General features: G+C 48.3%; 46 protein-coding genes. 26 read left to right on the top strand and 20 right to left on the bottom strand.

The window, feature by feature from the left end; translation table 11 throughout:
• The first annotated feature begins 261 nt into the window (after positions 1-261).
• Complete coding sequence (locus QNJ26_10115) at positions 262-747, top strand: ferritin family protein (protein MDJ0985889.1); 486 nt, start codon at positions 262-264, stop codon at positions 745-747.
• 170 nt (positions 748-917) lie between these two features.
• Here the strand turns inward: QNJ26_10115 and QNJ26_10110 are convergent, their stop codons facing one another.
• Complete coding sequence (locus tag QNJ26_10110; GenBank protein MDJ0985888.1) at positions 918-2,504, bottom strand: peptide chain release factor 3; 1,587 nt, start codon at positions 2,502-2,504, stop codon at positions 918-920.
• Positions 2,505-2,670: 166 nt separating this feature from the next.
• Between QNJ26_10110 and QNJ26_10105 the strand changes: the two genes are divergently transcribed.
• The 5 genes from QNJ26_10105 (at position 2,671) to QNJ26_10085 (ending at position 6,192) form a co-directional block, all read left to right on the top strand.
• Positions 2,671-3,162, top strand: a complete 492-nt coding sequence (locus tag QNJ26_10105) for a peptidylprolyl isomerase (protein MDJ0985887.1) — start codon at positions 2,671-2,673, stop codon at positions 3,160-3,162.
• 153 nt (positions 3,163-3,315) lie between these two features.
• Positions 3,316-3,609 (top strand): GIY-YIG nuclease family protein, encoded by a 294-nt coding sequence (locus QNJ26_10100; GenBank protein MDJ0985886.1) that lies wholly within the window; start codon positions 3,316-3,318, stop codon positions 3,607-3,609.
• Between the two features lie 147 nt (positions 3,610-3,756).
• On the top strand, positions 3,757-4,269 hold the full coding sequence (locus QNJ26_10095) for a GNAT family N-acetyltransferase (protein MDJ0985885.1): 513 nt from the start codon (positions 3,757-3,759) through the stop codon (positions 4,267-4,269).
• Between the two features lie 168 nt (positions 4,270-4,437).
• Positions 4,438-5,253, top strand: coding sequence for an alpha/beta fold hydrolase (locus tag QNJ26_10090; GenBank protein ID MDJ0985884.1), 816 nt, complete (start codon positions 4,438-4,440; stop codon positions 5,251-5,253).
• Complete coding sequence (locus tag QNJ26_10085) at positions 5,254-6,192, top strand: DMT family transporter (GenBank protein MDJ0985883.1); 939 nt, start codon at positions 5,254-5,256, stop codon at positions 6,190-6,192.
• A 300-nt stretch (positions 6,193-6,492) separates the two neighbouring features.
• On the opposite strand, the gene QNJ26_10080 is transcribed toward QNJ26_10085, so the two are convergent.
• Together QNJ26_10080 and QNJ26_10075 are read right to left on the bottom strand one after the other, a co-directional pair.
• Entirely contained in the window at positions 6,493-7,419 is a 927-nt protein-coding gene (locus tag QNJ26_10080) for a hypothetical protein (GenBank protein MDJ0985882.1), read from the bottom strand.
• Positions 7,420-7,517: 98 nt separating this feature from the next.
• Positions 7,518-8,387, bottom strand: a complete 870-nt coding sequence (locus tag QNJ26_10075) for a polyphosphate kinase 2 family protein (GenBank protein MDJ0985881.1) — start codon at positions 8,385-8,387, stop codon at positions 7,518-7,520.
• A 289-nt stretch (positions 8,388-8,676) separates the two neighbouring features.
• Between QNJ26_10075 and QNJ26_10070 the strand changes: the two genes are divergently transcribed.
• Positions 8,677-8,970, top strand: a complete 294-nt coding sequence (locus QNJ26_10070; protein ID MDJ0985880.1) for a sigma factor-like helix-turn-helix DNA-binding protein — start codon at positions 8,677-8,679, stop codon at positions 8,968-8,970.
• Positions 8,971-9,055: 85 nt separating this feature from the next.
• Here the strand turns inward: QNJ26_10070 and yaaA are convergent, their stop codons facing one another.
• Together yaaA and QNJ26_10060 are read right to left on the bottom strand one after the other, a co-directional pair.
• Complete coding sequence (gene yaaA, locus QNJ26_10065) at positions 9,056-9,829, bottom strand: peroxide stress protein YaaA (protein ID MDJ0985879.1); 774 nt, start codon at positions 9,827-9,829, stop codon at positions 9,056-9,058.
• Between the two features lie 59 nt (positions 9,830-9,888).
• The gene (locus QNJ26_10060) at positions 9,889-10,392 is read right to left on the bottom strand and encodes a ferritin family protein (GenBank protein ID MDJ0985878.1); all 504 of its coding nucleotides are present in this window, start codon (positions 10,390-10,392) and stop codon (positions 9,889-9,891) included.
• 246 nt (positions 10,393-10,638) lie between these two features.
• Here QNJ26_10060 and QNJ26_10055 point away from each other — a divergent pair, with 246 nt between their 5' ends.
• Both QNJ26_10055 and QNJ26_10050 read left to right on the top strand, forming a co-directional pair.
• Positions 10,639-11,868 carry an MFS transporter gene (locus tag QNJ26_10055; protein MDJ0985877.1) on the top strand — a complete coding sequence of 410 codons (1,230 nt, stop codon included), beginning with the start codon at positions 10,639-10,641 and terminating at the stop codon, positions 11,866-11,868.
• A gap of 393 nt (positions 11,869-12,261) precedes the next feature.
• Entirely contained in the window at positions 12,262-12,633 is a 372-nt protein-coding gene (locus tag QNJ26_10050; protein MDJ0985876.1) for a PilZ domain-containing protein, read from the top strand.
• Here the strand turns inward: QNJ26_10050 and QNJ26_10045 are convergent.
• Positions 12,618-13,403, bottom strand: coding sequence for an EcsC family protein (locus QNJ26_10045; protein ID MDJ0985875.1), 786 nt, complete (start codon positions 13,401-13,403; stop codon positions 12,618-12,620). The two genes, QNJ26_10050 and QNJ26_10045, sit on opposite strands and share 16 nt — an antisense overlap.
• A gap of 22 nt (positions 13,404-13,425) precedes the next feature.
• On the bottom strand, positions 13,426-13,872 hold the full coding sequence (locus tag QNJ26_10040) for a lecithin retinol acyltransferase family protein (GenBank protein MDJ0985874.1): 447 nt from the start codon (positions 13,870-13,872) through the stop codon (positions 13,426-13,428).
• A gap of 415 nt (positions 13,873-14,287) precedes the next feature.
• On the opposite strand from QNJ26_10040, the gene QNJ26_10035 reads away from it, so the two are divergent.
• Positions 14,288-14,548: a hypothetical protein gene (locus QNJ26_10035; GenBank protein MDJ0985873.1), complete on the top strand. Its 261-nt coding sequence runs from the start codon at positions 14,288-14,290 to the stop codon at positions 14,546-14,548.
• Positions 14,549-14,711: 163 nt separating this feature from the next.
• On the opposite strand, the gene QNJ26_10030 is transcribed toward QNJ26_10035, so the two are convergent.
• From QNJ26_10030 to QNJ26_10020, 3 genes are all read right to left on the bottom strand, one after another.
• On the bottom strand, positions 14,712-15,005 hold the full coding sequence (locus tag QNJ26_10030; protein ID MDJ0985872.1) for a GYD domain-containing protein: 294 nt from the start codon (positions 15,003-15,005) through the stop codon (positions 14,712-14,714).
• 773 nt (positions 15,006-15,778) lie between these two features.
• Positions 15,779-17,098, bottom strand: a complete 1,320-nt coding sequence (locus QNJ26_10025; protein MDJ0985871.1) for a M48 family metallopeptidase — start codon at positions 17,096-17,098, stop codon at positions 15,779-15,781.
• 259 nt (positions 17,099-17,357) lie between these two features.
• Positions 17,358-18,149 carry an FHA domain-containing protein gene (locus tag QNJ26_10020; protein MDJ0985870.1) on the bottom strand — a complete coding sequence of 264 codons (792 nt, stop codon included), beginning with the start codon at positions 18,147-18,149 and terminating at the stop codon, positions 17,358-17,360.
• 276 nt (positions 18,150-18,425) lie between these two features.
• On the opposite strand from QNJ26_10020, the gene QNJ26_10015 reads away from it, so the two are divergent.
• Positions 18,426-19,301 carry a DUF3568 family protein gene (locus QNJ26_10015; GenBank protein MDJ0985869.1) on the top strand — a complete coding sequence of 292 codons (876 nt, stop codon included), beginning with the start codon at positions 18,426-18,428 and terminating at the stop codon, positions 19,299-19,301.
• A 242-nt stretch (positions 19,302-19,543) separates the two neighbouring features.
• On the top strand, positions 19,544-19,735 hold the full coding sequence (locus tag QNJ26_10010) for a hypothetical protein (GenBank protein ID MDJ0985868.1): 192 nt from the start codon (positions 19,544-19,546) through the stop codon (positions 19,733-19,735).
• A gap of 137 nt (positions 19,736-19,872) precedes the next feature.
• Here QNJ26_10010 and QNJ26_10005 read toward each other — a convergent pair whose 3' ends face one another.
• Both QNJ26_10005 and sodC read right to left on the bottom strand, forming a co-directional pair.
• Positions 19,873-20,856, bottom strand: a complete 984-nt coding sequence (locus tag QNJ26_10005) for an aldo/keto reductase (GenBank protein MDJ0985867.1) — start codon at positions 20,854-20,856, stop codon at positions 19,873-19,875.
• Positions 20,857-20,925: 69 nt separating this feature from the next.
• A complete protein-coding gene (sodC, locus tag QNJ26_10000; protein ID MDJ0985866.1) occupies positions 20,926-21,447 on the bottom strand; it encodes a superoxide dismutase [Cu-Zn] SodC in 522 nt (173 codons plus the stop codon).
• Positions 21,448-21,677: 230 nt separating this feature from the next.
• On the opposite strand from sodC, the gene QNJ26_09995 reads away from it, so the two are divergent.
• Positions 21,678-22,220: a hypothetical protein gene (locus QNJ26_09995; GenBank protein ID MDJ0985865.1), complete on the top strand. Its 543-nt coding sequence runs from the start codon at positions 21,678-21,680 to the stop codon at positions 22,218-22,220.
• A 35-nt stretch (positions 22,221-22,255) separates the two neighbouring features.
• Here QNJ26_09995 and QNJ26_09990 read toward each other — a convergent pair whose 3' ends face one another.
• A complete protein-coding gene (locus tag QNJ26_09990) occupies positions 22,256-22,993 on the bottom strand; it encodes a hypothetical protein (GenBank protein ID MDJ0985864.1) in 738 nt (245 codons plus the stop codon).
• 461 nt (positions 22,994-23,454) lie between these two features.
• On the opposite strand from QNJ26_09990, the gene QNJ26_09985 reads away from it, so the two are divergent.
• Positions 23,455-23,655: a cold-shock protein gene (locus tag QNJ26_09985; protein MDJ0985863.1), complete on the top strand. Its 201-nt coding sequence runs from the start codon at positions 23,455-23,457 to the stop codon at positions 23,653-23,655.
• 103 nt (positions 23,656-23,758) lie between these two features.
• On the opposite strand, the gene QNJ26_09980 is transcribed toward QNJ26_09985, so the two are convergent.
• A complete protein-coding gene (locus QNJ26_09980) occupies positions 23,759-24,190 on the bottom strand; it encodes a peptidylprolyl isomerase (protein ID MDJ0985862.1) in 432 nt (143 codons plus the stop codon).
• 672 nt (positions 24,191-24,862) lie between these two features.
• Between QNJ26_09980 and QNJ26_09975 the strand changes: the two genes are divergently transcribed.
• The 5 genes from QNJ26_09975 (at position 24,863) to QNJ26_09955 (ending at position 28,583) form a co-directional block, all read left to right on the top strand.
• Positions 24,863-25,306 (top strand): helix-turn-helix transcriptional regulator, encoded by a 444-nt coding sequence (locus QNJ26_09975; GenBank protein MDJ0985861.1) that lies wholly within the window; start codon positions 24,863-24,865, stop codon positions 25,304-25,306.
• Positions 25,307-25,320: 14 nt separating this feature from the next.
• Positions 25,321-25,632, top strand: a complete 312-nt coding sequence (locus QNJ26_09970) for a hypothetical protein (protein ID MDJ0985860.1) — start codon at positions 25,321-25,323, stop codon at positions 25,630-25,632.
• A 227-nt stretch (positions 25,633-25,859) separates the two neighbouring features.
• A complete protein-coding gene (locus QNJ26_09965; GenBank protein MDJ0985859.1) occupies positions 25,860-26,084 on the top strand; it encodes a hypothetical protein in 225 nt (74 codons plus the stop codon).
• Positions 26,085-26,288: 204 nt separating this feature from the next.
• Complete coding sequence (locus QNJ26_09960) at positions 26,289-27,095, top strand: methyltransferase domain-containing protein (protein ID MDJ0985858.1); 807 nt, start codon at positions 26,289-26,291, stop codon at positions 27,093-27,095.
• A 729-nt stretch (positions 27,096-27,824) separates the two neighbouring features.
• Positions 27,825-28,583, top strand: a complete 759-nt coding sequence (locus QNJ26_09955) for a hypothetical protein (protein MDJ0985857.1) — start codon at positions 27,825-27,827, stop codon at positions 28,581-28,583.
• A gap of 148 nt (positions 28,584-28,731) precedes the next feature.
• On the opposite strand, the gene QNJ26_09950 is transcribed toward QNJ26_09955, so the two are convergent.
• From QNJ26_09950 to QNJ26_09940, 3 genes are all read right to left on the bottom strand, one after another.
• Positions 28,732-29,340 (bottom strand): pilus assembly protein PilP, encoded by a 609-nt coding sequence (locus QNJ26_09950; protein MDJ0985856.1) that lies wholly within the window; start codon positions 29,338-29,340, stop codon positions 28,732-28,734.
• Between the two features lie 106 nt (positions 29,341-29,446).
• Positions 29,447-30,364: a pilus assembly protein PilP gene (locus tag QNJ26_09945; GenBank protein MDJ0985855.1), complete on the bottom strand. Its 918-nt coding sequence runs from the start codon at positions 30,362-30,364 to the stop codon at positions 29,447-29,449.
• An 87-nt stretch (positions 30,365-30,451) separates the two neighbouring features.
• Positions 30,452-31,132 (bottom strand): sigma-70 family RNA polymerase sigma factor, encoded by a 681-nt coding sequence (locus tag QNJ26_09940; protein ID MDJ0985854.1) that lies wholly within the window; start codon positions 31,130-31,132, stop codon positions 30,452-30,454.
• A gap of 595 nt (positions 31,133-31,727) precedes the next feature.
• On the opposite strand from QNJ26_09940, the gene QNJ26_09935 reads away from it, so the two are divergent.
• The 3 genes from QNJ26_09935 to QNJ26_09925 all read left to right on the top strand — a co-directional run bounded on the left by QNJ26_09935 (position 31,728) and on the right by QNJ26_09925 (position 33,669).
• On the top strand, positions 31,728-31,985 hold the full coding sequence (locus QNJ26_09935; protein MDJ0985853.1) for a hypothetical protein: 258 nt from the start codon (positions 31,728-31,730) through the stop codon (positions 31,983-31,985).
• A 132-nt stretch (positions 31,986-32,117) separates the two neighbouring features.
• Positions 32,118-32,735, top strand: coding sequence for a hypothetical protein (locus QNJ26_09930; protein ID MDJ0985852.1), 618 nt, complete (start codon positions 32,118-32,120; stop codon positions 32,733-32,735).
• 76 nt (positions 32,736-32,811) lie between these two features.
• The gene (locus QNJ26_09925; protein ID MDJ0985851.1) at positions 32,812-33,669 is read left to right on the top strand and encodes a tetratricopeptide repeat protein; all 858 of its coding nucleotides are present in this window, start codon (positions 32,812-32,814) and stop codon (positions 33,667-33,669) included.
• A 115-nt stretch (positions 33,670-33,784) separates the two neighbouring features.
• Here QNJ26_09925 and QNJ26_09920 read toward each other — a convergent pair whose 3' ends face one another.
• The gene (locus QNJ26_09920) at positions 33,785-34,684 is read right to left on the bottom strand and encodes an aminotransferase class IV (GenBank protein ID MDJ0985850.1); all 900 of its coding nucleotides are present in this window, start codon (positions 34,682-34,684) and stop codon (positions 33,785-33,787) included.
• A gap of 295 nt (positions 34,685-34,979) precedes the next feature.
• Between QNJ26_09920 and QNJ26_09915 the strand changes: the two genes are divergently transcribed.
• Positions 34,980-35,870, top strand: a complete 891-nt coding sequence (locus QNJ26_09915) for a DMT family transporter (protein ID MDJ0985849.1) — start codon at positions 34,980-34,982, stop codon at positions 35,868-35,870.
• A gap of 24 nt (positions 35,871-35,894) precedes the next feature.
• On the opposite strand, the gene QNJ26_09910 is transcribed toward QNJ26_09915, so the two are convergent.
• Positions 35,895-36,368, bottom strand: coding sequence for a CBS domain-containing protein (locus QNJ26_09910; GenBank protein ID MDJ0985848.1), 474 nt, complete (start codon positions 36,366-36,368; stop codon positions 35,895-35,897).
• A gap of 254 nt (positions 36,369-36,622) precedes the next feature.
• On the opposite strand from QNJ26_09910, the gene QNJ26_09905 reads away from it, so the two are divergent.
• Positions 36,623-40,009 carry an AAA family ATPase gene (locus QNJ26_09905; protein ID MDJ0985847.1) on the top strand — a complete coding sequence of 1,129 codons (3,387 nt, stop codon included), beginning with the start codon at positions 36,623-36,625 and terminating at the stop codon, positions 40,007-40,009.
• Between the two features lie 84 nt (positions 40,010-40,093).
• Here QNJ26_09905 and QNJ26_09900 read toward each other — a convergent pair whose 3' ends face one another.
• Complete coding sequence (locus QNJ26_09900; GenBank protein MDJ0985846.1) at positions 40,094-42,157, bottom strand: ATP-binding protein; 2,064 nt, start codon at positions 42,155-42,157, stop codon at positions 40,094-40,096.
• 262 nt (positions 42,158-42,419) lie between these two features.
• Between QNJ26_09900 and QNJ26_09895 the strand changes: the two genes are divergently transcribed.
• Positions 42,420-42,941, top strand: coding sequence for a type 1 glutamine amidotransferase domain-containing protein (locus tag QNJ26_09895; GenBank protein ID MDJ0985845.1), 522 nt, complete (start codon positions 42,420-42,422; stop codon positions 42,939-42,941).
• A 152-nt stretch (positions 42,942-43,093) separates the two neighbouring features.
• On the top strand, positions 43,094-43,717 hold the full coding sequence (locus QNJ26_09890; protein MDJ0985844.1) for a class I SAM-dependent methyltransferase: 624 nt from the start codon (positions 43,094-43,096) through the stop codon (positions 43,715-43,717).
• Positions 43,718-43,894 lie beyond the last annotated feature (177 nt).

Raw genomic sequence — 43,894 nt, 5'->3', positions numbered from 1 at the left:
AATAACGCCCGGGCATTGTCAAAGGTAACCATTTATGACAAAGAGCTGCTGCGCCTGACCCAAAATGTTTCAGCGGGAGGCGGATGCTGCCCGACCAATAACAGTTAACGCTAAATCAACCAGGTGAAAACAAAAACCCCGCCTCCCTCCGGGAGAGCGGGGTTTCAACTGCCCTGGCCTAAAGGTTTTCATTGCTTTCTATTGCTTCTGTTGATACAAACTTGTCAGTCAAGTCAATCATGAGAAGAGAAGAGGTTCTTAATGTTCACTGCGCGCGAAATATTGGATTTGGCCATACAGCTGGAAGAAAACGGTGAAGCCGTCTACCGCGAAGCTGCTGATCAGGCTTCAAACAGTGATATCCGCGAGTTGCTCCTGTGGATGGCAGAAGAGGAAGTCAAACATATCCGCTGGTTTACAGAATTAAAACAGGAAATCGAATCGCGATCCATTAATCCTTTTATGGAAGAAATGAGCCGCAAGGTGTTTGGCGGTTTGCTGGGGGACAAGAGTTTTTCCCACCGGGAGGTCATTTTCTCTGAAATTGACCGTATTGAAGATTTAATACGGATCTTCATCGAATTTGAAAAGGATACGGTCCTTTTTTACGAGACCCTGATTCCTTTCATTGAAGATAACAACACGCTGCATTATGTGACAAAAATAATTGCCGAAGAAAATAACCATATCCAGAAGCTTCATGAGCTATTAACTGACAGAACCAAAGTGCCGGTTGCCGACGACTAACAGTTGCTTAATTGCGCAAGCTACAATTCCGATCCACAATCTATAAGCCTTTCATCCTTTTGAACCTAATATCTCTTATCTGTGTGACTTAGTGCCATGGTGGCCAATATGTTTTTTAAACTTGGCGCCCTTGTGTCTTTGTGTGAGCCCCTTTTTCTCTTTCAATCAGATCAATTCATATCGCGTGTTTTAAAAAAATCGATCTGTGGCCATTGTTCCATACAATGGCCCAGGCGCCACTCACTTGCTGCCAGCAGGGATAGATGCCCTTCGGCATCAACGGCTAAATGGAGGCTGTTGTTTTTCTCAAATTCAGCCATTTTTTTGCGATCTTCACAGGCGATCCAGCGGGCCGCTGCTATTTCTACAGGCTCGTAAACGGCTTCAACACCGTATTCGGACTTAAGCCGGGCCATTGTCACATCAAACTGCAGAACACCAACCGCACCCAGAATGATGTCGCTGCCGGTAACCGGCCGAAAGACCTGAATGGCGCCTTCTTCTGACAGCTGTTTCAATCCTTTGCGAAGATGTTTGGCCTTCAATGGATTTTGCAGCCGGATACGTCTGAAATGTTCAGGCGCAAAATTCGGAATACCGCCGAATTTCAGCACTTCTTTCTCACTGAAAGTGTCTCCAATTTTTATGGTCCCATGATTGTGGATGCCGATGATATCCCCGGGAAACGCCTCTACCACATTTTCCCGTTCCTGAGCCATAAAGATGGTGGCGTTCGCCAGTGTAACTTCTTTTCCCAGGCGGTGGTGGACCACTTTCATACCGCGGTGGAATTTTCCCGAGCAGATACGGACAAACGCAATGCGATCTCGGTGGGCCGGGTTCATGTTGGCCTGTATCTTAAACGCAAAACCTGAAAAGGGTTTTTCATATGGCGAAACCTCGCGCGACAGCGCCACACGGGATCCCGGGTGAGGTGCCATCTCCACAAAGGCATCCAACATCTCTTTGACACCGAAATTATTTATCGCGCTTCCAAAAAAGACCGGCGTTTGGTTTCCTTTCAGATAGTGGTCAATCTCAAACGGATCAACAGCACCTTCGATCAGTTCAATATCGGAGCGCAGTTCATCAGCCTGGCGTCCCAAATATTTATCCAAGGTGCTATCGGCCAGATCTTCAATAATAATCCCTTCCTGCCCCAGGGTGTCATCGCCGGGCCTGAACAGATGCAATTGTTTGCGATACAGGTTATAAACACCTTTAAAACGTTTGCCCATTCCGATCGGCCAAGAAAGCGGGGTACATTCGATCTGCAGTTTGTTCTCAATATCATCCAGGATGTCAACCGGCGTCAGTCCCTCGCGGTCCAGTTTGTTGATAAAGGTCATAATCGGGGTATTGCGCATGCGGCAGACTTCCATCAGCTTTTCGGTCTGAGGCTCAACCCCCTTGGCATTGTCGATCACCATCAGGCTGCTGTCGACGGCTGTTAAGACTCGGTAGGTGTCCTCGGAAAAATCCTGGTGGCCCGGCGTATCGAGAAGGTTAATTTCAAAATCCCTGTAATTAAATTTCATTACGGAAGTGGTCACCGAGATGCCGCGTTCTTTTTCAATGGTCATCCAGTCACTGGTTGCATGTCGGGCCGCTTTGCGGGCCTTTACCGCACCGGCCTGCTGGATCGCGCCACCGAAAAGAAGCAGTTTTTCGGTCAGCGTGGTTTTACCGGCATCCGGATGGCTGATGATGCCGAAGGTCCGGCGGCGATCGATTTCTTTTTGATGATAGTGTTTCATAAGCTATATTTTTACACGTATATGTGGTATTTAAAATTTAAGCCGCGCACTGTATCAATGTAAATCCGAATTGTAAAGACAATGTTTTGCGGCAGACTTGACTCACCTGTTTTCGTAATTACTCTAAAAGGTTATTAATGCAAACATAGTACCAAAGGAGATTCGAATGGATACAGTCGATACCGGTCATTTCGTCAGCGTACACTACAAGGGAACGTTGGATAACGGAGAGGTGTTTGATACCAGCGAAGGTCGGCATCCCATGGAGGTTGAAATGGGTGCCGGCCAGATTATTACCGGCTTTGAAAAAGCCCTGATGGGCATGGCCTTGAAAGAAAAAAAGGTTTTCTCCCTCGAACCCGATGAGGCTTACGGGAACAGGGATGATAGCCTCACCCACTCGTTTAAGCGAGCAGAAATCCCGGCTGAAATGGAGGTCGAAGTCGGTCAAACTGTTGCCCTTTCCTCACCTGAAGGCCAGCAAGTTCCGGCTCAAGTTGTTGAGGCCGATGATGAAAAAGTGGTGGTTGACCTTAACCATCCTTTGGCGGGCAAAAAACTGACGTTTGAAATTGAGGTTGTGGGCATCAACAGTTCTCCGACCCAGCAACCGGCAGGGTGCGGTTCCGGCTGCCATTGCTCTTCGGACAGTGACTGATGAAGCAGCGTTGAAACAAATACTGGCCACATAGGCACCAATGCGCGAGGATCAAAAAGAACGAAAACCAAATTTTTTCTCTTCGTCAACTTCGTGTTTCTGTGGTGAAAAAACGTTTCTTAAAAATGAAAAAACATCCTTGCATTAATTTTCATGCAAAAAACAGATGAATGGTATGTTTACATAATCCGATGCCGGTATGGGAGTCTGTATACCGGCATCGCCACAGATGTTGAGCGTAGATTTGTCGATCATCAGAAAAACACTGGCGCAAAGTATTTACGTGGGCGTGGTCCTCTAACCCTGGTTTTCCAACAACCGGTTGGCCGAAGGGATCTGGCGCTAAAAGTTGAACGCAACATCAAGCGTTTGCCGAAACAAAAAAAAGAAGCCCTTGTCAAAACCGGCGTCGGCCTTCAAGCTATACTTTCTGGCAGCAAGCCTTGAATACCACCTACAGCCTTGGCGGCCAATCTAACCCCCCCACTGCAATTCATATCCGGACTTCCATCCACTGTCCTCTGATTTAAACCGTGTCTTTGAACATTTAGAATCGGTATTATATTAAATAGATCAATACTCAGGAGAAACTGAATGCTGATTCGTCCCGCACGCAAAGCCGATGCGCATGCCATGGCGCATGTATATGTACAGACCTGGAAGGATACCTATCTGGGTTTGGTCCCTTTCGGCTATTTATATGCCATGTCGTCCCGCGAGATGGAAAACGGGTTTGTAAATGAAGCCCAGAGCAAACGCGTCTTCAACTTTGTTGCTGAAGAAGCCGGTGAGGTCATCGGCTTTATCAGCGGTGGTTATGCGCGCCAGGATGATGACATTTACAAAGGTGAAATTTACGCATTGTATGTGCTGAAAAAGTTTCAGCGACAGGGTATCGGCACTCACCTGGTATTGGCGCTGGCAACCGCTTTCAACCGCTGTGACATCAATTCGATGTTCGTATGGGTGCTCGAGCACAATCCTTGCCGTCGATTCTATGAAAGATTAAACGGCATGTATCTGCGCAAAAAACGCCTGCCTTTTGCCGGTGAATTACTGGACACTGTCGCTTACGGGTGGATCGATACCAGCCTGATCGCCACTTGAAGCCCCTCAATTCGTTTTAAAACGTATCCGCATCAACAATTCCCGTATTTCCGATCAAGATCCGCTCTGCGAACTGAATTCTTGACATTTTTAGGTTCATTTTGTCATACTCGGCGGCTAATTACTAAACTATCAGTAGGCGTAAAATGATACGCAAAGGAGGCTGATATGCCAGTGTTGGAACTGAGCCCGCAATCCGGTCTGTACTACGAGCACCATGCGCCCACAGATGCCGCCGCCACTTTCGTTTTCTTTAATGCCCTGACCGGTGACACTGCCGCCTGGGAGGGTGTCATATGCCCGGTGCTGCGCGATGCCGGTCATGGCACTCTGGTATACAACATGCAGGGCCAGACCAACAGCCCGTTTGCGCCCGTTACCGAGCTCAGCGAGAAGCAAATCGTTGCCGATGCCGTCAAATTACTGGCGGCGGTTTCACCGGTCAGGCCGATTCTGGTAGGCCTTTCCATCGGCGGCTTGTTTGCCAGTCGGGTTTGGCTGGCAGGCAGCCAAGCGATCGGCTTGGTTCTGATCAACACCCTGCGCCGTGAGGGCCCGCGTTTAAAATGGATTGGCGATGCGCTGGTGCGCGCGGTAGAAGTCGGCGGCTTGCCTTTGTTCCGCGATTTGTTTTTACCGTTGCTGATGAACGAAGGCTGGCTGCAAAAAAACCGACCCGATTTTCTGCAGACCGATGCGAATTACAAAGCTCTGGAACCCACCAGCGGTCATTATAAATTATTATCGGAGGCCGGCCGCAACGCTGATTGGAACATCCCATACGAACAGCTTACCTTGCCGACCCTGGTCATTACCGGTTTGCAGGATCATGTGTTTCTTGAAAAAGACGTTGTTGAGACACTGTTTGCCAGGATACCGGACGGGCGCCGCATCGACATGCCCGCTGCCGGCCACCTGATCCCCAGCGAGCAGCCCGAGGCGCTGGGAGAGGCGTTATTAACATTTGCAAAGGAGATCTTATAAATGGGCGTCTGGCATAAATACGCAGGGTTGGCATATCTGGCGGTATTTTTAGGAGTGTGCGGGCATGCTTCCAGTGAATTTTTTTCGGTGCTTTGCTGCATAGAAGGGCCGGAGCTTTCAGTCTGGCGCTTTTTGCTGGGTGGCTTCGGATTGATCGTGCTGGCGCTTATTTTTCCAAATTCGCGTAATCTGCTGGAGCCCTTTCGCGAAGACGGCTTGCGGCTGGTAGGGTTGTCAGCAATGGGCGTGTCTTTAGGGTACCTTCTTTTCCACTGGTCGTTGGATTTTGCCACCGTACCCCAAGTGGCCACCATGGTGACCACCATTCCCATTTTCGTGGGTCTGGCGAATTTGTGGCTGAACAAACAGCCTTTCAGCGGCCCCAAAATCATCAGCGGTGCCTGTGCCATGCTTGGGGTGGCGTTGCTGATCACCGACGGTTATCTGGCCAAACTGGCCGGTGTCGGTGAAAATTTTATCGGCGTGATGATGGCCATGGGCTGTGCGGCGGTTTTGGCTGCCTATACCGTAATGGTCAGACCCATTATCGGCCGATATGGCGCCCTGCGAATTACGGCCATTACGATGTTCATGGGCGCCGTCGGATTGTGGTTTGTTGTCGGAATATTCTGGAAAATTTGGGTCAACCCGGCCACGCTTTTCAATCGGGAGCCCAGCCAGTTAGCAGCGCTGCTGACGCTGGGGTTTTGGAACACCACCATCGCGCAGTTTCTGTGGATTGGCGGGCTGGCAGCCGTGCCGGACATCACCCGCGGCAGTTACCTGTTTTTTCTCAAGCCGGTGATTGCCGCCTGTCTGGCGGTGGTATTCTTGGGTCAGGGTTTAACCACCTGGCAGGTTCTGGCAATTTTGGTTATCTGTGCGTCGGTGGCTGTGGAAGCCTTCTGGGGCTGGATCCGCCAACCTCAGACCACCTGACCGTTGTCCTTGGTGCGATATTCGACAGCGTCCATTATAAATGAAAAGTCGCTTAAATTTTCTATGGCAATTAATAAAATTCCAAATTACAAGCACCAAATGACGACTCGGCCTGAGCTCGTCGCAGGCCAAACAAATCACAAGTATCAATTTTAAAATGTTCAAAACATTTGCACTTTTGAATTTTGGTCATTGGGATTTGTTTGTTATTTGTGAATTGATGCTTGGAAATTTTTTTATTTATAAACCTAACTGGACTTAAACCGACCGCTCGTTTATACGAAGTTTTGTGAAGCTGGACTAATATTTTCCGCTTTTCTTGGCCTTCCGCCACCGCGACCGCCCCATCGTCTCAATGTAGTTAACCGCCTGCAAAATCGCATTCAAACTAAAAACCGGTATCTGTTGATCGGCTATGCGATAGTCCGGCAGGAATTTTTCTGCGCTGCGTGCCAGGCCCTTGCGCTGGCAGATTAAATAGGCCACTGATTCAGCTTCAATCTCCTCCTGGGTTGCGCTCAGATGATCGCGCTCAGACCACCAGGCGTTTTTGTCGATTCCCAGGTGTCCGCAAAAAATATGACCCAGTTCAAGGGTTAGCCGGGCATATTTTGTCTCCGGTCTATCGGCCGGATCGAGTATGACCAGATAGCGAGCGTCTTTTGTCAGGTTCAAATGACGGAAATTCTTTCTGGTAGACGGTGTCATGCGTAAGGCCGCATCGCGGCGATGACCATTTTCGGCAACCTCGCGTACGATGATGCCATGCAGTGCGCAGTTATTAATCGTGTTTTCGATAATGCGATTTGATAACTTTTGGGCAGCCGCAACCGATTTCATCCGTTCAGCTAAAACCGGGTCACCTTCGGTGTCGTTTAGATCGTAGACAAATCGCACCGGGCCCATGGGTGCCAGGATCACCAGCGGGCGCGCGTTATATTTTAGATGCCGGCCGAACTTGCGTGCCCAGGTGCGTGCCGTAGCCACATGGGAAAGCGCCGGGTTCTGATTGTACAATAAAAAACCATTGAAAGCCGAATACTGCGGCAGGCGGGCGATAAAATTGAGCAGGCGGCTAAATTCACGGCTGCTGCGGTAACGGCTGTCGGCCGCAAACATTTCATCGACTGCATTGGCCTCGGTGGCCGGGTCAGCCAGCGGATCATAGGCTGGGCCAGCAAATTTTTCAGCGGTGCCTTTGGAAAACAGGTTTAGCTGCTGTGGCATAATTTCCTGCCTTTGTAAGATTTTGAAAAAGGTCTAAATATTTGCATCGGCGTTTTTCATTGCAAATGAGTTTTAGAGCTGGCGTCTGCGGGTCAGTCTTATTCTGATAGCATCGCCCGCATCTGTGCAAACTTTGCCTTTTCCTTGGCGTCTACAGCTGGATACGATAATTTTAACGTTTTCAGATTTTGAATGATGATGTCAGCAACACTCAGGCGCATAAACGGCTTGTCATCGGCCGGGATAGCATACCAGGGCGCATAGGACCGCGAAGTGGCATTGATGGCTGTTTCATAAGCAGACATGTAATCTTGCCAAAGCTGTCGTTCGTTCACGTCACCGGCGGAAAATTTCCAGTTTTTACTGGGCTCGTCGATGCGCGCCAGAAATCGCCGGCGTTGCTCCTCTAAGGATACATTCAGCCAAAATTTCAAAATGACAGTTCCATTGTGTGCCAGGTGCTTTTCGTGATCGTGGATGGACGCATAGCGCTGCTGCCAGATTTTTTTCAGGTCAACGTCAGCAGGAAGCTTTTGGGCTTTGAGATATTCCGGGTGCACCTTGACCACCAGTACCTCTTCGTAATAACTGCGATTAAAAATACCGATCCGGCCGCGTTCCGGCAGGCGCTTGGCGGTTCGCCACAAAAAATCATGGTCCAGCTCTTCGCGCGACGGTTGTTTGAATGAAAACACCTGGCATCCGGCCGGGTTGATGCCGCTCATCACGGCCCGGATGGTGCCGTCCTTGCCGGCCGCATCCATGGCTTGAAAAATCAGCAGGATGGCGTAACGATCCTGGGCATACAGCATGCGCTGCAAATCAGAAATCTCATCAATACAATTTTCAAGCCACTGCTTGCACTTTTTTTTGCCCGGTGAATCCGCGGGTGGCGCAGTTGCTGCGTCTTGAACGCGAAATTTGCCATCGTCACTGATCAAGTAGGGACTCGCCGCCGCTTTAAACATCTGCACCTCCCTGATGATGATTGGACAACCCCTAATAGGCATTAAAAAACCCCGCTTCTCATTTTGAGATACGGGGTTTTGGTTTCATACCATAAAGACCTCCGGGTTGCGCATGCGTACGCTGTTTGATTATTCCGCTTGTAGCACAGGGGCTTTCGCCAAGTCAACCACCGTAGCACAAGTGATCCTCGATCTTCGAAGCTCATTGAATGAACTCAAGTTTGACGCGCTTTTAGCCGATATTTATATCAGAGAGCAACACCCATATGAGATTCAGAAGGGGATAGACATGCGAAGTTCTTCGTTCTGCGGCGGCATCAAGCCGAGTATGAATCCGGATACGGTTGATAGCTTATACACCCAGCAAGTCAAAAAAAAGCTGACGGCCATTCTGGATTCGATGGATGAGATGCAGCGTCGGGTGCTGGAAATGCGGTTGGGGCTGATCGATGGCCGCGAGATGACTGTTGAAGAGGTGGCTGCTGAGCTAGGCGAAGAATTGCTGAAAGTCCAACAGTGGGAAGATCAGGCATTGCGCATCATGCATCATCCCGAACTCGCCTGGAATAAGGACGAGGACTAACGCAGGCGACTACCTGTCCTCTGACCTCTGCTTGCCCCGGCGGCTTGTCCCGGCGTAGCTCGACAGAGCGAAGACGGGTCCACCGTTATTTGGCTTTACGGACAAAGACCCATTCTGTGTCGGCAGACAGTTTTGGCTGAAAACGGTAACCATCCAGGTTGAAAGACTTCAGATCTTTCGGCTTTACCAGGCGGTTCCGAATAATAAAATCGCACATCCAGCCTCTGGCTTTTTTGGCATAGATCGCCACCACCCGATAGGTCGAACCCCGCTGTTCCTTAAACACCGGCGTGATCACTTCAGCATTCAATCGATCGGCTTTGATGGTTTTGAAATATTCCAGAGAAGCCAGATTAATCAATACGCCGGACTTTTCTTTTGCAAGTGCGGTCTGCAGAGACTGATGAATTTTGTCACCCCAGAATTCATACAGGTTTTTACCGCTGCGGGTGGGCAGTTGGGTGGCCATTTCGAGGCGGTAGGGTTGGATCAAATCCAGCGGGCGCAGGATGCCATACAGACCGGACAGTATGCGCAGATGCCGCTGCGCAAAATCCCACGCCTCAACCGTGTAGGAGTCAACGTTCATGGCCTCATAAACATCGCCTTTAAACGCCATCAGAGACGGTTTGGCTTGGGTAGAATTGGGGCGCACCTTCCAGTTTCGATAACGATCCGCGTTTAAGACGGCTAATTTGTCACTGATCTTCATTAGCGCTGCCAGTTCTGAAACGGAAAGTTTGCGCAGCACCTTTACCAGCGCAGCACTTTCGTCAGCATATTCCGGAAGCGAGTACTTAATTTTACTGGGGGGCGACTGCATCTGCAGCGTTTTCGATGAGTTCAATACCGCAATCATTTGATACGGATTCTCCTCTCAGACCTGTTTTAAAATTGAGTGCGACTGGAATTAGCCGATCATTCCATATCGAATTCTTTGACATCAAACCAGTAACCGGTCTTGCTGATATAATCCAGCTCGAATTCAAGCGTTCGAATGTGATTTATTTCCATTTCAAGAAAGCGCGCAAACATCTGCTGGGCCTCGGCGGGCATTTCATCGACCATCTTCTGGTAAAATTCGGAGGTCTTGATTTCCATTTTCAGCGCTTTGCTGAGCATCTGTGATTTGAGACCGCGAGACGCCTTACCCACCAGAGATTTGACTTCCGAGGCCAGCCGCTCGATTTCTGTTGCTGATGGCAGGGTTGATTTCAGTTTTTCAGCGCTGAGCTTACCGGTTTTCTGCCATTGCTTCAGTCGATCTTCCAGGTAGTCGAGGTGACCTTGCTCATCTTTGCCCATTGACTGAAAAAATTGGCGGCCTTTGTCATCATCTTCAGCCTCCGCGGCTTCAAAATAAATATCCCTGAGTTCGGTCTCATATTCGATCGCGGTTTGAATGGCCTCTTCAATTTGCATAATACCCCCAATCTAAAAGTATGCCTGGATAAAATATGGATGTTATGTTTTAGATTATGTTGTAATTTATGTATCGGATTGGCAAGGTCAAGCGCTTTGCAGCCGTCCAGCGGAGAAGCGGGTGAAACTTCATCATTGACGCCTCTGTTAAATCTCTCTATACTCCCCAATCGCCAAAATCAGAAGTCTCGACACTGCGCTCTCAAAGCGCGCTCTACGTACAAAACCCATTAACAGGCAGCAATTGTGAAATCAAAGTTTTTTTACGGCTATAATATCGTGGCCGCCAGTTTCATCATCCAGGCGGTGTGCATCGGCCCGCTGTTTACCTATGGTGTTTTTTTCAAGCAGTTTCAGGCTGAGCTGGGCTGGTCAAGAACTGTTATCTCTGGCGCATCGTCTCTGGCCTTTTTTATCATGGGAGCGATGGGGATTGTTGCCGGCCGGCTCAATGACCGCATCGGCCCCAGAATCATTATGGTCGTCTCCGGAATCTCGCTGGGCCTGGGCTACCTGTTTATGGCGCAAATGCAGTCCCCGTGGCAGCTTTATTTTCTGTACGGCATCATGGTGGGCATTGGTTTCAGCACCCATGACGTGATAACCCTCTCGACAGTGGCACGCTGGTTTGTGAAGCGCCGGGGAATGATGTCAGGTATCATCAAGGTCGGCACCGGGGCCGGGCAGCTCATTGTCCCCCTGATTGCCGCAGCCCTGATTGCCGCCTACGGCTGGCGGCATTCTTACACGATTATCGGGGCAATTGCGCTGGTGATTTTGGTTGCGGCGGCGCTGGTGCTTTACCGTGATCCCCGGGACAAGGGGCAGCTGCCCGACGGCAACAGCGCTGACGACGCCGGATTTGCGGCCACCGACGCAGAGCGCAGCATCCCCCTCGACAAAGCGGTCCGCAAAGGCGCTTTTTGGATCCTGTGCGTTGCCGAGTTTACCATCTTTTTTTGCCTGCTGACCATGGTCGTGCACATCGTGCCGCACGCTACCGATCTGGGATTGCCCCCGGGGACCGCGGCCGCTGTCCTGTCCACCATTGGCGGTGTCAGCATGGTGGGCCGGTTTACGATGGGCACGGCCAACGATAAAATCGGCGGCAAGCGCTCACTGATCATTTGCTTTGTCATTCTGCTCTGCGGCCTGCTGTGGTTGCAGATTTCCGGCAAGGCCTGGATGCTGTTTTTGTTTGCCACAGTCTATGGTTTCAGCCACGGGGGGTTCTTTACGGTCATGTCGCCCACGGTAGCGGAGCTATTCGGCACCGGCTCGCACGGGTTGCTCTTTGGGCTCATTCTGTTCAGCGGTACGATTGGCGGTGCGGTCGGGCCGGTTTTGGCCGGTCGCATGTTTGACGTCACCGGCAGCTACCAGGGGGTCTTCTGGGTGCTTACCGGGCTGGCGCTCACCGGTTTGATTCTGATTCTAATGCTCGGGCCCCTGCAAAAAGCCGCTAGCCAGGATTAAGGGTTTAAGGGCAACCTCATCTATGCTGCTAGATTATATTCTCATCGGGGCCAACCGCATTACAGAACCCTTGTACACGCTTTCCGTTTGTCATCAATAACGATATCCCTGTTAATTTCATTTCCCAGATTCTGTTACGCTCATTTCTCAATTTTCCATCACCTAACCGACATAATTGATGGAAATGCGTTATCATTTGTCCAATTTTTTATATCCGCCTGATATTAATTGAAAAACATTTTAAGTGCGTAAAATAATGAATATTTGAGCCAATTGGCATGGAAAATGCCTTAATTCTGCTGGTCGGCATTGATTGGGTTTCCGGTAAAAAGCCTGCCATTTCCGGGCACGTTGTCCGGAGCGCAATTGCAGGAAATTTATAGAGAGGCAAATATGGAACGGCGGCAATTTCCGCGTGTCAACACGTGTAACTTAATTTCTTATGTCGGTATAGCGTCAAACGGTAAGGTCATGGAACAAGCCATGGCCAAGGCGGTTAATTTGAGCCAGGGCGGCGTTTTTCTTGAAACCACTCACAGGATTTCATCGAAATCCATCTCTATGATGTCGGTGGACGACGGCAACAATCTGATCGAACTCCAAGGAGAGGTCATCTATTCCAGCGAACGGGGCAACGGCCGGTTTGGCGCCGGTGTCCGTTTTAAGGGAACACACAACCTGAATTTTCAATTTGCCATGAAGCTTGTAAAATCTTTCAACGCAAGCAAATATAAGGTTGTCCGCCCGTATCACACCTCCAGCTGATCGTATTCCTGTCGAATCAATTCTTTTCCATACTGTCGTTCGAGTCTTCTGACGATAAAGTGGCCGCGGGCGGTGTTTTGAAAATGATCGATAAAGATTGTATTGATCAACGCGCCCCCGGCGGCGCCGATCACCGGGATGGCCTGGGCGGCGACTTTTTCCGATACCAGCACCCCGAAGCGGGATGCCAGAACCGCGATCAAGCGGACCAACGCCGGGGCCCCCTCTTTGGCCAGACCCTTTTCCGCGATGTACTGAGCTGCTTCAGTGATGGTGCGCGCCAATGCCGCCCTGACAATATAATAACCGGTTTCGGTGCCATCCTCGTTTTTTGCAGATCCGCCCAGGGCAAAAACTTCCAAACAGGCAAGTTTTGTCTCCAGCTCGCTGATGGGCTCGCCCTCACTGCGTGCGATATCGGCAATGGAGCGCAGCATGATGGTGGTGGTCACCGGAAGCTCCACCGCTAAAGCCGGAAGACCGAATGATCCGCCACTGGCCCCGGTGGCCATGACCAGCAGCTTATGGGTCTTATCCGAAGAAGCCATTCTTTTTTTGACATCCATGGTGTGCACGGCAAAACCCAGCGTTTTTTTAAGCGACTTTTCAGTGGCTGTTTGAACCAGATCCTTCCATTTGGCCGGCAGGTAACCAAAGCCTTTTTCTATCGGAGTGCCCAAAAGGTTTGAAATTCTGGCCGCCAGGCTCGGATTTTCCAGAAGTGTTTTTGCGTATTTTAGATCGTCACGATCCTCTGCTGATATGCCCATATCTATGCCTTTTAACCTTTGCTCAAGATACGGATGGATCTCCTTTTTGGGGTCGGGCCTTTTTGCGGATGAAAAAACCAGTGACTGCCAGCGTCAGGGTGGCCATGCCGCCGATAATTTTACTGACCTGCGGGCTTTTCTTTTTCCCAGTGGCGCAATAGGTGGCAAAGTGCTCGCAATTATTGAAAACCAGTGAATATCCCTTTTGCGCAAGTTGCGCGCGTGCGATCTGCAGTGTTTCAGCATGCGGCAGGCGTTGTTTATAAGTGCGCCTTTGCAGCCGTCCATTTTTGAGAAATGTTTCCATGTCGCTGAGGATAACGGTGGGGTCCTTTTTTTCCTGAACAGCGCCCCTAAAATGCAAAACCTTCCCATCGCCGGCATATATCCCATGGTGGGAATAGAAAAACCCTTTGCGTTTCACATAGATGTGATCTCCGGCAATCAGGTCTTTTAAAGTCGAATGCACAACAGGGCTCCCTTTATGCTTGTCAGTTTGTAACAAACGGCCTTCATCGGTTGTGATCATCGATGTGTCTAATAGTATTAGACATAACCCATAAACATCAACCATCAAAATCGATAGATCCGGTGCTATGGGCTTCAAGTATACTATATGTGGTATAATTTGTTTGACAATTATCAAGATATAGTGATATACTAAATAAAATCGACATGCTGCGACATTTATTTCATACAATCAATTAAACATTTGTACTGCGAGGTTAAATTAGCTCATGAGTTACGTTTCCTGCCCCAAAACCAAGGCCAACAACAAAAAGCACATCGCCGTTTGCAAGCAATGTTCGCATCGCAAGCTTTGTTCGTCATACCTAAATTATCGCCAACCGACATTACCCTTGAAAAGATAAAGGGGGGTCATGATGACCGATGAGATGTTAGCCGAGGCGGAAGAAAAACTTTTCAATGATCTTCGTGATGAGCCCTGCGTCGTCTGCGGAGATCCCTATATGTATGTGTTGGGCAGCTATACACCCGAAGCGCCGGCCTCTGACGCAAAACGAGAAAATAGGGCACCTGTTTTGTATTATACCCTGTGCCAGAAATGCTTTAATAATGGCCGCATTCCCACCGCCCGCATAGAAGCCGTTTATCGCAGTAAATTCGGTAAAATCGCCGCCTGAAAAGTACATCTATAGTCTATCAATCGAGCAAAGAAAACAGCCCTACCTCTCAAAAGGAGAGGTAGGGCTATTTAATTTGAGTCAGGACCTATTCTGAATATGGTCCAGCCTTTATCTTCAAAAACGGGCAATCCTCCTTGTTTGCACACGGATCATGTATCTGTTAGGGCAATTCGGCGATAACCTGCCTAAATTCTTCCTCTGTAAAAGCCGGAAGCGTTTCAGTGCTGATGGCACCTGCTGATGCGGTGGTCAAAAGGACTTTGGCTGCGGTCTTAACATCCGGTGCATCCACTATTACCACGATATCATAGGACCCCATGGTCAGGAAAAATCCATCAACGGTTACCCCCATCGATTCGCATAATTGCTTGAATGCATCGAGTCGATTTGGACTTTCCTTGATTTTGTCGATGCCTTTGGTCGTGTATTTAACCAGCGAGATAAATTTAGCCATGGTGTTGCCTCCCTTCAAACAACGGGTTGTTTTGGAATCAAATGGCAATAATTCTGAGCTCCCGGCAAAGTAAAATTATCTGCCGGGAGTGGTGCATGCACATTTTTAAAGGTTGCTCCATTTTACCTGACTTTCAGGCTAAAAGTTTGTCAGGACCAACGTCTATGTCAGAAAGAAAAGCGCAACAGAGCATCGATGAATAAAAACGATGCGGCGGAAAAATTTTGCCAACGGAAAGAATCGGATGCGTGTCTGCTGTAAGGGCGGAATTCACATTCAGGTGAGTTTTCTACAAGTATGGTGATACGTTAGAAACCCCTTTGAGTCAAGAAAATATCATTTAGGTCAGGCGGTTTGCATATAGCGGCTTGGTATTAGATCCGGCTCCGAATCGCATTACTCTGTTTTTCGCGGCGACTGGTTCTTATTTTGGGTGCTTTTCTGAAAACTATTTTTACGACGAAGGACATGAAGTTTATGAAGCGGACTAACTTCGTATGGATATATTTTTCTTTGTGTTCTTCGTACGCTTCGTGGTCTTATCCGTTCACCATTCTCACCAAGCACGAGCTTGCCGTTCTTTTCATTTCTATTTTTTTATCTTCTGGCCTCTGACATCTGTCTTCTGTCATCTGCTTGCCGCGGCGTCTTGTCCCGGCGTAGCTTGAAGAGCGAAGTCGGAAGCTCGCCCGCCTTCGCCTTAACAGCTTCCTCCTACGTCAAAACTCCGGCGTGACAGATCGGCGCGGTAAACCAGAGCGGAGACGGGGCACCTAAACCACGTATTTTTTCTGAAGCTGTGCTTTTATCTCGCGCACCAGGCTATTCATCTTCCAATCGATATTCAGCCCCACTGAGCTCATCCCGCCGACCACAATGGAGTAAGCTGCTTTTTCCTGAATGCCAAAGTCCTTGGCAATATCAAAGATGATGCCAGCTTCCGGTTTGGCCAATTTGCCGTCGGCAATGGCAATATCGGCCAATCGGGAGAGCACAAAGGTCTTGTGCCGGTCATCGCCTTTTTCGGAAATTTCTTTGACATTCGCATTGATCAAGCTATCGAGATTATTGGTGTCTTGCATAATATCATTGATGACCTCACCGGGTTCATCTGTAAAATATTTATGCAGTATTTGAATGACGACTTTGATTTCTTCGTCCATCACAACCGTTTCGGTCATAATGAGTTTCAGACCGGCAGCGGTGACCAGTTTCATGGCGGCCAGATCCAGCGGGCGGCGTGGGTATCTTTTTATCCAGTTCACCCATTGATCCGTTTTATCTTCCAGCGCGTTCAGTTCCTTGTCGGAAAAGTCTGATTTTTCGCTTAGAACCTTTTTGAAAATGGGCGATTCGGCAAACATCTGCATGACCTTCAGTCGCAGCGGCATCAACGGGTGGGAACGATAATTGACCTCCAGCGCTTCGGGCGTATCTTTGAGCGAATCGATTTGCTCCAGCAGCGAATCAACGTCCAAATTCAAATTTTTACCGGTCAGGCCATAGGCGGTTTTGAGCATGGCGCGTGCGGCATTTTCAAAATCACCGCAGGCTATCAGCCCGATGCGATCCGTGCTGATTTCGCATTTTTTGCGCCATCTTAAAAAAATATTTTCCCCCATACTGGGCAGCAGCGTCACTCCCTGGCTGTTGGGGTTGGGATTGATCAGATAATTCATGCGGTTGTGCTCGAACAAAAAATGACCCAGCTCGTGTCCGAGAATAAACTGGATCTCCAGATCTTCCAATTCCTCCAGGGCCTCGGAGGTAATGCCAATGATAAAAAAATTTTTGTCCTCTGCCGGTTGAACATAAGCAAATGCGTTGATGTTGTTCGAGTTCAGGCAAAAGACTTCATAATCGCCATCCAAACCAAGCTTTTGCTTTGTTTCCGTGACGATGTCGAAAATGCGGGGTGAAATCGGCTGGCTTAGCAAAAAAGCGCCGTCTTTTAGTAACTGATTGCGAAAATTGGACTCTTCAAGCTTTTGCCGTTCTTCCGAGGTGGATATGATGCCTTCAAGATTGTAATCTTTGAACAACAATTCAACATCTTCCTTATCGCCTCTGTACCTGATACGGTGTAGGTCCATGCGGATATCTCCTTGTGATGCGTTGATAAATCTATAAAAAGGTTAAGCGCCTCCTCAACTCTTCGATAATGGGTTAACTTCTTTTTTAGCGGAATGCAATAAGTTTAATGAAGCGCAAATTCTGAAAGGTTCTTCAGACAACTGCTATCGATGATAATAGCCAAAGTAACCAAAGATGGTCTTACTAACTAAGAGAAAATGGGGCATCGTGTGGAGGGTAACGCAGCAAACCTTTAAACCTCTGAACCCAGAACCGGTTTTATGGTTCCTCGATGGAAAACTGCAGCCGGGCCGAGCCGATTTGAATGATATCGGAGATCTCCAAAAAGGTTGACCCTGTGACAGGCGCATCGTTGATTTTAGGCCGGGGGCGACCACCAATGTAATTAAAGCAGAAACCCTCGGGGGTTTTGTTGATGGTGGCAGCAGTTGGATCCATCAGCAGGCCTTTGATGACGACATCGGATGTGGGATCGGTTCCAATGGTGGTAATTTTGCGTGTCAGTCTGATTTGCCCGACGCCGCCGTCTAAATAATCCAGGGTGGCAGTCGACTCGGGACTTGGCTCCTCTGTGGCTGGATCAGGAGCGGACGAGTCCACCTCTCTGAGCGTTCCGCGACTCGGGCTCTGGTCCCAGAATCTGGGCACATTTATGCTTCTGGTAGGATTGCTTTGAATTTTCATTCTGCGATGCTGGGTGGTATTCATCGCCTGGGTGTCGTCAAAATCATCCGACGCAACTGGCGGCGCTTTTTCTTTTGTCTCAAATTTCAATTCCAGTGAATGCTCACCAATGGTGATGACATCCGCATCCCTTAGCCAATGCGAGTGAACCAACTGCTCGTTGACAAAAGAGCCATTTTTGCTCTGCAGATCAGTTAATACGAGTCGGTCACCCAGATAGTCTATCTTGGCATGATGACCTGATACAGCCGGATCATCGATAACAATGTCATTTTTATCCCGCCGGCCGATACTCAAGGCCTTTCCTTTTTTTAGCGTAAATGTTCCCAGAGATTTGTTTTGAAGTTTCAGCGTTAAAGTTGGCATCAATTCATATCCTCATTTTGGTGGTTCAAAGCGAACTTCTTAAATTGCAGCCATGCGTCATTGAACTCTTTAATCATATAAAAAATGCAGGTTCTCGTCAAGATTCGAGCGTCGGATATTGTATTTAACTAATTGAAATAACATGCTTTAATATTGTTACCGGGATAAAATGGTTGTGTTTTTGCCGGCTGTGAAATTATAATGAATATAGCGGCATGCAATCCGCTGATGGCCATAAAAGATAAAACGAATCGAAATCGATAGGCAGATCTCGCAATGAAACTTTCTTTTTATAAATTTTTGACTGATACCAGGAAGGCATCAGCTCTTTTGGCCCTATTTTTGTGTCTTTGTGTATTGGCGGCATGCGCCGGTATGCCCGGTGGCTCGGTAAAAACATATCCGACAGACTATCATACAACGGTCCAGGCCAGTAATGACACGCTGGAAGATTTGCAAATACCGGTCACGGAAACCATTGCAGATGGCTTAAAGACCACCTTCAAAGCCCGCCGTGCGGATGGTACCCCGGTGGTCGTCCAGGTGGTAAGGATCAGCCGAAAGTCCACAGAGGTCTCGGTCAGGGCCGGTCAGGTGGGTTTTGGAGACCGGCGGGTGGCCAATCAGATCAATGAATTTATTCATGAGCAGTTGGATCCGAGTATCTCAACCAGCGCCAGGCAGGGATTTACAGAAGAAAACCTGGATGAGAGCATCGACCAACAAGTTGCGGTGCCAGCACCCTCTGCTCAAGCTGGTGATCAAGGTTGGAACCGCAGCCCGGCAAAGGTCGCTGAGATGCTCAACGATTCGATTTTCATCATTTATTTTAATCAAGATTCCAATGAGCTGACAGATAAGGCCAAAGAAAAGCTGGATCGGGTCGCTGAGATTATGCGCAATAATCCTGCTGCAAGTGCGACCCTCAACGGTTATACGGACTCATACGGAGCCAAATCCTATAATGAAATGATTGCCGAGTTGCGTGCCAATATGGTCAAGTCCTATCTGGTGGGCAAGGGTATTTTGCCTGGAAAACTCCAGACATTTGGTCACGGTGCCCAGAAATTTATCGGCTCCAACAGAACCCGCGAGGGCAGGCAGCTGAACCGCCGCGTGGAAATTGAGCTAACCGATGTAAAAATCCAATAGCGCCAGCCTCCCAAAACCGAATCGGTTACCCAGACCCCAACGCTAATATTCAACTAGATTTTGCAACTTTGGTTCCCTGCTTGCCAAATTCGGGCTCTCGTCCAACCCCACAATGGCGACCGCAGCACCTTTTATTCCCTTGATTATTTCATCAGGATGCATACCTTTGCCTAAGCCAAAACTGCGAAAAACGTATTTATATATAAAAAACAGAACTTTAGAGATTCTTGGAGGAATATATCATGAGCAAAATACCCAATAGAGACATTACCGGTAACTGCGACGAAGGTGAGTGCCGTGATCGCGTTAATGAAGGCAATGAAGAGCGTCAAAAGAAAATTGCCAAAAAGCGATACAGTTCGCCAAACCCAAACAGCCCTGAGCATACCAAAAAAAGAGATGAACAACCGGCTGTCTGGGGTGGACGTGTCTAAACCATACTGAGGGCGAACCATCGCTCTCATCAACTTTCTTATATATAAGAAACCCCGCATCGGAATGTCAGATGCGGGGTTTTTTGTATGCAATCGGAAACACCGAACCCAGAACCTTTGAATCCTAAACCCGCATATCAAACAAGTGTTTGTCCTACGGCCGTTCCGGGAGCAGCCAGGGAGGATATGCGCTCGACGGTTTCGGCATCCAGTGTGATGCCGGCTGCAGCGGCATTTTCGGTAATACGATTCTGTTGGCGTGTTCCCGGAATAGGAACAATATCATCCCCCTGGTGAAGGAGCCAGGCGAGCGCCAGTTGAGCAGGTGTGATGTCAAGTTCTGCGGCCACCTGCATCAGAGGCGCAAACCGGTCTTTGTTGGTTTTAAAATTATCTCCCTGGTAACGCGGGTTGTTATTCCGAAAATCATCTGAAGCCAATTCATCGATTGTGCCGGTTAGAAATCCGCTTCCCAATGGAGCCCAGGGCACTAAAGCAATTCCCAACTCGCGGAGCGTGGGCAACAATTCGTTTTCAACTTCGCGGCGCCATAGCGAATATTCATACTGAACGGCTGCAATCGGGTGCACCTTATGCGCCTGACGAACCTGATCGGCCGTGACATTGCTCAGGCCGATGAACCTGACTTTACCCTGGCTTACCGCCTCGGACATGGCACCCACCGTCTCTTCGATGGGTGTGGCCGGATCCGGATAATGCAGATACCAAAGATCAATCCGCTCGCTGTTCAGCCGCCTGAGGCTGTGATCCAGTGCCCGCCGCACATAGTCGGGGTTACCGTTGATGTTCAATGAGAACCCCCAACCGGTCGGCACTTCTGTTCCCTGTTGGTCGGCCTCAAAAACAATACCGTATTTGGTGGCGATAAAAGCATCCTCGCGTCGTCCGGCGATCGCCTGCGCGATCAGCTCCTCGTTGTGACCATTTCCATATGCATCTGCTGAATCAATGAAAGTCGAGCCGGTATCCAGCGCATGGTGAAGTGCGGCCAGTGCTTCATTTTCTTTTGCACTGCCGTAATAGCCCTCAAGCCCCATGGCCCCATAACCAATGGCACTAACCTCGGGGCCGTTACGGCCTAATTTTCGTTTTGACACCATATTGGCTCCTTTCTTCCCGCTAAATTGGGAGTTGGGGTTGCATATCCGGCCACAGGCTGATGTTAAACGCTATTGAACCACCCCACATGCCATCCGGGCACCGCCGCCACCCAGTTTTTGGGGTTTATCAGAATAGTTGTCGCCTCCGGCATGAATCATCAGCGCACGGCCTTTGAGATCGGACAGTTTTACCCGGGGTGCGAGTACGGGATGGCTGGCTTGACCATTACCATCAACATATAAGGCTGGCAAGTCGCCCAGATGTCCGTTGCCAAAGGGGCCTGCGTGTTTCCCGGTACCGGCTGGGTCATAGTGCCCTCCAGCAGCCAGTCCAGGAATCCTTTTACCACCTTTATCCCCGGGACCGCAATCAGGATTTTGATGAATATGGAATCCATGCAAGCCGGGGGTGAGGCTGTTTAGATTGGGCGTTAAGACTGTTCCATAAGGACTTGATGTTGCTTTAACCGTTCCGATGGCTTTGCCGACACCAGTAATATCGATCAAGTGTATGTGAAAAACCAGTTCCTGTGCCTGTGCGGATAAACAGGTAATGAGTATGCTCAAAATAACAGTCATTAATTTTGTCATGACGCATTCCTCCGTATAATATTTATGGTCCGGCAATAAGCATGATGGTGTCTGCCCGACCGGAAAAGAGGTCCGATAAATGATATAGATAAATTTTTTACGAGCTGAATCAATTGAATCCCCAAAATGCGCACATTTAGGGTTTAGCTAAAACTTTGTTATGGTGGCGGGGTTTGTCAATGCGATTATAAAGGTCTACTCGCAGGAATTATTGCGGCTGCATAACGGGTATGCTATGTTTTCATTCATCAATGATTTTGACACCCATTCATAAAGTTGCCACCCATCATATCATCACCGCTTCTAAAGCTGTCTGTGGCCACTTTTTAGATTTAAATGGCATTCAGCGGTGGCGAGTCCTGCTGTCGGTCCTGACAATAACATTGCTTTGCGCACCAAGCATTTGGGCCGATCCCTACGAAGTGCTGGTTGTTGATATTGCCGGTGCCAATAATGTTGTCAGAGTCGAAGAATATAAAAAAGATGCCACCAAGTTTAATGCGCTCAACCAGCGGGGATATACTGCCGCCAGACCGTATTTTAATGTGCTGCAAATGGCTGACGGAGAGGTCTATTTTGTATTTGGCTTTCGGAATGAAGTGCAGGGCATTCATCGGCGCAACTATTCCGGCACAATAGAGAACTTGCGACGCATCAGGCAGCAAGGGGCGCCCAAATATCCGCACATGCACTGGCGGCCTGTCGAAGAGATCAGGCGCTTGTGGCCGGGTCGTAAAAATAAAGAAAGTTATAATTTCATGGACGTCCCCTAATTAATTTGTATTCAAGTTGAGATGGGTGATGCGGGTTAACAACCGGAGGAAACAAACGCTGCTGCTTTAATGACCAGCGCTTCAGATGGTTTTTCAGACGATAAAAATAGTGTCAAAGCAGAAGTGTTGTAATGATTGGAAACATCTAGCAGAAGATCAAGTGCCCCGTCTGTGTTTAAATCGCCCGCCCATATCACTGCCGGGCTGGCATCTCCTGCGAAAATGGGTTTTGCATCCGGAGGGCGGTAAATCTGAAAATGATGAATTTTTTGAGACCCGGATTCTGCCGTCAGGATCAAGGGGCATTCTCCGAAGCGATCGACTGTCAGGGGGCCGTTCTGATCACAGGCAACCGTCAACTTGTAGCGGCGGCCGTTTGATAATTTGAATGAAGCCACTATGCCGATTTTAAGGTAACGCGATTCTGCAACCATCGTTTCTACAGGACCGGCCGCAATACCCGGCAATCCGCGCACCAGAAAAAGCGGTTTTTCATCCAGATCAACAAAAACTTTTTTTGCAGTGGCCTGGCCGTCTTCATCGATGACTTCATCTTTAACGAATTCAATCCCGAGGCGTGTTTCCTGAAAAGCATAGCCCTTATCAGTAGGAACCAGCGCCAACCACCTTTCTCCGGATTTAGCCGTTACCTCATCTCCATGGAATGTACCTGTAAGCAGCAACTGGGCATGATTGACCTGCGACTGGGCAATAGGTAGAAAACAGAAATGAAAGACAACCACGGCAATCGCCACAAACTTTTTGATATGCATATGTTTCCTGATCATTGTTATTTTGTTTGTCCTGTGGTGCTCCGCGCTTCGAAAGATTGGCATGGCGGTTTTAGCAGTGTAAATCTATAGTTTATTTTAGCATATATGTCTAAAAGTACAATTAAATCAATACGATAAAAACTTTGGTAGATCTCTAAAAACTTTGGTAGATCTCTAAAAAGTTTGCCGGAGATCTCCTGTAATATCCGCATTATGGCCTATCGATAACTGCCCTATCCCCGAACACTGTCGGCTCACGCAGCTTTTGCAAAGGAGGGAACCTCTGAATTTTTTTACAGAAACCCCTTGCTTTTGGTCTCTGAGAGGGTTAAGATATAGTATGTCAATAAAGTCCTGCCCGAAATTGGTAGGATAGTTTCGTTCTGAAGGAAGGTTTGCTTTGCCATACCAGCATCCTCCAGGTAGAGACGTTGATAATTTGAAGAAAGGAGGATGTTATCATGGCCAACGGAACAGTTAAGTGGTTTAATGATCGCAAAGGATTTGGATTCATCGAGCAGGAAGACGGACCGGATGTATTCGTCCATCATTCCGCTATCAATGCGAGCGGTTTCAAATCCTTGAATGAAGGCGACCAGGTCACATTTGATATCGAGCAGGGTCAAAAAGGTCCTGCCGCAGCCAATGTCACCGTCGTCTAATTTGTCATTGCTAAAAAAAAGGCATTCCCAACCATTGCGCGGGAATGCCTTTTGTTTTAGGGGATACCCTTTCGTAGAAAATCGACTAAACAGCAAAAAGAGTTTATGCTTTAATCTCTAACAATTCGATGTCAAAAGTTACGGTTTGACCGGACAACGGGTGGTTCCCATCCAGCGTCACCGACTCTTCACCCACTTCGGAGACCACAACAGGCATTTCATTGCCACTGGCATTGCTCATCCTCAGCTGTAATCCGACGGATGGTGTTATATTTTCTGGAAAATCTTTTATGGGTATTTTCAGAAGCAAATCCTCACGTCTTTCACCAAAAGCATTATCAGGCTCCAGCGTCACCGATATAGATTCACCGGGCTTCATTCCCACTACACCATCTTCAAAACCCGCAAGCAATTCTTTATTGCCCAATGTGAATTCTAATGGATCGCGTTCCTTGGAAGAGTCAAAGACCTCTCCATTTTTTAGTTTTCCGGTATAATGCACGCTTACCAAATCTCCAACCTGGGCTGCTTTCATTATTATCTCCCTGGTTAAATTAACTTCCGAAAAAACAGACAGAATCCAATAATAAAAAGGCGGAGTCACTTCAGACTCTACCCTATAAGCCGGATGCGTCCTTGGTCCTTTCAGAGAATGTTATTTGTGGATGGCACCACCAATGCCCTGAGCGGATTTTCAGGATGATTCAAATTTTTTCTTCAATCATGGACTATTTAACTATCTCAAATTTATACAGATTTGTCAATGCGTAAAACGGATAGATTTCACGGGCGTAACTAGCATATAAAAAAGTACGGCGCCGGTCAAACCAGATGACAAAGTCAACAGGAAACAAAACAGCGAGATGAAAATCAGGGGTTTGGAAAAATCTATTTGCTAAATAACGGTTCAAACGAGGATTTAATTTCCCCAATGCACAAGTTTTTCCCAACTCAGAAATTAATAGCGATACTAATGGATGGATGATGACAATCAATGACTGACTCTTTAACAACCGATGACTGTTAGATGCATTCAGTAGCGGTATAGAAAGTTATAATTTCATGGACGTCCCTATTGTTCTTCTCAATACAATTGTAAATCAATCATTGACAATTTTACGGACAAATTGTAGTTTATCCAGCGTATCAATTGACAGGGGGAATTTTTGCAACTTTTTTTCATTATGATCAGCCAAGCGGAGACACTATGCAACTAACCCAAAGTGAAATGATCCAGATTTTAAGAAAACGGACCGGCATGAATCAGGCCGAGCTGGGTTTCCGGGCCTTTAACACATCCATGGATTCGGGGCGGACGAAAATTAAAAACATCGAGCTAGGAAAACAGCGCGTTACCGAAGATGATCTCAAGCGCATCGCGCAATGTCTGGAAGTCCCCGTGCAGCAGCTCCAGCCCTTGCCCGGCAGTGACAAAATAGCCACAGGGCCTTACAAAGAGGGCATCCTGTTGTCTCAAAAGGTTGTTGACATGTTTCCGGAATTGCAGGAATATCTGGAAATGCTTGAAAAAGCATCGGTGATCGACGATTTCGACTTGATCGAATATCTGTCCAAAAAAATTGCCGGCATCTGGCAGGATGGTCCCAAAACAGCATCGCCATCATCAAAAACAACCATTACAACCACCTAAAATGAGGTCTGATCATGACAGAACCAGTTGAAACGGTTGCCCGCAAACGTGATTGTTATCTTCAAATTATGCAAAAAGCCCAACGACTGAATGATCAGAAACTTATTAGGCTTATTCTAAAGAAAATGGCCCGCTTGGGTCTGAACCACACGGTTCAAACCGCCAGCGGCTGCACCATCATTCCATTTCCCAGCGCTCATTACGCCGCCAAGCCGCCGGAATGCGAGCCCGCTTCCTGGTGGACGCTTGTCAAACTCACTTTGGCCATACCGGGTAGCGTTATCGCTTTGTTTCTGGTGGCCCACTTCAGGGGCATCATGCCTTAATTCGATTATGCGGCCCCCCACTTTGCGGTTTCAGATTTTTATTTGATCACCGCCATATGATTTAATTCCAGCGCCAAAGACAGCAAGCCATATCTTTTAACATCACAAGCGTCTTATAAAATGGACAAATGTACTTGACATGGGTATAATTGTATATTACAAACTATTCCATCAGACCAAAGCTTTGCCGCCGGATGTTTACCAGAAATGATGTGAGGAGGGTCTTAATGCGGTTAAATACTGTAATCAGCTATCTCAAAGATTATTATCGAGTGATCTTATTTTATATGGTATTTGCGGTGGCGCAATTTTTGTTTTTCTGGTCAATATGCCATTTAATGCCCGGCGAGCGGCTTTACCAGCGAAAAGCGCGCATGAAAGCCGGCAAAGCCCCCATGGCGGCCATTGTTGACCCCATCAAAAAATCCCAGGTTCCGGATTGGAAAAGATAAATTGAATCCATAAACCCAATCCAGCACTATTTTGGGTGACCTGCTGCTGTGTTTATCTGCCTTTCCCATCTCTTAGGGAATATGTGATCTATTCTATTCATCCGATCCTGCGCTCCGATGATAACAACTCAAGCCCCTCTTGTTAGCGTTTCAAACTTTTGCTATCAATTTCGGTATCACTTTATTACTAACGGGAGAGACCCTATGACCCATTCATATGTTCACGGATACGACCCAAAAGAAAACCGGCGTCTGCAGGATCAGGCCAACACCTTAGTCGAGCTCCTGCATTCCGACACGTCTTATTCGGCCGGCAGCCGGGTGCTGGAAGCCGGTTGCGGCGTGGGGGCGCAAACCATCACTTTGGCGCGCAACAGCCCGGATGCAGCTTTCATTTCCATCGACATATCCGCAGATTCCATTCGCCAAGCCCAAAAAGCGGCAGATAATGCAGGTTTTGCCAATGTAGAATTCCAGCAGGCGGACATTTTCAATTTGACCTTTGAACCCGCATCTTTTGATCACATCTTTGTGTGCCATGTTTTAGAGCATCTTGCGGAGCCGACCACAGCTTTGAACCTTCTCAGAAATCTGATCAAGACCGATGGTACGATTACCGTTATTGAGGGCGATCACGGCTCTGCCTATTTTTACCCGGATAGTGAAGCCGCCCACATCGCCATCCAGTGCCAGGTCGAGCTGCAAAAACAGGCCGGCGGTAATGCGCTGATCGGAAGAGCGCTTTACCCGTTGCTGCTGGACGCAGGATTTAAGGACATTTATGTTTCTCCGCGCATGGTTTATGCTGATTCCAGCAAGCCGGAGCTGGTTGACGGTTTCACCAAAAATACATTTACCGCCATGATCGAAGGCATTCGTAGCGATGCGCTAAAAGCCGGCATCGTCGATGAGGACATTTTTGATAAAGGCATCCGGGACCTGTACCGCACCGCAGAAGCCGATGGTGTTTTTTGCTACACGTTTTTTAAAGCGGTTGCTGTCAATAAATGAAATGCCCACCAATCATGCAGGCGACTTGGAAGAGATTTTTAGATTGTTGAGCTAAAAGCCACAGGGTAAAAAATTAAAAGATGTCAGAGAATTTAAGGCCGCTGCGGCAGATTTTCTCGATGGCATTAAAATCATCCACCTTCATGAGTCTTTATGTTAATGCTGATCTCGTTCATTTGGCCCCTTTCCGTTTAGAGTCGCGTGTTGCGCATGGTCGAGGTGTACCAAATGTTGCAACCCCAAATCACTATTGGCAGATGAATTCTTCAGCCATTAGTCCTCAATATTGATATCAATAAAAAGTGTGTCTACACGGGACAGACCGGGCCTGGATGACCTTCTGCTGACCGGTTTTTCTATGATAATTTGGTAGTGATAACAGAAATGCCCTTATTGACAATTAATCAGGGATTAGAATATCATTTTACATAGGGTGTGATCGCCTGAAGTTCAAACTGATTTCTACGATTCGTGCTGCTTACCCATCTCGCTGCCACCCAAATACACCATCTGGGCGACCAATCAGCGCCCTAACTGACTGAGCCTTCAAAAACCAATTCTTAATCTTATTCACCGTTCAAAACAGATCGTAGTGTCAATGCTCATATTTTCCTGAAAGGAGGTGAGTCATAAGGGACAGGTTGACTGATGAGGGGGGGTGGATTCCTGAAATGAACCCAAAAGGACATGGAGGCCAAGATGATGAAAAAATAGATCGGATTTTCATTGATGCTCGCCATGATATTTAGCATGACGGCTTATCCCGCTGCTGCCGAAACGGATGAGTCTCCAATTACTATATCCTGGATCAACACGCGCTGGGATTATCGAGACTATGGAAACTTTGGAATGCAAAATTGGACCGGCGGTTCACAACTGCGCAACGGCACCATGTTTCTGTTTGAATGTATACTTGACCTGGGGGGACTGGACCTGATCGAAGATAAAATGCGGGTTGTGGCCGTCAACACGGTGTCGAAAAAACGGTATAAATTGCACTATGAACCTTTTTACTGGCGGCCTGCCAGTGGTGTGCTGGAATACTGGGCACTGGCGGTGCAACCAAACGAATCGATGTTTGAAGGTGAATGGAAATTTATCGTACACGGCAAGGATTCAGACGGCAACAGGCACCGCCAGGTGGATGTTGCCCCTGCCCCTCAAGAAGTTTTTCCAGCAGACATTGGCCATGTAACCGTCAAAAGATCCGGCGGAGCTTACGAGGTTTGCTGGAGCGGCATCGGGGCCCCAAACACTGTTGATCTCAACTACCGCGTGCTGGTGATCGAAACCGCCACTTCAGATATTGCAGCGGTTCTGGTGGGTAAATGGCAGGATGGCAATGGCGCCGGAACTTATGATTTGTTTTCCAACAAGGTCACCTTTACGATTCCACCCCAATATGCGGGCGACGCGTATGCCATACGGCTGGCCAATATACTTCAGGGGAACAAAGCCCTTTATTATCTGATACTGCCAAATAACTGATTGAAAAATGATCTCAGGCTATACCAACATGCCAAAGGCAGGGTTTATGAAAACCCTGCCTTTTTTGACTTCCAAAACCATCCAAGGCGGGACGCGGGCCACCTGAAACCTGAAGCTGAATGCCGTTACAACCAGAGTTACGAATGCATTAATTGAGCTTCAGCTCCGTTTCCTGATAAAACAATCTTCCGCTCATATCTTTCATCTTTTCTGTGACAATCACTTTATCTGCCACTACTTGCGCCACGCGACCACCGTGCAGCCCGATACGGGTGCCGGTTCCAATCACGTAGCCCCTGCCCGAGGCTTCCTTGACCAAAGCCCTATTACCGCTGGCCGCAAGAACAATCCCGGTTAGCTTCAGCTGGCTTATATCGATTTTTTCCAGCGGCGTGGTGCCGTTGTGGTTGGTTTCTGCGTAGGTTGCCGTTTGCCCCTGGGCTTTTGGTCTTTCTTTAAACAAAGGCGCAAACGGGTCAATTTTGTCTATTGGGTCATACACCGGAGTAGGGTTGCGGGCATATGCTGTATCTGTTTCAGTATTCCTTTCATCATCAGCATCACTTTTGAAAGCGGTTATATCCGGTTTTGGCTCGGGAGTGGCGGCGTTTTGATTTTGTGCGGTTGAGGTGATGATCTTTTTTCGAATTACCATGGGCTTGTCGTATGTGCGGGACTCACAGACCGGATTTAACGCTATTGAAAAGATGCTCACCAGAAAGGCGACCCAGCTGATTTTAGCAATGGGCTGTTTCATAAATGACCTCCTCGATTTGGGTTCGAAGAGATAGTCGCAAAGGGGGCAGGAAAAGTGACATTTTTTCAGACCGCATCTGAATAAATTTTTGATGCAATCGGTGGGTCTATTGAGGCTTGTTCAGTTTAATGACCCTTTTCTGAATAACGATTCTACCATATACGTCTTCAATTTCTTCTGTGATGATAATTCGGTCTTTTAATATCTGGCTGACTTTTCCGGCGCTTGTGCCGATATAAGTGCCTTCCCGGATAACATGTCCTTTGCCGGTCGCGTCTTCAACTATGGCTTTGTTGCCATTATCCGAAAGCATCACTCCCACCAGCTTTAACTGGCTCGGATCCAGCGTTTCAAGCGGGGTGCGGGGTCGGGCTTTATTTTTGACAGCCTGTCGGGATTTGTTTCCGATTGCTGGCTCAAAAGGATCCACCGCCCAGCCCTCATGCATCGAAAACGAATTAACCATGGAAGGACTATCCTGTGTGCTGGTGACGGATAATTGGGCTTGTTTTTTTCTGGCATTAGCAGCAGGGGCTGTTTTGTTTGAGATAGGCTGCGACCATTCTGTGGTTTGTGTCGGTCTATGGGTGAAATGGATATTGTTCAATATGTCCAGTCTGGAAATGATGAGCATAAAGCACACCACTGCCACCGGCGCTGCAATGATTTTAAGCGTCATAAAAGTGCTGCCCGCTATTTTATCGATCAAAGAGACTTTTTGCGGCTGATTGATGGTATCCGACAGGGCGGGTAAAACCTTTGGTGGTTGTTTGGCCTGCTCTCGGGACTCGATTTCGGATGTGCGGGTATCGAGAATCAGATCCATGCAGGTCAGGCAGTGCTCGAGGTGTTCCTCCATTGTTTGTTGCGCATCCGGTGCCAGTTCTTCAAATGCATAGGCGATCGCCTGCTCGGAGAACGGACACTCCTCAAGGGCCTTTTGGGAGTCGCCAGCATACCCGTTCCGTAAAGAGTCCATTAACTGCTCTGTTTTTTCAGTCTTGTCCAAATGTTTTTCGATCATCTGTCATCCTGTTCCATTGATATCGCAAGATACCAACGCTTTCATCTGTTATAGTCGCCCATATGAGATCATGGGTGACATTATCTTTCATCGATTAAACAACTCTCGATAATCCAGCCCATCGGTATCCAGACATCTGGTTAATACATTTTTGAATTTGGCCATCGAGCCGGTCTCTTTACGGGTAAATTGTTTTTTAATGGCCTCTACCCTGCGTTTTAATTCCTGCGGGTCCGAGCTGTCGCCATTTAGTTCCCTATTGGCCATCTGTTCGTAAGTCAGGCCCTCAAGGTTCATCCGGATCAGATTGGCATCTCTGGGAAATAGGTCGGATAGCTGCACCAGGGCTTTTTGAATCAGTTTGCGCTGCTCCTTGCCGATAATTTCCGTTTCCGGGTTATGTTGGCTGTCGCATTGAAAGCCTGCTGGGTTAACATCGGTAAGCGCAGCTTCGTTGTGCTGCCGCGCGAATTTTCGATTGGCGTCGATGATGCGCCTGTTCAGAATGATCGTCAAATAGGTCTGCAGGGAGGCGCGGCCATTGTATCTGCAGATGGCTTTGCCGCTCAACAGCTCCAGCCAGAACGTTGAAAGTACGCTTTCAATCGCGTGCGGATCCTTGTCGAATAGCCGGCGGTTGGCAAAGGCTGCAAAAAAATGGGCGTAGCGGTTATACAGCTCTATGATCGCACTGCGATAGCCGGAACGCAGATCTTGGCAGATTTTACGTCCCAGATCATAATCCATATGTTTTCGATGATTTTTCATATACGGCTCTGTGCTAGCACCTTCTGCCGGATCTGGACAGCCATGAGAGCAACGGCACAACCCGGCTTATGTACAATTATATCGGCCGATTAAAAGTCTAACTTGAGTGGTGAGAAGGCATGTTGCGCTTTACGGTGACCTTTCGAAAACCTATCGACGACAAGAACATGACGGGGGGTAGTGCAGAAGGGCGTCAATATTGAAATTAGCTCGACCCGGCTTTTGTTCTAAACAGCTGAAAAAACTAAAGTAAATAAATTTTTAAGCCGATAATGCAGATTAGAGGCGGCCATCCGTCTAACCTATTTTCAGCCAGGGAGACCAGCGTGCCGGTATATCAATTTATATGCAAAAAGCATGGCTTCTTTGAAAAAATAACGATCAAAGCCGAATGGGATCGCATCCGTTGCCCTAAGTGCGGTGCAAAATCCAAAGTGGATCAAAAATGCAAGTCCGACCACAAAACTGTCTTTAAATATTTCTATTGACTCACTACATTCATTGATCTGTTATTGAATTGCTCCAATTAAAAGCCAGATGATATGTTCAACAGAGACATTTAGCTTAATTCTGATATAAGGAAGGTAAAAATTTTATGGACTTCCCTACTATTATGATAAAACGGATGACATTTTTTGTGCTGGCAGTGTTTCTTGCTGCGGCGGTGCTGTTTGCCTGTTCCAATAACCCGGAAGCCGAATCTGAACCGCAAAAAGGCGTGATTGAGGAAATGACCGATAACGCTGCTAAGGAAGTGGTCAACCGGATTCGAACGCCGCTTAACAAAGCACGTTCTGCCGCAGATCAAGAAGAAGAACGACTGGATGATATGGAAAAATCCCTAAAAGAATAGGGCTGTACCATTAACTGCCCACCGTTAACATTCAATCGCGCACGCTTGCCTCTGTGACACCCTGTCCCTTGAAAGATGCCCCTGGCTTTGATATCCATTTTAGGGATGAGCCCATGGCTGACGAAAAATCGTTTGAAAGAAGGCGTTGCATACCTGGCTGAGCGCGATGATGACCTCGCGCGCCTTTTCGAGGAAAACGGCGTGCCGCCTCTTTGGGCAAGAAAACCTTGTTTTTCAACTCTGATTCACATTATTTTAGAACAACAGGTGTCGCTTGCTTCTGCCATGGCCATGTACCGTCGTCTCAAAGATAAGCTGGTGCTGTTTACGCCAAAACATTTTTTGGAAGTGGGCCCATCATATCTGAGATCGCTGGGAATCACGCGGCAGAAAGCGGTCTATTGTATGAATGTGGCTGAGGCCATTCTTGAAGGCCATCTCGATCTAAAGGCCCTGTCCAGAATGGATGACCCGGCTGCCGTGAACGCGCTCACACAAATCAAAGGCATTGGTCCCTGGACTGCGGATATCTATCTTTTGATGGCCCTGCGCAGGCCAGATGTATGGCCCTCAGGGGACATTGCACTGCTCAACACAGTGCGCAAGGTGAAGGGACTTGAGCGGAATCCACCGCCATCTACTTTGGCCGCAATTGCCGAGGACTGGCGACCTTTCCGGTCAGTTGCGGCCAGGATGCTATGGCATCACTATTTGTCCGGCAAGGATCGGAACTCAGCGGCAGCGCGCTGACAGCAACATGGGCGGGCGCCAGCATCGGGCCGGCTCTCAATCTTAACCTCAACCGGGAATGTGTGGTTAACGTGGTATGTCTATATTATTTCAATACGCGTTAAACATATCTTTGCTGCTTGCACTTTTAACCGGATGCTCAACCACCGTGGATCGCAAAGAACCGGAATCGAAAGGTCCTTTGCAGGAGTGCATCGCGTATGCCCAAGAAGGGCAATATGATCAATCGATTGTCTTTTGTGACAGGGTCATAGTGAATCATCCGGAGTTTGCCGAGGCTTACCTTCACAGAGGCAATGCCCATAGAAACCTTGGCCGGTATGAAAAAGCGATCTCGGATTACGATACGGCCATCGCGCTAGATCCTGATAATGAAGAGTTTTACAATCATCGTGCGATTGCTTACCGGAAATTAGGACAGGCCGATAAGGCGATCGCGGACTGCAATAAGGCTCTGGAATTAAACCCGAGATCTGTCGAGGCCTACATTAACCGGGGCAATGCCTACATTAGAAAGCGCCAGTATGATCAGGTCATATCCGATTTCAATAAAGCCATTGAGCTAGACCCCTTGTCTGCGGATGCCTATTTCAACCGTGGGCTTATTTTTGCTTCAGCCAAAAAGCAATATGACGAAGCCATTGCGGATATCAGCAAGGCCATACAGATAAACCCTGAGTTTGCCAGAGCTTATTACAGCCGGGGACTTGTCTATGATGCCAAGGGCAATTACCAGAGGGCCGTGATTGATTATAACCGCGCCATCGAGATCGATCCGGGTTTTGCCAAAGCTTACGCCAAGCGCGGCATTTTCTATGGCCGCATGGGTCAGAACAGACGGTTTTGCGCGGATTTGTTAAAAGCCTGTGAATTGGGTTCTTGCAAATATTTAGAAGTAGCCAGAAACGTCGGCGCCTGCCCTTCAATACCCTGAACTTCAAATCACTTCCTGTTGAATATCTATCAAAAATAAAGCTAATCGGCTCAATCGCCAATCTTTGTGGCGAATGTATTCGCCTCTGGCACGTTCTGATGAGACGGCTGCATACCTATACGCTATAGTCGATTTGAATCGTGTAGCGTGGGTCTGCGTGTACTTCCCAATATTGTTTTTGCAATTTTTGTGTCACCGGGCCGGGTGCACCTTTACCGATCGCCTGCCCGTTGATTTTTGTAATCGGTATGATACCGCCGGCGGTCGTTGTGATAAATACTTCATCAGCAGCAAGTGCTTCATCAGCAGGAAGATTGCGCTGCACGACTTCATAGCCGCAATCAGGCGCTATCTCAATTGTGGTTCTGCGCGTCATGCCCTCCAGCACACCTGCCCCCGGCGTTGTCAGTGTGCTACCGTTTACCGCAAAAATGTTGAAACCTGGACCCTCGACCAAATTCCCCTGTGAATCGACAACAACTGCAGTTTCGCCGCCACGTTCGTAAGCTTCGAATAGACCCATAACCATGTCGAGCCAGTGATAGTTTTTTACGGTGGGGTCGACTGATTCCGGGGGTATACGCTGCCAGCGACTGATAATGAGGTGTAGTCCTTTTATTTGCTTTTCTGGTGTTGCAATCCAGATAAAGGGGATGGCAAAAGCAAAGAATTGGTTCTTACAGGTCCGTGGGTCGCGTGAGCCTGGTTTGGGCTGTCCCCTGGTACAAATCATTTCGACATAGGCATCCCGCAATCCGCTTGCTCTGACGCAGTCCATTAAAATATCGCGCAAATCGCTGCGGCTGTATGGAATTGATAATTGCAGTTTTTCCATACTGGCAAAGAAACGTTCAATATGATCCTCAAGCCGAAAAAACTTTCCCGCCAACACACCGGCGACATCGTATGTCGCATCCGAATGCAGGAAACCCCAGTCAAGCAACGAGATCTTAGCTTCCTCTACAGGCACGATGTGTCCATCAACATAAGCCACACCTTTTGATAAGTCAGCCATCCTTATTATCCTTTCATGTTTTTTAATTACTAATCAGATTTTTATTACCGCAAATATGAAAATATCACAAATATCTTACGGACACGAAAATTCATCCTTTTATTTTGAGGAATGGTGATCCTCTTATTTGCTCTGAACCCCTGAAATTTGAACCCTGCCTGCCCTCCGGAGCGTTAGCGGAGGCGGGAACCTTTTAACCCTATTTCAATCCATTGACACAGCCCCCCGGGCTTTGATAAATACGAGCCGCTTGCAATTAAATCCGTTTTCACACAGAAAAGGATATTGTTCTCCGGTGTCAGATAAACCTACCATCTCGCTTCCTGTAAGCAATTCGCTGAAGGGGATCGGTTTGATCATCTTTATGACGATCTGCTTTTCTTCTTTAGATGCCTCGGCCAAATACCTGAGCAATGCACTTCCTTTGTTCGTGCTATTATGGGGCCGTTATGCCTTCAATTTTTTCTTTGTAGCACTTTTCTTTTTCAGTGGCGCACCTGCTGATATCATTCACACAAAAAATATAAAATTGCAGCTTCTGCGTTCAATTTTTCTGGTGGCTGCGACACTCACATTCTGGTTGGCATTGATGTTTTTGCCGTTGGCAGATTGTGTGGTCATTCTTTTTGTATCACCCTTATTGGTAACAATCCTTGCGGCCCCGCTTTTAGGTGAAATTGTCGACAAACACCGCTGGATCGCTGTAATAATAGGCTTTATCGGTGTGACGGTCGTCATGCGGCCCGGATTTACCATTTTTAATTGGGTATCCATACTACCCCTCATCACTGCTCTTTTATATGCTGGGGTTCAAATCTCAACGCGAATTCTCGGCCGGACAGACGCTGCGCTAACGACTTTGCTATATTCCAGTGCTTGCGGAGCTATCATTTGCACGATTGGCGTATTGTTTTTTTGGGTCACGCCTTCTCTGCCACAATGGTTTCTTTTAGGCTGGCTGGGATTTTTAGGAGCGGTGGGTCATTATTTAATGATTAAGGCCTATGGACTGGCACCGGCATCATTGCTGGCGCCATTTGATTACACTACCCTGATTTGGGCGACGCTGCTGGGCTTTTTCCTGTTCGGAGACTTGCCGGATACGATGACCGTCTTGGGGGCCTTGATTATCATATCCAGCGGGCTTTACTTGATCAGGCGTGAAAGTCGTGCTAACGTTGGTTAATGATTGCCGGCCAGCATTTCCTTCCTAAATGCTTTCTTTTATTTGCGATCCGGATACCAATGTCTTCAGAACATCCTCTTTACCGATAATTCCGACAACTTTATCACCTTCCACTACAGGCAGTGTGTGATATTTTTGATCGACCATCAATTTGGCGACATCCTCGATATCGGTTTCCGGGTTGACGGTCACAGGATCGGGTGTCATGGCTTGTTTCACTTCTAAGGCTGCAATTTTCTCCACCTCTTTGTCAATCCGCTTTATGGATGTCAACGGAATAAAACTCTCCAGCAGAGTGAACACGGATGGAATGGGAAAACTTTTTTGCTGGGCGACCAGATCACTCTGGCACAGAATGCCGACCAGTCTGCCGAAGGCATCCATTACTGGAAGCCCATTGATTCGCTTTTCCAAGAGAATTTTAGCGGCAGTCGCAATCTCAGTATCAGGGGAAACGGTTATGATCTCACTTGTCATAATATCTTTTGCTTTAAGCATGGTAATATTTTACCCCTTTCAGTGATTTTCAGTTTCAATGATGAATCTACAGGGCAATCAAATCATGCCTTCAGAGCTGAGCGGAAACGTGAAAAGGTATTTTTGATGACTTTCCGCCGCTCTTTTCGAAAAACGGGTTTATATTGAATCCTGCCGGCGCCTTTGTTAAGGTTCTAAGAAAATACATAAAAGACCGATGATTGCCGCAACAAGCGTTCGTGTTTCCTGTTAACTCGCAGCCAAGGAATCAATATATGGAATATCTCAATATAGGCATCATATTGCTGGTCGGCATTTTCCTCGGATTTGCGATCAAATGGCTCATTTCAAAAGCCCCGCATCAGCAACCTGATTTTTCGCTTCCACCGAAGATGAAGCCATCATCAGGGAGCACGACGCGGCTTTATGATCTTGCACAGCGCATGATGGGCTTTTTTGAACAGGCGGCCCATCCCAAAGATCTTCTGGAAAATACCATCTTTCAGCAGGGTGTGCAAATCCTCTCTACCGGGCAGTATTCAGACGAGCAGCTCATTGAATACTATGCCGGACACAACGTGCCCATCGGTTGCATGGCGTTGGAAGCGCTGAGCCAGCGCACCTTATCCCAATCCACTATCGATCAAATAATATCGCATATCGGAAGTCGCTATGGCTGGACACTTTTTTTTGCTTTTCGATTGCTGGGTATAGACGACACCAAGCCAGTCGTCGGTCCCGCATTGCTCAAAGCACCGGAATGGTGGAAGGAAGATCAGCTGATCCTTCAAATTCTTAAGGATTTTATCAACCAGCGCCTTGATATCGATGAACGCCTGACTTTTGGCACCCTTTTGAAAGATACCGATTCCCAGCAGTTGAATGAGGCTTCCGACCTGATTGTGGCACTCAACCATCCCGGGCTTGAACCGCTCAAAGAAGAAATTCAGCAAGCTTCCGATACTCAGTTGGATCGTGAATACCTCAAGACAGTGGGCCGCTTATGGGAGCCTTTGGAGGCGGATCCTTGTGTTCATTTGAGCGATGAAATGCAATCCATTCTCAACCGGATGGAGCAATCCGTTACTGGTGACCCTTGCCGCTCGGTTATTTTAACCGGAGATGCCGGGGTCGGTAAAACAACCCACATTCGTGCGCTGGCGCAGCAGCTGGCCGGCAAAGGGATATTGTTTTTTGAAGCCTCGGCGGCAGATATCATCGCCGGCCAATCCTACCTGGGCGAGCTGGAAAAACGTCTGCTAGAAGTCATCAAGAACCTGGGTCGCAGGCGTGGAGTGATCTGGTTCGTTCCCGGGTTCCATGAGCTAATGTATACGGGCCGCCATCGCTACAATCCGGCTGGTATTTTAGATATGCTCATGCCCTATATCGACAGCGGAGCAATAACCATTGTTGGCGAGGTCCGTCCAGCAGCCCTTGAGCAGATCACCCGAGAGAATCCGCGTATCAAAACCACTTTTGACATTATTCATATAGAAGCACTGGATGATGGTCTGACATTGGAGCTGGCCAAAAAATGGGCAGGGCTTCAGACCATCCAGGATGGCCAAGCACCTCTGATTGAACGCGAAGCATTGTTGGAAGCCCAGCAGATGGTCAAACAATTTTTGGGTGATAGTGCTGCGCCGGGTAATCTGCTCGATTTTTTAAAGATCACGAGCCAGGGTTTGCTAACTGATGGAGAACCCGTGCGGGCTTTGAGTATCGATGATTTGTACCGTACCCTGTCTCATATTACCGGCCTGCCGCGGACCATTCTCGATGAGCGCGAAGGTTTGGATATCAGCGAGCTACGCGCGCTTTTCCAGCAACACGTGCTGGGGCAGGCCGAGGCTGTGGACTGTCTTGTGGAGCGCATCGCTATGATCAAAGCCGGCCTGACCGATCCGATGCGTCCTCTGGGGGTGTTCTTGTTTGCCGGCCCCACCGGGACAGGGAAAACCGAGATTGCCAAAGCATTGGCCCAGTTTCTCTTCGGCTCTCCGGAGCGTATGATTCGACTGGACATGAGCGAATTCAAAATCGCCGAATCGGAGGACCGCATTCTGGGGAGTGCTGCAAAAGACGGTTTTTCCGGCGCCGGCGCACTGGTCAATGAAATCCGTAAGCAGCCCTTCTCTGTTGTGTTGCTGGACGAATTTGAAAAAGCCCACCCCAACATCTGGGACCTTTTTCTGCAGGTGTTTGATGATGGTCGGCTCACCGATCGACAGGGAAACACCGCTAATTTTCGCTATGCCATTATCATTCTGACCTCCAACCTGGGGGCTACCATCAAGCCCGGTGACGGCATTGGGTTCAATCCCGATGCCAGCTCCTTTTCCATGCATCAGGTACAAAAAGCGATTGGCAGCACTTTCCGGCGCGAGTTTGTCAACCGACTGGACCGTGTCGTGGTATTTCACCCTCTTAGCCGTTCGGTCATGCATGAGATTCTTTTTAAAGAACTTGACATGGCACTGGAACGCCGCGGTCTTCGCAATCGTGAATGGGCAGTGGAGTGGGAAGAATCGGCTATTAATTTCCTTTTGGAGAAAGGCTTTACCAGAGATCTGGGCGCTAGGCCTCTCAAGCGTGCCATCGAACAATATCTTCTGGCGCCGCTATCCATGACCATTGTCAATCACCAGCATCCTGAAGGCGATCAATTTTTGTTCGTCCGATCGGACAACAACAGCATCGAGGTGGAATTTATTGATCCGGATGCTCCGCTGAGCGTTCCCGCCGATAGCGATCCCCTGAAGCCGACCGAGGAAGTATCCTTTCTGACACCCGGTGTGAAAAAGATGATCCTGGCATCCGAAGGGCTGAAAACCGAAGCCGATCATTTGGCCGACATTTATTCACATATCAGCCGGTCGGTTGCTTCATCCGACTGGCAGGCTCAAAAAAGTGATGCTTTGCAGCAAATTGCCGGTCCTGAATTCTGGCAGAAACCGGACTGCTATGCTGTGCTTGGCCGGGTTGAGTTCATGGATCGCATTGAAGCTGCACTCAAAACCGCTGGGTCTTTGTTAAGACGACTCAAAGGCCCGGATGATAGAACCAAGCGAATTTACTCCAGGAAAATCATTACGCGTTTAGCAGAACAGCTTTATCTTTTAGACGAAGCCAACCAGAGCCTCAATCAGAATCTTCCGCAGGATGCCTACCTTATGCTCGAATCAGGTCCAGCTCCTTCATCGCCGGAGCAGCCCGGCGCGTCATTCATCAAACAGCTTCAGGAGATGTATCAGCGGTGGTGCCATAATCGACGAATGCGCCAGGACCTGCTTGAGAGCCTTGGAACTTCTGATTCGGCCGCAGATTCTATTATTTTAGCTATCAGCGGGCTCGGCGCCTATTCTATCCTCAAGCCAGAATCTGGTTTACACGTGCTGGAAATTCCAAAAAAAGGTACTTCTTACGACCGGATTAGCGTTCGGGTAAAAGTTGTAGGACAGCCCGAATCGCCGACAAGCGGCAAACAAGATCAGTTACGTCAGGCTAAATTCGGTTTGTCAGCTGAAAAAACCGCCAGAGCAATCGTTGTCAGACGCTACCGGCGCGAACCCTCACCACTCGTTCGCGATGCCGTGCGAAACTACCGCACCGGCCTCATCGATAGAGTACTGGGGGGCGATTTCGACCTGTTTGGTTAAAAGGTGACCATGCGGCATTCACTGCAGTCCCAATAGTGTTGCCCTTAAACCTGGTTCTTTTTAATTAACCATTTACCCAATCAATTAATTAGCGTCTTTTGGCTTAACAAAGGATTGAAGAACCGCGCGCTGCCAGATCTCGTTATAGCCGTCTGCTTCAACTGTGCCGCTGACACGCTGCTTCTGGGAAAAACTGATGCGCACAAAATCCCTGAATCGCTTTTCAACTTTTTTGCGCAGCGGCTCACACAACTGATCGTACATCAGGTCGTCGACGTCACTGAAGTCAAAAAATATGGCCAGGTTGTTGATGATGCTGTTGAGGGTATTTTGCGATACGTCCTGGGCCTCAACGACGCTCATCAACTGGTTGGCCACATCCACCAGCCCATAGCGGATGACCTTTTTAATATGATGAAGCTGCTCGGCTGTCCAGAATATGCGGTTGCGGTCCATGCTCAGCTCGCATTTATCCTGGCCCATCAGGTTAATACGGGTAACCACATACTGCCGGGCGCCTTCGGGGAGCAAGGCGGCGATCTGAGTGACAAAAATGCCGTCCTGGAACACCGATACCCCCCCGCTGGCGGTTTCCAGGGCATGGATATGGTCTCCTAAATTCTTTGCACCCAGACGAACATACCCCTCGGCGTCTTTAAATTTCAGAGGTGCCAGAAATACGGGACCAGCGCTTTTAGCGATTTTGTAAGCAAGCTGCTCCCGGCCGATGGTTATGGTTTTGCCCTGCTCATCTTTGAAACCGACCGGTATCTGCAAAAATCGAATATTGGTTTTAAGGTAGCCGGCAAATTCCAGGCTGCGGCAGTATTTAATTTTCGAGGCCTTCAGATGCAGGATCACTTCGGTGCCCACCGGTAGGTCTTCGTCTAAAATCCTGACATCAAAATAATCTCGCAGGCCGCTAATCGTAATCATCAGCCCGGCATGCCCTGCTTTGCGCGTTTTGATCTCAATTTTTTTTGCCACCAGAAAACTGGATAAAAATCCAATGCCAAACTGACTGATAAATCCAAAATCAATCCGGGTATCCTGATTGATATCTCTGATCTCGTTGGACTGGTAAAAAGAGATACCGATTGCCAGAAAATATTTTTCAATCCACTGACGCGTCATGCCGATCCCGTTGTCGCGCATTTTGATGACACTGATATCATCGCTGAATTCAATCAATATGGTCGGCGAATAGGCTGGATCGACCAGCTTGCGGTAGTTGCAGGCATCCACCGCGTTCTGAATCAGCTCGCGCAAAAAAACACGCTTGTCCGAATATAAGCGGTTGCCCATGAACAGCTGCAGGCCGGCAGAGGAATCGACATTAAACTTCAAGTCGATGGGCGTATACCCTTGGGGCTCGATTTCATAGATCACATCGGAATACAAAAACCGCGGGCGCACCCTTTGGTTCATATTTTCAAGCAGTTGCTGCACCCAGCGTTCGTGGTGTTTGAGAGCCCGGTGTATTTCAGGATCGCTGCACTGGATTTTAAGGCGGATTGTGCCGTTTAAATACGGGTGGGGACCGATATCAGAGACGCTGAAATAGTCTTTTAGCTCACCAAGCTTAAAGCGATCTTGTGTCGGCAAGTGGCTGTAGATCTGCCATAGGGTTGTTGCTGTTGATAAATCCAGCTCCCGTCCTAGTTGAAGGCATGCGGCCAGCAGCGCTACATTTACCGTTGTATGCTTTGTGAGCGCTGCTGCAAGGTCAGTGCTGTTGTCGTATCCTGCACTCAGGCACACGCCTGCAATGTTGTCGGCAAAAGCAGCATCGGTAATTCCCAGCGCTTTCCAGTTGTCGCGGATCAGCTCAGCGGAGCGGATATAATGAGGCTCGCCGTAGCGGGGTGCCGGCTGCTGCCTGCCATCCGTCAGGCCAATGTCGACCAGATAGGCCGCTGCATACAGGGTGAGCAGGTGTTCTGGCTGCATGCTTAAAATCTGCATTTGTTCATCATCCAGCAGCCAATTTTCAAGGCAGTCGATCAGCCGGTTTCCCTGAGCAACCAAATCAATCGTGTCACCGCTATCCCATGGCAGTCGGGCGTCAGGCAGCTCTGCAACCGCAGACCGTATGGCCGTCAAATTCGTCTTTAAAGCGTTTTCGAGTTTATCCGCAATAGCATCCATATAAATTCATCCGCACGCACAGGACCGGTTCATAATTTGCGAGCATGCTTAGCTGATTTCTCAAGATGTGCACAAATTTTGAAGTTGCAACATGCGTCCCACAGACAGCTTTGCTGCCCGCCTTTGGACGATTTTCAATTCATAGAGGAATCAGCGCTTAAATCCTTCTTTTGACTGGTTGACGCGGCCAATTTTAATCGTATCTTGTGGTTAACTATCGGTATGATTAAATGTTGCCTGAATAACAGACAAGGAGGCAAAGATGCGGCTTGAAGGCAAAACGATCGGTATCCTCGTTGGACCCGGATATGAGGACCTGGAATTCTGGGTGCCCTATATGCGCGTCATGGAAGAGGGCGCACAAGTCCGGGTGATCGCGGCCAAGGGTGGTGAAACCTACACCAGTAAAAGCGGCGGCTTGACTGCCACAAGTGAAATTGCTGCCAACGAAATTACCGCCAATCAACTGGATGCATTGCTGGTGCCCGGCGGCTGGGCGCCGGACAAGCTGCGCCGGGATCCCGATATCCTGCAGTTGGTCCGTGAAATGAACAATCAGGGCAAAATTCTTGGATTCATCTGTCATGCCGGCTGGGTGGCGGCCAGTGCCGGAATTTGCGAAGGCATGCGGGCCACAGGCAGTACCGGAATCAAAGATGATCTGGAAAACGCCGGTGCTATCTGGACGGATGAGCCGGCCTTCCGGGAAAACAACATGGTATGGGGTCGTGTGGTGGCAGATATTCCGATTTATTGCCGGGAACTTATCAAAGCGCTGCAGTAAACCAATAAATGTGTGCTTCGAATTAAAGTTTAAAACCTGGTATTTCTCATAATGCTCGGTATGCTCAGCCCCCGCATTTGAATCGGAACCCACAACTATTGATTTTCAGATCAACATTCAATAAAGTAAGAAAATTTCTAAGGTCAATCTAAATGAAAAAATCTGCCAAAAAAGAGATCAAGGCGCATGGTGTGCGGCTCCTATTGTCACGCCACCCGCAGATACGAAAGCTCAAGCGCCAGCATTTCCCCGCCTTCCATGGCAATAAACACTGGTCTTCCAGCTGGTTGTTGATGGACTACCTGGGACAAAAGGGGCTGCCCAAAAAGGCGCATCTCATGGAAGTGGGCTGTGGCTGGGGGCTGGCCGGAATTTATTGTGCTAAAAAACACGGGTCCATTGTAACGGGTGTGGACAAGGATCCCGACGTTTTTCCTTACCTGCGACTGCATGCTGATATCAACCGCGAAAAAATATCCACCCTAAAATCGGATTTACGAAAGATCAAAAAACGGGATTTGAAAAAAACGGATGTAATGATCGGTGCTGATATTTGCTTCTGGGACAGCATGGTTGATCCATTGCGAAAGCTTATCAAAAAAGCCCTCAAAAACGGCGTCAAGCAGGTGTTTGTTGCCGACCCCGGAAGACCCACCTTTGAAAAGATTGTAGACCATTTTTGCAAGCAGGGAATTGGAAAAGTCTATGACTGGGACACCCGGCGGCCGCGACCCATTGCAGGCCGAATTCTCCGAATTAAAGCCAAATCCAAATAGTCCTCAACGTATTCAAAACCGCCATTGAAAAAACAGGGTGGCATTTTGTGAATGACTGCAGGCGATCTATCGCGGCAACCCCTGCAACCCGGTTTTTTCTTCGATTTGTGAAATAAAATACAGAAATCCAGGTAAGTTGTTCTATAAAATTTTTTTAATATTTATCATCCCCCGTTA

The organism is Desulfobacterales bacterium (genome assembly GCA_030066985.1).
In the GTDB taxonomy this organism is placed as follows: Bacteria; Desulfobacterota; Desulfobacteria; order Desulfobacterales; family JAHEIW01; genus JAHEIW01.
The sequence above is the reverse complement of the archived record's forward strand: the minus strand, read 5'-3'. Positions and strand labels throughout refer to the sequence as shown.

What these genes read in the sequence shown, in the direction of transcription:
- QNJ26_10020 (MDJ0985870.1), bottom strand. Translation starts at nt 18,149, where the DNA reads ATGCCAACTTTAACGCTGAAACTTCAAAACAAATCTCTGGGAACATTT.
- QNJ26_09965 (MDJ0985859.1), top strand. Translation starts at nt 25,860, where the DNA reads ATGCGGTTAAATACTGTAATCAGCTATCTCAAAGATTATTATCGAGTG.
- QNJ26_10030 (MDJ0985872.1), bottom strand. Translation starts at nt 15,005, where the DNA reads ATGGCTAAATTTATCTCGCTGGTTAAATACACGACCAAAGGCATCGAC.
- QNJ26_09970 (MDJ0985860.1), top strand. Translation starts at nt 25,321, where the DNA reads ATGACAGAACCAGTTGAAACGGTTGCCCGCAAACGTGATTGTTATCTT.
- QNJ26_10035 (MDJ0985873.1), top strand. Translation starts at nt 14,288, where the DNA reads ATGACCGATGAGATGTTAGCCGAGGCGGAAGAAAAACTTTTCAATGAT.
- QNJ26_10070 (MDJ0985880.1), top strand. Translation starts at nt 8,677, where the DNA reads ATGCGAAGTTCTTCGTTCTGCGGCGGCATCAAGCCGAGTATGAATCCG.
- QNJ26_09955 (MDJ0985857.1), top strand. Translation starts at nt 27,825, where the DNA reads ATGCTCGCCATGATATTTAGCATGACGGCTTATCCCGCTGCTGCCGAA.
- QNJ26_09935 (MDJ0985853.1), top strand. Translation starts at nt 31,728, where the DNA reads ATGGACTTCCCTACTATTATGATAAAACGGATGACATTTTTTGTGCTG.
- QNJ26_10100 (MDJ0985886.1), top strand. Translation starts at nt 3,316, where the DNA reads ATGCAAAAAACAGATGAATGGTATGTTTACATAATCCGATGCCGGTAT.
- QNJ26_09995 (MDJ0985865.1), top strand. Translation starts at nt 21,678, where the DNA reads ATGCTATGTTTTCATTCATCAATGATTTTGACACCCATTCATAAAGTT.
- QNJ26_09980 (MDJ0985862.1), bottom strand. Translation starts at nt 24,190, where the DNA reads ATGAAAGCAGCCCAGGTTGGAGATTTGGTAAGCGTGCATTATACCGGA.
- QNJ26_10005 (MDJ0985867.1), bottom strand. Translation starts at nt 20,856, where the DNA reads ATGGTGTCAAAACGAAAATTAGGCCGTAACGGCCCCGAGGTTAGTGCC.
- yaaA (MDJ0985879.1), bottom strand. Translation starts at nt 9,829, where the DNA reads ATGATTGCGGTATTGAACTCATCGAAAACGCTGCAGATGCAGTCGCCC.
- QNJ26_09940 (MDJ0985854.1), bottom strand. Translation starts at nt 31,132, where the DNA reads ATGAAAAATCATCGAAAACATATGGATTATGATCTGGGACGTAAAATC.
- QNJ26_09910 (MDJ0985848.1), bottom strand. Translation starts at nt 36,368, where the DNA reads ATGCTTAAAGCAAAAGATATTATGACAAGTGAGATCATAACCGTTTCC.
- QNJ26_10060 (MDJ0985878.1), bottom strand. Translation starts at nt 10,392, where the DNA reads ATGCAAATTGAAGAGGCCATTCAAACCGCGATCGAATATGAGACCGAA.
- QNJ26_09960 (MDJ0985858.1), top strand. Translation starts at nt 26,289, where the DNA reads ATGACCCATTCATATGTTCACGGATACGACCCAAAAGAAAACCGGCGT.
- QNJ26_09950 (MDJ0985856.1), bottom strand. Translation starts at nt 29,340, where the DNA reads ATGAAACAGCCCATTGCTAAAATCAGCTGGGTCGCCTTTCTGGTGAGC.
- QNJ26_09985 (MDJ0985863.1), top strand. Translation starts at nt 23,455, where the DNA reads ATGGCCAACGGAACAGTTAAGTGGTTTAATGATCGCAAAGGATTTGGA.
- QNJ26_10095 (MDJ0985885.1), top strand. Translation starts at nt 3,757, where the DNA reads ATGCTGATTCGTCCCGCACGCAAAGCCGATGCGCATGCCATGGCGCAT.
- QNJ26_09975 (MDJ0985861.1), top strand. Translation starts at nt 24,863, where the DNA reads ATGCAACTAACCCAAAGTGAAATGATCCAGATTTTAAGAAAACGGACC.
- sodC (MDJ0985866.1), bottom strand. Translation starts at nt 21,447, where the DNA reads ATGACAAAATTAATGACTGTTATTTTGAGCATACTCATTACCTGTTTA.
- QNJ26_09895 (MDJ0985845.1), top strand. Translation starts at nt 42,420, where the DNA reads ATGCGGCTTGAAGGCAAAACGATCGGTATCCTCGTTGGACCCGGATAT.
- QNJ26_10075 (MDJ0985881.1), bottom strand. Translation starts at nt 8,387, where the DNA reads ATGTTTAAAGCGGCGGCGAGTCCCTACTTGATCAGTGACGATGGCAAA.
- QNJ26_10015 (MDJ0985869.1), top strand. Translation starts at nt 18,426, where the DNA reads ATGAAACTTTCTTTTTATAAATTTTTGACTGATACCAGGAAGGCATCA.
- QNJ26_10045 (MDJ0985875.1), bottom strand. Translation starts at nt 13,403, where the DNA reads ATGGGCATATCAGCAGAGGATCGTGACGATCTAAAATACGCAAAAACA.
- QNJ26_10010 (MDJ0985868.1), top strand. Translation starts at nt 19,544, where the DNA reads ATGAGCAAAATACCCAATAGAGACATTACCGGTAACTGCGACGAAGGT.
- QNJ26_09945 (MDJ0985855.1), bottom strand. Translation starts at nt 30,364, where the DNA reads ATGATCGAAAAACATTTGGACAAGACTGAAAAAACAGAGCAGTTAATG.
- QNJ26_10080 (MDJ0985882.1), bottom strand. Translation starts at nt 7,419, where the DNA reads ATGCCACAGCAGCTAAACCTGTTTTCCAAAGGCACCGCTGAAAAATTT.
- QNJ26_09905 (MDJ0985847.1), top strand. Translation starts at nt 36,623, where the DNA reads ATGGAATATCTCAATATAGGCATCATATTGCTGGTCGGCATTTTCCTC.
- QNJ26_10025 (MDJ0985871.1), bottom strand. Translation starts at nt 17,098, where the DNA reads ATGGACCTACACCGTATCAGGTACAGAGGCGATAAGGAAGATGTTGAA.
- QNJ26_10115 (MDJ0985889.1), top strand. Translation starts at nt 262, where the DNA reads ATGTTCACTGCGCGCGAAATATTGGATTTGGCCATACAGCTGGAAGAA.
- QNJ26_10090 (MDJ0985884.1), top strand. Translation starts at nt 4,438, where the DNA reads ATGCCAGTGTTGGAACTGAGCCCGCAATCCGGTCTGTACTACGAGCAC.
- QNJ26_10105 (MDJ0985887.1), top strand. Translation starts at nt 2,671, where the DNA reads ATGGATACAGTCGATACCGGTCATTTCGTCAGCGTACACTACAAGGGA.
- QNJ26_09990 (MDJ0985864.1), bottom strand. Translation starts at nt 22,993, where the DNA reads ATGCATATCAAAAAGTTTGTGGCGATTGCCGTGGTTGTCTTTCATTTC.
- QNJ26_10050 (MDJ0985876.1), top strand. Translation starts at nt 12,262, where the DNA reads ATGGAACGGCGGCAATTTCCGCGTGTCAACACGTGTAACTTAATTTCT.
- QNJ26_10085 (MDJ0985883.1), top strand. Translation starts at nt 5,254, where the DNA reads ATGGGCGTCTGGCATAAATACGCAGGGTTGGCATATCTGGCGGTATTT.
- QNJ26_10110 (MDJ0985888.1), bottom strand. Translation starts at nt 2,504, where the DNA reads ATGAAACACTATCATCAAAAAGAAATCGATCGCCGCCGGACCTTCGGC.
- QNJ26_09900 (MDJ0985846.1), bottom strand. Translation starts at nt 42,157, where the DNA reads ATGGATGCTATTGCGGATAAACTCGAAAACGCTTTAAAGACGAATTTG.
- QNJ26_09920 (MDJ0985850.1), bottom strand. Translation starts at nt 34,684, where the DNA reads ATGGCTGACTTATCAAAAGGTGTGGCTTATGTTGATGGACACATCGTG.
- QNJ26_09925 (MDJ0985851.1), top strand. Translation starts at nt 32,812, where the DNA reads ATGTCTATATTATTTCAATACGCGTTAAACATATCTTTGCTGCTTGCA.
- QNJ26_09890 (MDJ0985844.1), top strand. Translation starts at nt 43,094, where the DNA reads ATGAAAAAATCTGCCAAAAAAGAGATCAAGGCGCATGGTGTGCGGCTC.